A 55,728-nucleotide genomic window follows, 5' to 3' on the forward strand; every position below is an offset into this window, starting at 1 on the left:
GACCGTATCGCTGTTCTCGTCGCGGTGGCCGTTGCGGCGTTTCACGTGAAACACCGCAACGGCCACCGCTGCGTACAGCGCCGTCACCGTCATCACCAGAGCCGGCGAACGGCCGTCCGGAAGGAGCATCAAGGCGGCCACACCGGCGGCACCGACGAAGGCGACGTTGAAGAGCATGTCGTACAGGGAGAAGACCCTTCCCCGATAGACATCGTCCACCGATGACTGCACGACCGTGTCCGTGGTGATCTTCGCGCCCTGAGTGGCCAGCCCCACCACGAAGGCGGCGCCCAACACGGGAACGGGCCGGAAGGGCAGCGCCAGCGCGGGCACCAGTACCGCGGCCCCCGCGGCACACAACGCGATCCAGCCGAACCGGCCGACGCGCTGTACGGCCCAGGGAGTGATGACGGCCGCGGTGAAGAAACCCAGTCCGGAGACACCCACAGCCAGCCCCAGAAGCGCCATTCCGCCCAGCAGGCCTCCGCCGTCGCCGCTGCCTCCCCCGCCGCCACCGTCCCAGGCATACCGGCTCAGCATCAGCACCATCACCGTCAGTGCTCCGTAGCAGAAGCGCAGCACCGCCATCGAGGCGAGTGACTGGGCGGCTCTGCGTCGCTCCCCCAGATGGCGGAGCCCGGCGACCAGTCCGTGTGCGACATCGGCCAGCGCGATGCTCAGCCGGGCCCGGATGATCGTGTCAGGCCCGAGCGTTCCACGGCCGATCCGGAGTGATGCCAGGGCGCCCAGCAGATAGAGACCGGCACCGAGAGCCACGACCATGGCGTCCGCACCCGGGCCGTCCGGGGCGGGGATCCTCACGAGGAATGCGAGCCCGCCTCCCGCGGTGGCCGCCAGGGTGCCCGCAGTGGGGGACAGGGAGTTCGCCATCACCAGCCGTTCGCCGTCCACCACATGCGGCAGCGCGGCGGAGAGCCCGGCGAGTACGAAGCGGTTGACGGCGGTGACCGAGAGCGCGGCGAGGTAGAACAGCCACACTGGTGCCGAGGTCAGCACCAGTGCCGCGGTGGCGGTCGCCAGCACGGCGCGCAGCAGATTGCCGAACAGCAGCACCTGCCGCCGCTGCCACCGGTCGAGCAGTACTCCGGCGAAGGGGCCGAGCAGCGAGTACGGCAGCAGTAGGACGGCCATCGCGGAGGCGATGGCGGCGGGAGAAGTCTGCTGCTCGGGGGAGAAGACCACATAGGCGGCGAGCGCGACCTGGAAGACTCCGTCGGCCGACTGGGACAGCAGCCGTACCGCCAGCAGTCGGCGGAAGCCGGAGAAGCGCAGGAGCACGCGCAGATCACGCACAACAGCCATGCGGTCAGCCTCACACACCCGCCCGTCGGGGAGGCGCAGCGCCCCGGGTACGGCCGGTCCCTGCGGTGTTTCACGTGAAACACCGCAGGGACCGGCGAGCGTCGTTCCCCGCCGGTGCCGGGCTCCCGGCGTGCCGTCCGGTTCTCAGGGAGCTGAGAGTCCTGAGGGCTCTGAGAGCTCTGAGGACTCTGAGGGTTCTGAGTGCCCTGAGTGTCCTGAGGGCTCTGAGGGCCGGGGAGAGCCGGGAAGAGCCGGGTGGCGATCCCCTCGGGAGCCGAGGACGAAGACATCGGGTGCGTGGTCGAGGACACCCCCGGAGGGGTCGTCGGAGCCGTCCCGGCGGACCACATCCCGGTCCGGCAGCAGGATGTCCCGCACCACCACGGCGCACAGATACAGCGTGCCCAGCAGATGGAGCACGATCGCGAACTGGTAGCCCTCGGTGGGCAGCCCATGGTGGTCGTCACCGCTGCCCGTGTAGGCCAGGTAGAACCAGATGCCGAGGTAGTACATCACCTCGCACGCCTGCCAGATCAGGAAGTCGCGCCAGCGCGGCCGGGCCAGGGCGGCCAGCGGGATCAGCCACAGCACGTACTGCGGCGAGTAGACCTTGTTGGTCACGATGAACAGGGCGACCACGAGGAAGGCGAGCTGCGCGAAGCGCGGACGGCGCGGCGCGCGCAGGGTGAGCAGGGCGATCGCCGCACAGCCCAGCAGCACCAGCAGTGTGGCGTAGGTGTTGGCGTGCTCCAGCGGGTCGCCGGTGCGCTGCGAGATGATCAGCCAGAACGAACCGAAGTCGATGTTCCGTTCCTGGCTGAAGGCGTAGAACTTTCCCCAGCCCTCCGGGGCGAGCAGTATGACGGGCAGGTTCACCGCCAGCCAGGAGGCCACGGCTCCGCCCAGTGCCGCGCCGAACGCCCTCCAGCGTCCCGCACGCCAGCAGAGCACCAGCAGCGGCCCCAGCAGCAGGAACGGATAGAACTTGGCGGCGGTCGCCAGCCCCAGCAGCACCCCCGAGGCGAACGGGCGGCTGCGCGCCCACATCAGCATCGAGGCGGCGGTCAGGGACACCGCCAGCAGGTCCCAGTTGATCGTCGCGGTGAGCGCGAGGGCCGGGGCGAGTGCGACCAGCAGCGCGTCCCATGGGCGCCGCCGGTGGGTACGGGCGACGCACACCACCAGGACGGCGGCGCAGACCATCAGCATCCCGGCGTTGACCGTCCAGTAGATCTGCTGCCGCTGCATCATCTCGCCGCCCTGCGGTGTGAACCAGGACGCCACCTCCATGAACACCCCGGTCAGCACCGGGTACTCCAGATACTCCATCCCACCGGAGACCTCCTGGGGGATGCGGTCGAAGTACGGCGTGAGATCGGCGGCGAAGCCGCGACCGGTGTAGAGGTGCGGGATGTCGGAGTAGCAGGCGTGCACATACTGGCTGGTCGCCCCGCGGAACCAGCCGCTCTCGTAGCAGGGCACTTTCTGCACCATGCCGAGCGCGAACATCCCCAGCATCACCAGCAGCACGACCCGTACCGGCGTCCACCAGGACCCTCCGGTCAGCGCACGCCTGCCGATCGGCCCGCCGATCAGCTCGCTGCCCGCGGCGGAGACCTCGTCCTGGACGGTGGGCCGTACCGGTGCCTGCTGCTCCTGGTGCGCGCTCGTCATGGGCCACATCCTGCCGTATGGCGGATCCGGGCACGCGGTACGCGAGGCGGTGGCCCGCCGGTCCCGGCTGCCCCGGCGGGCCGGGCCAGGCTGGGACGGCCGGGACGGCCGGGACCGGAGAAGCCGGAAGCGGCGCCGTTTCCGACGCCGCTTCCCATGTCCTTCTCAGCGCTCCCAGCCGGAGTCCCGGCAGAGGGCGGTCACTGCCCGAGGCCTTTCTCAGGAGCCGTCCTGGCCCCAGATCCCGCCGCCGTTGCCGCCGTTTCCTCCATTGCCGTTCCCGCCGGTGTCGGTTCCGCCGGTGTCCGTGCCCCCGGTGTCGGTTCCGCCGGTGTCCGTGCCCCCGGTGTCGGTTCCGCCGGTGTCCGTGCCCCCGGTGTCGGTTCCGCCGGTGTCCGTGCCCCCGGTGTCGTCACAGAACCAGTCGTTGGGACGGCAGGTGCTCGACGGAGGCCCGGACGGCGTCTCCTGGGACGGCGACGGCTCCGTGCTGGGCTCGGGCTCCTCGCTCTCCGACGGCGACGGCTCGGGCTCCTCGCTCTCCGACGGCGACGGCGACGGCGACGGGGCACCGACCTGGTCGATCTTCTTGCCGACCGGACCGGGCTCGGGGAAGTCCTTCGTCGGCACTCCCTTGAGCGCGCTCTTCATGTACGCGGTCCACACCTCGGTGGGCAGCCGGCCACCGTGGATGGATTCGAAACCACCCGTGTTGTTCATCGACAGCAGGGTGCGCTTCTCCGGGTCCGTGCGGAACAGGGTGACCGCGGTGGACAGCTGCGGGGTGTACCCCACCCACCAGGCGGACTTGTTCTTGTCGGTCGTACCGGTCTTGCCCGCCACAGGGCGGCCCAGCCCCTGGGCCCTGGTGCCCGTGCCGTGCGGCTTCTCGACGACGCCGCGCAGCACATCGGTGACGGTGTCGGCGATGTCGGAGTCCATCGCCGTCTCCTTCTGGGGCTTCTCGAAGCCGGGCTCCTCCTCGCCGTTGTGCGTCACCCTCCGCACCGTGTAGGTGTCGACCTGGGTTCCCGAGGCGGCGAAGGTCGCATAGGAGTTGGCCATCTCGATGGCGCCCGGGGTGGAGGTGCCCAGCGCGAAGGACGGGTTGAGGTTCGGGTCGAAGCTGTCCTTCTCGATGCCCGCGCTCTCCGCCATGCCCTTGACCTTGTCCATGCCCACGTCCATGCCGAGCTGGACGAACGGGGTGTTGGCGGAGACCTCCATGGCCCGGCGCAGGGTGACGTACCCGTGGTCCTTGTCACCGTCGTTCACCTGGTAGAAGGGGTTGCCCTCCTTGTCCAGGTAGTCGGTGCCGTCCTGCTGCTTGACCTTCAGCTTGTTGTCGCCGTTGTACTCGCTGCTCGGTGCGATGCCCACACCGTTGCTCTTGTAGGTGCCGTGCTCCATGGCCGCGGCCAGCACGAACGGCTTCCACGTCGAGCCCACCGGGACGCCCAGGGTGTCCGCGTTGTTGGTGAAGTGACCATTTTCGAAGCCCGGGCCGCCGTAGATGGCCACGACCTTGCCCGTGCCCGGCTCCACCGAGGCGGCGCCGAACTGCACGAACTTGTCGGTCTTGGGGCTTTTCTCGGGGTCGATGTACTGCTTGGTGACCTTGTTGACCGCCTTCTCCATCGCGGCGGTCTTCTTCTTGTCGAAGGTCGTGTAGATCTGGTAACCGCCCTGGTCGAACTTCTGCTTGCTGATGCCCAGGGTCTTCTTGACCTCGGCCTCGGCGAGGGCGGCCAGATAGCCGGCCTGCCCGTTGAGCCCGGCCTGGGCCTTGCGCGGGGCGATCTTGGGGAACTTGTACTTGTCCCGCTCGCTCTGGTCCATCAGCTTCAGATCGACCTGCCGGTCCATCACCCAGTTCCAGCGCTTCACGGCGCGCTTCCGGTTCTCCTCGGGGGAGGAGTTGGGCCCCTCGCCGCCGGCCGGGTCGTACAGGTCGGCGCCCTTGAGGACGGTGGTGAGCAGTGCGCTCTCGGAGGGTGTGAGGTCCTTGGCGTCCTTCTCGAAGTACGCCTGGGAGGCAGCCTGGATACCGTGCGCGCCGCGCCCGTAGTAGCTGGTGTTCAGGTAGCCCTGGAGGATCTCCTCCTTGCTCATCTGGGCGTTGACCTTGATGGAGATGAACAGCTCCCGCGCCTTGCGGGCGATGGTCTGGTCCGGGCTCAGATAGTTGTTCTTGACGAACTGCTGGGTGATGGTCGAGCCGCCCTGGGTGTCGCCGCCCGTGGCCATGTTGAACACCGCCCGGCCGATGCCGATCGGGTCGACGCCCTTGTCCTCCCAGAAGGTTGCGTTCTCGGCGGCGACGACCGCCTTCTGCATCGACTCGGGGATGTCCTCTATCTTGATGTTCTGCCGGTTGGTCTTCCCGGCTCTGGCCATGACGGTGTCGTCGGACCAGTAGTAGACGTTGTTCTGCTGGAGCGCCGCTATGTTCTCGTCCGGCACCTCCACCATGGCCAGCGCCAGCCCGCCGAGGCCGATCAGCATCCCCATGAAGGCCATGGCCAGGCCGGTGACCAGCTTCCAGGACGGCATCCAGCGCCGCCAGCCGTACTTGCCGGACCTGGGGTAGTCGATGAAGCGCTTCTTCTCGGGCTCGTAGCGCCCCCGCCTGCGGCCGACGACCGTGACGTCCCCGGCGTTGTCGGCCGCCCGGCGTCTGCCGCCTCCGCCGCCGGCGCGCTGTGCCGCGCGCCGCGCCTCGGCCCGGCCGCCGTGGGGGCGGTCCGAGGGCATGCCGTGGGAAGCGGTGGAGCCATACGGCTGTGCGGCACGCCGACCGCCTGACGGCGGCTGTGCGGCGCGCCGGCCACGCGACTGCGGTGGCTTACGACGGTGCTCGCTCATGTGGAACAGCTACTCCTCGGGCAGGCGCTCGCGCCTGAAGGCGGCAGTGTACTTCCAGTCCCCCGAAGTGCGGCCCGCCCACGTTCCCAGAACTGGCCGCACTGCACCCGGGACGAGGACGCGTCCGACGCCTCGTTGGTTCCCGGTGGCCTTCTGCACAGCGGACAGACTACGTAGGTACGAAAACCCCATCTCCGGCATTCAGGAGAAAGAGGGGCTACCGAGCTGTAGTGAAGGAGCGATGTGAAACCGCTCACTCTCCCCCGCGCCCACCCCCCCTTGTCGCGCCTGTGGAGGCGCTCTATCGTCTTCGCTATCGCCCCGATGTATCGAGTCGATACATCGGTGAGAGACAATGGCACAGGACGACGGGGCGCGAGCCCGAGGCGGCCGCCCGCGGACGGGCCGGCCGGCGGACACCGGTGGAAGGAGTGACGGCGATGGGCAGACGCTCGGGAATCCTGGAGTTCGCCGTCCTCGGACTGCTCCGCGAGTCACCCATGCACGGTTACGAGCTGCGCAAACGGCTCAACACCTCGCTGGGCGTCTTCCGGGCCTTCAGCTACGGCTCCCTCTACCCCTGCCTGAAGACGCTGGTCCAGCGCGGATGGTTGGCCGAGGAGCCCGGCGACGAGCCCGAGGACTCCCTCGCGGCGCCGCTCACCGGACGCCGGGCCAAGATCGTCTACCGGCTCACGGCCGAGGGGAAGGAGCGCTTCGAGGAGCTCCTCTCCCAGACGGGGCCGGACACCTGGGAGGACGAGGGGTTCGGCGTCCGTTTCGCCTTCTTCGGCCAGACCTCGCGCGATGTGCGGATGCGGGTGCTGGAAGGCCGCCGCAGCCGCCTGGAGGAGCGCCTCGCCAAGATGCGCACCGCCCTGGCCCGCACGCGGGAGCGGCTGGACGACTACACCCTCGAACTGCAGCGACACGGCATGGAGTCCGTGGAGCGCGAGGTCCGCTGGCTCAACGAACTCATCGAGAGCGAGCGGGCGGGGCGTGATCAGCATCGGGGGCAGACCCCGCCCGATCCGTCCGATGACACCGCGTGAAGGTCCGCACCGAGCGGGCCGGCACCAACACCACCGTCGGAAACGACACGGAACAAACACAGGGAGCAACCGCCAATGGGTTCGGTTCGCGTAGCCATCGTCGGCGTGGGCAACTGCGCCGCCTCGCTGGTGCAGGGCGTCGAGTACTACAAGGACGCCGACCCGAAGAGCCGTGTGCCGGGTCTGATGCACGTGCAGTTCGGCGACTACCACATCTCGGACATCGAGTTCGTGGCCGCGTTCGACGTGGACGCCAAGAAGGTGGGCCTGGACCTCGCCGACGCCATCGGCGCCAGTGAGAACAACACCATCAAGATCTGCGACGTGCCCGCCACCGGCGTGACCGTCCAGCGCGGCCACACCCTCGACGGCCTGGGCAAGTACTACCGCCAGACCATCGAGGAGTCGGCCGAGGAGCCGGTCGACGTCGTGAAGGTCCTCAGGGACCGCGAGGTCGACGTCCTGGTCTGCTACCTCCCGGTGGGCTCCGAGGATGCCGCGAAGTACTACGCGCAGTGCGCCATCGACGCGCGTGTCGCCTTCGTCAACGCCCTGCCGGTCTTCATCGCCGGTACCGAGGAGTGGGCGAACAAGTTCGCCGAGGCCGGTGTCCCGATCGTCGGCGACGACATCAAGTCCCAGGTGGGCGCGACCATCACGCACCGTGTGCTGGCCAAGCTCTTCGAGGACCGCGGTGTCATCCTCGACCGCACGATGCAGCTCAACGTCGGCGGCAACATGGACTTCAAGAACATGCTCGAGCGCGAGCGCCTGGAGTCCAAGAAGATCTCCAAGACCCAGGCCGTCACCTCCCAGATCCCCGACCGGGACATGGGCGAGGACAACGTCCACATCGGCCCGTCGGACTACGTGGCCTGGCTGGACGACCGCAAGTGGGCCTACGTCCGCCTGGAGGGCCGCGCGTTCGGCGACGTCCCGCTGAACCTGGAGTACAAGCTGGAGGTCTGGGACTCCCCGAACTCCGCCGGTGTCATCATCGACGCCCTGCGCGCCGCGAAGATCGCCAAGGACCGCGGTGTCGGCGGCCCGATCCTGTCGGCCTCCTCCTACTTCATGAAGTCCCCGCCGGTCCAGTACTTCGACGACCAGGCCCGGGAGAACGTGGAGAAGTTCATCAACGGCGAGGTGGAGCGCTAGGAAGCACCCCGGGGGTCACCCGGTTGTCGCCCGGGAGAACCCGGGCGACACAGCGGAAACAGCGGAAACACCGCAAACACCGCGCCGGAAGCCGGTGGCGCATCCGGCGGCGCAGCATGGCGAGGGGCCCGGACACGGTTTCGTGTCCGGGCCCCTCGCCGTCGTACGGCGCCGTGTACGGCCGGGCGGTACGGCGCCCCGCCGCGCGCGGCCGCTCAGTTGTCGACCAGCCGGTCGTACTGCGTCGTCGTGTGCCGCAGGATCGCCGTCAGCTCGTCGCCCACCTTCGGCTCCGCGGCCTCCTCCGGCACGAACAGGATCGACACCTGCATGTGCGGCGGCTCGGCGAACCAGCGCTGTTTGCCGTCCCAGACGAAGGGCGAGAGGTTGCGGTTGACCGTCGCCAGCCCGGCCCGCGCCACGCCCTTGGCCCGCGAGGTCATCCCGTGCATGGCCTTCGGCGCCTCCAGGCCCACCCCGTGCGAGGTGCCGCCGGCCACGACCACCAGCCAGCCGTCGCCCGGCGCCTTCTGCTGGCGGTAGCCGAAGCGGTCGCCCCGCACCACCCGTGTGACGTCCAGCACCGAGCCCCGGTACCGGGTCGCCTCGTGGTCGCCCAGCCACAGCCGGGTGCCGATCCGCGCCCGGAAGCGGGTCTGCGGGAACTGCTGCTGGAGCAGTGCGAACTCCTGAGGCTTCAGATGGCTGACGAACATCGTCTCCAGCGGCAGGCGGGCCGCCCGCAGCCGGTCCATCCAGCCGATGACCTCGTCCACCGCGTCCGTGCCGTCGGTGCGGTCCAGCGGCAGATGGATCGCGAAGCCCTCCAGCCGCACGTCCTCGATGGAGGCGCGCAGCTTGCCCAGATCCTCCTCCACCACCCCGTGCCGCTTCATCGAGCTCATCACCTCGATGACGACACGGGCCCCGACCAGCGCGTTCACCCCGTCGACCGAGGAGACCGAACGGATCGCCCGGTCCGGCAGCGGCACCGGCTCCTCACCGCGGCGGAACGGGGTGAGCACCAGCAGGTCCCCGCTGAACCAGTCCTTCATCCGGGCGGCCTCGTACGTGGTGCCCACGGCGATGACGTCCGAGCCGAAGCGGGTCACCTCCTCGGCCAGCCGCTCGTGGCCGAAGCCGTATCCGTTGCCCTTGCAGACCGGGACCAGCCCCGGGAACTGCTTCAGCACCGTCTGCTGGTGCGCCCGCCAGCGTTCGGTTTCGACGTAGAGGGAGAGCGCCATGGCCGTACGGAACCTTTCTCATCGGTCCCGGCGTGCGCCGGCGGGCCGTCTTCCGTCCCGCCGGCTCTCGCCGGACGTGCGTGGAGCAGGGCGTCAGCGGCGCGACATGTAGATGTCGAGCGCCTTGTGCAGCAGCTTATTGAGCGGAAAGTCCCACTCGCCGAGATACTCGGCGGCCTGGCCGCCGGTGCCCACCTTGAACTGGATCAGGCCGAAGAGGTGGTCGGAGTCGTCCAGGGAGTCGCTGATGCCGCGCAGGTCGTACACGCTCGCCCCGAGCGCGTAGGCGTCCTGCAGCATCCGCCACTGCATGGCGTTGGAGGGGCGCACCTCGCGCTTGTGGTTGGCCGAGGCGCCGTAGGAGTACCACACGTGGCCGCCCACGATCAGCATGGTGGCCGCGGCCACCGGCTCGCCCTCGTGCTTGGCGAAGTACAGCCGCATCCGGTTGGGGTCCTCGGCGTTCAGCGCCGTCCACATCCGCTGGAAGTAGCCCAGGGGACGCGGCCGGAAGCGGTCGCGCTCGGCCGTGACCTCGTACAGCTCCTGCCACACCGGCAGATCGTCGTAGCCGCCCTGCACGACCTCGACGCCGGCCTTCTCGGCCTTCTTGATGTTGCGCCGCCACAGCTGGTTGAAGCCCTTGTGCACCTCGTCCAGCGAGCGGTTCTCCAGCGGCACCTGGAAGACGTAGCGCGGCTGGACGTCACCGAAGCCGGCGCCGCCGTCCTCGCCCTGTTGCCAGCCCATCCGCCGCAGCCGGTCGGCCACCTCGAAGGCGCGCGGTTCGATGTGGGTGGCCTCGACGTCGCGCAGCCGCTTCACGTCCGGGTTCTGGATGCCGGCCTTGATCGCGGGGGCGTCCCAGCGCCGGATCACCACGGGCGGGCCCATCTTCACCGAGAACGCGCCCTTGGCCTTCAGGTGCGCCAGCATCGGGCGCAGCCACTCCTCCAGGTTCGGCGCGAACCAGTTGATCACCGGCCCCTCGGGCAGATAGGCCAGATAGCGCTTGACCTTCGGCAGCTGGCGGTACAGCACCAGACCCGCCCCGACCAGCTCGCCGCCCGCGTCGAACCAGCCCAGGCTCTCCGATCCCCACTCGGCCTTCACATCCGCCCACGCGGGGACCTGCATGTGACTGGCCGATGGCAGGCTCCGGATATACGCCAGGTGCTGCTCGCGACTGATCGTCCTCAGGGTCAGGCTCATTACGGGGCGCTCCTCCGGCGTACTTCGCAGGGTCTGGCCGGAAGCCTACTGCGCAGGCACGCGCCCCGGACGTGCCAGTACGGGGCCGTGGCGAGCCGAGGCCGGGCCCGCCACCGCCCCGCCCCACCGGCCGCCCCGCTCCGCCGGCCGCCCCGCCCCACCGGGCCGGTGGCCGGGAGGTCAGCCGAACAGCCCGCCGTTCGACATCCCCAGGTAGAAGCCGACCGCCGCCGCTCCCATGCTGACGACCAGCGCGAACCGCTCGCCGGTGGTGGCGGAGATCATCTGCCCCCAGCCGCCGGACACGATCCCCAGCAGTCCGGCCCAGGACGCGATCAGGCTGAGGCCGGAGAAGAAGCCGGTGACGAACGCGACCACACCGAGCACCGCGGTCACGGCGACGAGCCGGTTCTCGACCGGGTGCCGCCGGCCGTCGGTGTTGAGGAGGAAGGAGACCGGGCTCCTCCGTACCGCCTGTGCCATGGGGAACCTCCTGCGGGGCCGTCCGGAAGGGCCGGACCCCGGACAGGGCGGATGAGCCGCATCCGCCGGACTTGCGAGGGTGCGACGGGTGACGTGTGCCACGTCCCCTATGTCAAGATTGCGGGGATCGGGCACCGGATTTCAACCCGAGTGGCGGTGCGGGTACTCTGTACCGTCTGCGCGGTGTCTGCCCCGGCGGCGACCGGATCCGGGAACGGACCGGGGGCTTTCCGGGGAACGGACCGGGACTGTCAGTGCCGGCCGATACCGTTGCTCACGCATCACGACCCTCCTGCCACGGAACGACCGTGGCCGCCGAGTCCAGAGGAGGTGGGTTCCACATGCGTCACTACGAGGTGATGGTCATCCTCGACCCCGATCTCGAGGAGCGCGCTGTCTCCCCGCTGATCGAGAGCTTCCTTTCCGTCGTCCGCGAGGGCGAGGGGAAGGTCGAGAAGGTCGACACCTGGGGCCGTCGTCGTCTCTCGTACGAGATCAAGAAGAAGCCCGAGGGCATCTACTCGGTCATCGACCTGCGGGCCGAGCCCGCGGTCGTCAAGGAGCTCGACCGTCAGATGAACCTGAACGAGTCGGTTCTGCGGACCAAGGTCCTCCGCCCCGAGACCCACTGAGCGCCCCCGCTCAGCGGATTCCCGGCAACCGGTAGCGCCTCCGGCACTCCGGAAGCACCGGCACCACAGCATCACCAGCAGCCAGCAGCACCCCGCCGAGAGGTTCACCCATGGCAGGCGAGACCGTCATCACGGTCGTCGGCAATCTGGTCGACGACCCCGAGCTGCGCTTCACCCCCTCCGGTGCGGCGGTCGCGAAGTTCCGTGTCGCGTCCACCCCCCGCACCTTCGACCGCCAGACCAACGAGTGGAAGGACGGCGAGAGCCTGTTCCTGACCTGCTCGGTGTGGCGGCAGGCGGCGGAGAACGTCGCCGAGTCCCTCACCCGGGGCACCCGCGTCATCGTGCAGGGCCGGCTCAAGCAGCGCTCGTACGAGGACCGCGAGGGCATCAAGCGCACGGTCTACGAGCTGGACGTCGACGAGGTCGGCGCCAGCCTGCGCAACGCCACGGCCAAGGTCACCAAGACCACCGGCCGCGGCGGCGGCCAGCAGGGCGGTGGCGGCGGCTGGGGCGGCGGCCCCGGCGGTGGCCAGCAGGGTGGCCAGCAGGGCGGCGGCGCACCCGCGGGCGACCCGTGGGCGACCGGCGCTCCGGCCGGCGGCCAGCAGGGCGGCGGCGGTGGCGGCTGGGGCGGTGGCTCCGGCGGTTCCGGCGGCGGCTACTCGGACGAGCCCCCCTTCTGAGGGACCCCCAGGGGTTCCGGGAGGGGCTGCGCTCACAGGCACAGACTTCTTGAACCAAACGGAGAGAGACAATGGCGAAGCCGCCTGCTCGCAAGCCGAAGAAGAAGGTTTGCGTGTTCTGCAAGGAAAAGATCAAGTACGTCGACTACAAGGACACGAACCTGCTGCGGAAGTTCATCTCCGACCGCGGCAAGATCCGTGCCCGTCGTGTGACCGGCAACTGCACCCAGCACCAGCGTGACGTCGCCACGGCCGTGAAGAACAGCCGTGAGATGGCGCTGCTGCCCTACACCTCGACCGCTCGATAAGGGAAGGATGACCGACTCATGAAGATCATCCTGACCAACGAGGTCTCGGGTCTCGGCAACGCCGGCGACATCGTCGAGGTGAAGGACGGGTACGCCCGCAACTACCTGCTCCCCCGCGGATTCGCAATCCGCTGGACCAAGGGCGGGGAGAAGGACGTCGAGCAGATCCGCCGCGCCCGCAAGATCCACGAGATCGCGACGATCGAGCAGGCCAACGAGATCAAGGGCAAGCTGGAGGGCGTCACCGTGCGCCTGAAGGTCCGCGCCGGCGACCAGGGCCGTCTGTTCGGCTCCGTCACCCCGGCCGACGTCGCCGCTGCGGTGAAGACCGCGGGCGGACCGGACGTCGACAAGCGCCGCATCGAGCTGGAAGCCCCGATCAAGACCCTGGGCTCGCACCGGGTCTCGGTGCGTCTGCACCCTGAGGTCACCGCCAGGATCGGCGTCGAGGTCGGCGCCGCCTGACGGCACCCCGGCACACAGCCGAAGGGCCGCGGTCCCCATGAGGGGCCGCGGCCCTTCGCCGTGCCCCGTGCTGTGCCGGGCGGTCCGCTCAGGCGCGCACCGCCCCGGTGACGACCCAGCGGCCCGAGCGGGCCCGCAGCCACAGGGTGACCAGCCGCATCCCCATCATCAGGCCGGCGACCGCCCACCACAGCGCGGTCAGCCCCCCGCCCAGCGCCGGGACCGCCAGCGCCGCCGGGGCGAACACCACCAGCGTCGCCAGCGCCGCCCACGCCAGATACGGCCCGTCGCCCGCGCCCATCAGCACCCCGTCCAGCACGAAGACCACCCCCGCGACCGGCGAGGTCACCGCCACCACCAGCAGCGCGGGCGTCAGCCGGTCGTGCACGGCGGTGTCCGGGGTGAACAGCGGCAGCAGCAGCGGGCGCACCGCGACCACCAGCACTCCCAGCACCACCCCGGAGGCGACGCCCCACCGCACCATCCGCCGGCACGCGGCCCGCGCTCCCGCCGCGTCCCCCGCGCCCAGGTAGCGGCCGATGATCGCCTGCCCGGCGATGGCGATGGCGTCCAGCGCGAAGGCCAGCAGGGACCAGACGGTCAGCGTGATCTGGTGTGCGGCCACCTCGACGTCCCCCAGCCTTGCCGCGACGGCGGTCGCCAGTACCAGCACGGCGCGCAGCGACAGGGTGCGGACCAGCAGCGGCGTCCCGGCCCGGCCGCTGGCCCGGATCCCGGCGGCGTCCGGCCGCAGCGAGGCGCCGTGCCGGCGGGCCCCCCTGACCACCACCACCAGATAGACGGCCGCCATCGCGCACTGCGCGATCACCGTGCCCCAGGCCGAGCCGGCGATGCCCAGCCCGGCGCCGTGGACCAGGGCGAAGTTGAGCACGACGTTGACGGAGAAGCCGCCGACTGCCACGTACAGCGGGGTCCGGGTGTCCTGCAGCCCGCGCAGCACACCGGTGGCGGCCAGGACCACGAGCATGGCGGGGATGCCCAGTGCGCTGATCCGCAGATACGTCACCGCGTGCGGCGCCGCGGTCGCGGACGTTCCGAACAGGTCGACGAGTGCGGGTGCGGTGGGCAGCACGGTGGCCACCACCGCCGCGCCGAGCAGCAGCGCCAGCCAGATTCCGTCCATGCCCTGCCGGATGGCGGAGGGCAGGTCACCGGCCCCGACGCGGCGCGCGACGGCGGCGGTGGTGGCGTAGGCGAGGAAGACGAAGACGTTCACCCCGGTGGTCAGCAGGGTGGCCGCGACACCGAGACCGGCGAGCTGAGGGGTGCCCAGGTGGCCCACGATCGCGCTGTCGGCCATGACGAACAGGGGCTCCGCGACGAGTGCGCCGAAGGCGGGGAGCGCCAGCGCGATGATCTCGCGGTCGTGGCCGCGCGCCGCGGTGCGTCCGGCCGGCGGGGGAGCGTGTGTCATGATCCGATCCAAACATCCACAAGTAATAGTTGCAATAGATGTGTGACCATTACCATTCCTCACCTGGGGTGAGATCCTCTGCGCCGTTTGTCGCGATCTTGACGCGAGTCGCGAAGTTTTTCTCCTGCACAGCCGGTGGATGGGAAAACAGCAGCTCAAGCCCTGTGGAGAAGTCGGCCTACCGACTTCTCCACAGGTCCGTCCCCCGCCCCGTGCACAGGAATCGCCGAGTTCTCCACAGGATGCGGTCGTTCATCCACACACCCTGTGGATAACTGGATTGGCTGGAGGCCCCCGTAGCCCTACCGTTGTCCGGCGCCCGCCTGCTGTTCCCCTCCTCTTCGCCCGGTCCGCGACCGGAACCGCGACCGGAGGCGGGACCGGAACCGCGACCGGGAAGCGGGCGCGCCCAGTGTCAGAGCCGTGCCGTAGGAAAGACAGGCGCGGGTCGCAAGGAACGGGAGGAGGTGGCGGGGTGACGCAGTCCGAGCACGTCGACAGCCCGGCACCCGGATACGCCACCGGGGCCCCCGGCCCGGGAGGGGCCGGTCCGGGAGACCACCTCCCCGTCTCCCGCCGCAGCCGCGACTCGGCCTTTGACGGCGAGCGCCACGACCGCGGCGCCGACACCTGGCCCTCGGGCCCGGCGGGCGGCTTCGACCGCCTCCCACCACAGGACCTCGACGCCGAGAAGTCCGTCCTCGGCGGCATGCTGCTGTCCAAGGACGCCATCGCGGACGCGGTGGAGACCCTCCAGGGCCAGGACTTCTACCGCCCGGCCCACGAGACGATCTACCAGGCCGTCCTCGACCTCTACGCCAAGGGCGAGCCGGCCGACCCCATCACCGTCGCCGCCGAGCTGACCAGACGCGGCGAGATCGCCAAGGTCGGCGGCCCCGGCTATCTGCACTCCCTGGTCCAGGCCGTCCCCACCGCGGCCAACGCCCAGTACTACGCGGAGATCGTCCACGAACGCGCCGTCCTGCGACGCCTGGTGGAGGCGGGCACCCGCATCACACAGATGGGGTACGCGGCCGACGGCGACGTGGACGAGATCGTCAACTCGGCCCAGGCCGAGATCTACGCCGTCACCGAGCAGCGCACCTCGGAGGACTACCTCCCGCTCGCCGACATCATGGAGGGCGCGCTCGACGAGATCGAGGCGATCGGCTCGCGCAGCGGCCAGATGTCGGGCGTGCCGACGGGCTTCACCGACCTGGACTCCCTGACCAACGGTCTCCACCCGGGCCAGATGATCGTCATCGCGGCCAGGCCCGCGATGGGCAAGTCGACCCTTGCCCTGGACTTCGCCCGGGCCTGCTCGATCAGGAACAACCTGCCCAGCGTGATCTTCTCGCTGGAGATGGGCCGCAACGAGATCGCGATGCGGCTGCTGTCCGCCGAGGCGCGGGTGGCGCTGCACCACATGCGGTCGGGCAGCATGACGGACGAGGACTGGAACCGGCTGGCGCGCCAGATGCCCGATGTCACGGGCGCGCCGCTGTACATCGACGACTCGCCGAACCTGACGATGATGGAGATCCGCGCCAAGTGCCGCCGCCTCAAACAGCGCAACGATCTGCGGCTGGTCGTCATCGACTACCTTCAGTTGATGCAGTCGGGCGGTTCGCGCCGTCCCGAGAGCCGTCAGCAGGAGGTCTCCGAGATGTCCCGGAACCTCAAGCTGCTGGCCAAGGAGCTGGAGGTGCCGGTGATCGCGCTCTCCCAGCTCAACCGCGGCCCCGAGCAGCGCACCGACAAGAAGCCGATGGTCTCGGACCTGCGTGAATCGGGCTCCATCGAACAGGACGCGGACATGGTCATCCTGCTGCACCGCGAGGACGCCTACGAGAAGGAGTCGCCGCGGGCGGGCGAGGCGGACCTGATCGTGGCCAAGCACCGCAACGGCCCTACGGCGACGATCACGGTGGCCTTCCAGGGGCACTACTCGCGCTTCGTGGACATGGCACAGACCTGACCCTGAGCCGACCCGACCGGGCGCGGTGCCCGCTCCGGGGCCCGGTGTCGGTGGGGCCTGCCATGCTGGCCGGCATGACCCCGACACCGCGGACGACATGGACGCTGCTGGACATCGACCGCGCCCTGCGCGCGAGCTGGGCCGCCGACACCTGCTGCCCGTCCGACGGCACCCGCATCGCGTGGAGCCCGGACAACCCGGCCTGGGGACACTGCGACGTCACCTCCCTGGTCGTCAACGATCTGCTGGGCGGCGAGCTGGTGGTCGGCGAGGTGTTCCACGGTGGTGAGCAGGAGGGCTACCACTGGTGGAACCGGCTGCCGAGCGGGATCGAACTAGACCTGACGCGCGAGCAGTTCGTCAGGGGTGAGACGGTCACCGAGGGGCGGGCGGTGGAGCGGCCCGCCGGACGGACGCGCCGCCGCTGGGAGGAGTACCTGGTGCTGCGCGGCCGTGTCGAGGAGCGGCTCGGCCCGCTGCCGCCGGTGCCGGGCCTGTGAGGCGTCCGTCCGCCGGGCGGCGCACGGGCACGGGCACGGTGGGAGGCCGGTGAGTGTACGAGGAGCGGGGGTCGCGGCGGGTGGCCGGTGCGGTGGTGTGGCGCCGGGAGGCCCTCGCGCGACCGCAGCGGGCGCGGGTGCTGCCGGACGGGTGCATGGATCTGATCCGGACTGCCGGCGGGCTGCTGGTGGCCGGACCGGACACCAGGGCCCAGCTGACCGACGACCTGCCGGGGACCGGCTATGTGGGGCTGCGTTTCCCGCCCGGCACCGGGCCGCGCGTCCTGGGCGTACCGGCGTACGAGCTGCGGGACGCACGGGTGCCGCTGGAGGCGGTCTGGCCGGAGCGCGAGGTGCGGGAGCTGGCCGAGCGGATGGCCGAGCGGACGGCGGAGCGGATTGCGGGGCGGACGGCGGGGGCCCGGAGCGGGGCCGCGGTGCTGGAGGAGGCCGCGGCGGTACGGCTGCGGCGGGCGCCGGGCGATCCGCTGACGGCGGCGGTGGCCGCCGGGCTGCGGGCCGGCGTGAGCGTCGCCGAGGTGGCGCGCGGGGTGGGGCTGAGCGAGCGGCAGCTCCACCGCCGCTCGCTGGCGGCCTTCGGCTACGGGCCCAAGACCCTGGCCCGGGTGCTGCGGTTCCGGCGTGCTCTGCGCCTGGTCCGCGGCGGTGTGCCGCCGGCGTCGGCCGCGGCCGGTGCCGGATACGCGGACCAGGCGCATCTGTCGCGCGAGGTCAGGGCGCTGGCCGGGGTTCAGCTCTCGGTGCTGCTGTCGGAAGGCCGATCGCTGGAGGGCCGGCCGCCGGAGGGCTGATCGGCGGAGGCCTGATCGCCGGGTGCGCCGTCCGGCAGCGGGGCGAAGAGGGCGACCGCGTTGCCGTCGGGGTCGAGGACGATGGCGTACCGCTGGCCCCAGAAGGCGTCCCAGGGTGCCTTGTGGCCGGTGTACCCGGCCCGGGTCAGTTCGGCGTACTGCCGGTCGACGTCGGCGGGGTCGTCGCAGGCGAAGGCGAGTTCGACGCGGCCGTCGCCGCTGGGCGGAGTCCAGGAGGGATCGAAGGAGCGGATGGTCTCGACGGTGTCCCAGGCGATGCGCAGGCCACCGGGCAGCGGGGCCTCCACATGGGGCTGCCCTTCGGAGCCTGCGGGGATGTCGAGGCCGAGGCGGCGGTAGAACGCCAGCGAGGCGGCCATGTCGGAGGTGACCAGGCCGACGAGATCGATACGGGGTGCCATACGGCCATGCTGGGGCGTCGCCGGGCCGGAGGTCTTGAAGGAATCGGACGTGTCCGGCGGGCGGACCGGGCGGGCGGCCCGGGCGGTCCGGTGCGGACGGAAACGGGTCGGTGCCGCCGCGTGGGGCGGCATAGGGTGCCGGTCATGAGCGACTTCGGCATACGCCCCGCGACGGAGAGCGACCTGCGGGCCATCGTGGACATGCTCGCCGACGACCCGCTGGGCGCCCGCCGCGAGTCGCCCGGCGACCTCGCCCCCTACCGGGAGGCCTTCGCGGAGATCGCCGCCGACCCCCACCAGCATCTGGTCGTCGCGGTCCGCGACGGCCGGGTCGTCGGCACGCTCCAGCTCACCGTCGTCCCCGGGCTGTCGCGGCGCGGCGCCAGCCGTGCGCTCATCGAGGCCGTGCGCGTCCACTCCGGCGAGCGCGGCGGGGGTCTGGGCACCCGGCTGATCGAGTGGGCGATCGAGGAGGCGCGGCGCCTGGGCTGCGCCCTGGTCCAGCTCACCTCCGACGCCACCCGCGCGGAGGCCCACCGCTTCTACGAGCGGCTGGGCTTCACGGCCTCGCACGTGGGGTTCAAGCTGGCGCTCTGAGCCCCGCCGGCTCCTTCCGCCGCTAGACTGCGCAAGGCCCGAAGCCGCAACTTCCGCTTGCGACTTCGGGCCTTTGTGCGCGGTCGTGCCGCACACACCGGTCGTTGCCGGACGTGCCGGTCGTCAGCGCAGCACCTGGAGCGCCGTCCCCGTGCTCCACGCCTCCAGCAGCGCGCGGTGCACGGCGGTGATGCCGTGGCGGGCCGCGAGGCCGAGTGCGGCGGGGGTGAACGCGGAGGTGGTGACGAACAGGGCCACCTCCGCCTCGAGTTCGAGCTTCGCCATCCCGGCGAACTCCCACATCGCTCCGCTCTCCACGGCCCGGTGCGGCGTGGCGTGCTCGCACCGCACCACCAGCCGCCGCCCATCGGCGGTGTGCCCGACGAGCTCGGTGCTCGGGCCGCTGTCGGAGCCGGTGCTCGTCACGGTGCACCCGTCGCGGCGGCAGAGCCCGGCGACATGGTCCTCGAACTCGCGCCGGCCCATCGTGTCCACGGCCGTCGCCGCTCCTGTGAGTTCCCGATCCTGGAGAGTCCGCTTGACGCGTTCGAGGTCCTCGCGGATCGCGGTCAGCTCCCGGCGCTGCTCGCCGGAGGCGTGGATGAGGTGGTTCAGCATGGGGACGATGGTCTGGCCGATGAGCCGGCCCGCGGTCTGGGTGCTGATGCGCGTGATGCGCTCGTCCAGGGCGTCGAGGTCGATGTGGAAAAGGTTGTCCACAGGCCGGGGGCGGGCGGTCCGCTCGGCGTCCAGCAGGTAGGCACGCACCTGACGTGCGACGACGCTGTCGCGCAGCAGCATCGCGACGTTGAGGACGGTGCGCCGGGAGAAGACCGCGACGGAGCGGGTGCGCGGGGGCAGTCCACAGAGTTGCTTGAAGCAACTCAGTTCCGGGCCTGTCAGGACGCGGTAGCCATTGGCTTCCAGCTCGTCGCGGTGGTCGTGGACGACGGCACGGATGACGGTCTCCCCCACTTCGAAGTAGGCGGCCACCATCCGCGTCGTGACATGTGCTCCGTCCGGCAGGACGGAGAGCGCCTTCACCTTGTCCAGCGCGCCCGTGTGCTCGGCCACGCTCTCGCGCAGTGTCCTCGACTCCAGCAGGACTTCCTCGTTCACCATCACCGTCTCCTCCGTCCGGGCGTCACCCCGATGGCGCAGCCCCTCACCGGGAGAACGAGGCGAAACGTGTGAAGACACGATCGAATGCCATGAAGGTGTGCGAAGTTCCACACCAGCGCGGACGGCTTGGGACAGGCCTCCTTCAAGGAGTTCTGCCCCAAGCCGTCGGCGGGAGTTGTCCACACCCCGTGGCGCACCCACCACCAAGGGGTCGGCGCGGTGGAAAACGCTGGCCCCGGCCGACGCGGCCGGGGAGAGTGGGCGCATGATCGATTCCAGTGCGGACATGGACGGCGAGCTGCTGCCGGAGACCCGTCGAGCGCTTCTCCACAGGCTGGCCGTCGCCCAGGCCGAGGGCCGGGTGCCGTCGGCGGTCGGGGCCGTGGTGCGGGACGGGCGGACGGTGTGGACGGGGGTGCGCGGCGGAGCGGTCGGCCCGCCCGGCGCGGTGGGGGAGACGGAGGGCGTGCCGACCGCGGACACCCGGTACCGGATCGGTTCGATCACCAAGACGTTCGTCGCCGTGCTGGTGATGCGGCTGTGCGACGAGGGACTGCTGGACCTGTCCGACCCGCTCGGTGAGCATCTGGAGGTGCCCGCCGGGGCCGGGGAGGAGGTGGCCCGGGCGACGGTCGCCCAGTTGCTGTCCCACTCCGCCGGGCTGGCCGCCGAGCCGCGCGGCCCCTGGTGGGAGCGGACGCCCGGCGAGCTGCGCCCCGGAGTGGCCGACCTGTTCGGCGAGCGGCCCGTGCGGCATCCGGCCGGGCGGCGGCACCACTACTCCAACCTCGGCTACGCGCTGCTGGGCTCCCTGGTGGAGCGGCTGCGCGGCGCTCCCTGGTACGACGTGCTGCGCGAGGAGGTGCTCGACCCGCTGGGCATGGGCCGTACGACGCCGCTGCCGCGGGAGCCGTATGCCCGGGGGTGGGCCGTGCACCCGTGGGCGGACGCGGTGCTGCCCGAGCCGCTCGCGGACACCGGGCTGATGGCGCCGGCCGGGCAGCTGTGGTCCACGGCCGGGGACCTGTGCCGCTTCGCGGCGTTCCTGGCGGCGGGCGACGAGAGGGTGCTGGGCGTGGAGAGCCTGGCGCGGATGCGGGTGCCGGCGGTGGCGCCGGAGGCGGAGTCCTGGGACCAGGCGTACGGGCTGGGAATGCAACTGGTGCGCTCCGGCGGGCGGTTGCTGGCCGGGCACACCGGTTCCATGCCGGGTTTCCTCGCGGCGGTGTGGACCGCGCCCGGGGAGCGGCTGGCGAGTGTGGCGCTGGTCAACGCGACCTCGGGGCTGCCGGTGGGCGGTCTGGCGGCCGATCTGCTGGGGATCGTCGCCGAGCGCGAGCCGTCCTTCCCCGAGGCGTGGCGTCCGCGCTCGCAGGACGATCCGGAACTGCTGGCGCTGACCGGGCCGTGGTACTGGGGACCGTCGGCGTTCGCGCTGCGGGTGTGCGAGGGGCGGGCGCTGGAACTGGTTCCGGTCGGCGGCGCCGGGCGGGCCTCGCGCTTCCGGCCGGAGGCGGACGGCACCTGGACGGGGCTGGACGGCTACTACGCGGGCGAGACGCTGCGGGTGGTGCGCGGGACGGACGGTGCGGACGGGGAGGTGACCCATCTGGATCTGGGCACGTTCGTCCTCACCCGGATCCCGTACGACCCGGAGGCGCCCGTTCCGGGTGGTGTGGACCCGCGGGGGTGGTGTGCGGGGTGAACTCCGCACCCCGGACCACGGGCCGGGCCGGGCAGGCGCCCGGCCCGGCCCGCCGCGTACCGGCCGCCGTTGGCGCGGTGCATATCCCGGAAGCTTCCGGGTATACGCTTTCGCCGCTTTTCCGGGCGCGTCCGGCAGGAATCCGCAAGTTGGTTGGAAAGTGAGCGGGTCGCTCTGGAAAACTGCGGACAGACCACTATCCGCTGCTTTCCGTAACCATGGACGGAAAAGTGAAGATAACGTATGGGGAGTGTGCCGGATCCGGGGCGGCCGGCTCTGCTCGGAGAGGTCTCCGGTCGTGTCTCCCGCGTCATGGCCGATGGGTGTGGCACATCAATCACCCCTGGTAGGGGTGGTGGTGAGGTTTCTTCCGGCCGCTCCACGCAGGGGGCCCGCGCCGGGAGCGGGAGCAGCGCAATTCAGCGGGATGGCGGCGCCCGCTGAATTCGGTGGAAGTCCTGCCGGGGCTTGTGTATCGATCGTGCACCGGTATGGTCGAGACCGCGTATCGCCGCTCACGCATATCCGCGGCCGATGAAACGGGGGCTCTGCCCAGGTGGTTTCCGCTCTGTAAGTGACCGGACCGATCGGAAGATGTACGAGGCGAGACAGACCATGGCCACTACGCCGGCGGGCAACGGAACTCCCCAGCGTGCGGCCGGTGGACCGCCCACCGTCGGTGGAGGCGGTGGAGGCGGTGACCGGGGCTGGTTCGCGCCGAGGCGGGGGGAGGAGCGCACGGCACCGCCGTCCCGCCCCGGACCCGGACCCGCGCCCGGCCCGGTCCCGGAGTTCACCGCCAACCCCGGCTACGGGCGGTTCGAACCCTCCCGCGACGCGGAGCTGATACGCCGCGTCCTGGAAGAGGTCGAGCCGGTCTCCCAGGCGCTCACCTCGTACTTCTACGCCCTGCTGTTCACCCGGAACCCGGGTGTGCGCACGCTGTTCCCCGCCGCCATGGACGCCCAGCGCGACCGGCTGTTCAAGGCGCTGCTCACCGCCGCCGGGCTGATCGACGAGCGCCGCGCGCTGATGGGGTACCTCTCCCACCTCGGCCGCGGCCACCGCAAGTACGGCACCGAACCCGGGCACTACCCCGCCGTCGGCGAGTGCCTGATCGACGCGCTGGCCCGCTACGCCCCGCGCACCTGGGGCCAGGAGGCGGAGGCCGCCTGGGTGCGCGCCTACACGGCCATCTCGCAGATCATGATCGACGCCGCGGCCGAGGACGCGCGCAAGGCGCCGGCACTGTGGCAGGCCGAGGTGGTCTCGCACGAGATGCGCACCTCCGACATCGCCGTCATCACCGTCCGGCCCGACCAGCCCTATCCGTTCCTGGCCGGCCAGTACGCCAGTGTCGAGACGCCCTGGTGGCCGAAGGTGTGGCGGCAGTACTCCCTGGCCTGCGCCCCGCGCTCGGACGGGCTGCTGGTCTTCCACGTCAAGGCGGTGCCCGCGGGCTGGGTCTCGCGCGCGCTCGTCCACCGGGCCCGCCCCGGCGACGTGCTGCGGCTGGGCGGGCCCGCCGGTTCGATGACGGTGGACCACTCCTGTGGCAACGGCCTGCTCTGCCTGGGCGGCAGCACGGGCATAGCGCCCATCAAGGCGCTGGTCGAGGACGTCGCCGGGCACGGCCGCGCCCGCCCGGTGGAGGTGTTCTACGGCGCCCGCAGCGACCTGGACCTGTACGACCTGGACACCCTGCGCGAGATGGAGCGGAGGCTTTCGTGGCTGTCGGTCCGCCCGGTGGTCGAGGGGCCGTCGGGCGGGATCACCGGCCGGCTTCCGGACGTGGTACGGCAGGGCGGGCCGTGGCACGCCTTCGACGGCTATCTGTCCGGTCCGCCGGGGATGATCCGCAGCGGGCTGGACGCGCTGGTGGGGGTGGGGATCCCCTCCGACCGGATACGGCACGACTCCCTCGGCGGGCCGGCCGCCCTGCGGAGTTGAGGCCTGCGGGGTCCGCGGCTTCCCGCGAGGGCCGGGAGCGGCGGACGGACGAAGCGGACGCGACAGCGAGACAGGACGGAACCACCACGTGAACCACGACGTGGACGCGACGGAAGCGGTCGACGCCACCATGACGCTCAGGACGGTGCGCCCGGCCCGCACGGTGCCCGTGCCGGACCGTACGGGGCCGGCACGCCCGGCACGGGCGGCACGGGCGGCATGGGCGGTGGACGAGCCGGAGGACACGGCGCCGGCCGGGCGGCACCGGCAGGCGGCCGGCTTCGCCCCGGCACCCGCACCCGCCCCGGCACCCGCACCCGCACCCGCCCCGGAGCCGGCTCCCGGCCTCGACCCCGACCCCGGTCCCGGTCCCGTACGCCCCGGCAGCGACGGCGAGCACGCGATGCAGCAGCGCCTGGGCACGACCGAGCGCGCCGACCGCTTCTACGGCGAGCAGATGCTCGACCACCTCAACGAGCGGATGCGGGAGTTCATCGGCCGGCAGGAGATGTTCTTCCTGGCCACCGCCGACCGGCACGGCGAGTGCGACAACTCCTTCCGCGCCGGCCCGCCCGGCTTCCTGCACGTGATCGACGAGCGGACCCTGGTCTATCCCGAGTACCGGGGCAACGGCGTGCACGCCAGCCTCGGCAACATCCAGGAGAACCCGCATCTGGGCATCCTGCTGGTCGACTTCTTCCAGGCCCGGATCGGTCTGCACGTCAACGGCCGCGCCGAGATCGTCGAGGACGCCGAGCTGCGCCCGGCCCATCCGGACCTGCCGTCCGACTCCGTGCCCGGCCGGCGGGCGCTGGTGTGGGTGCGGGTGACGGTGGAGGAGGCGTACATCCACTGCGCCAAGCACATCCCGCATCTGCAGCGGGCGCCCAAGGGGACCCCGCGTGACTGGGGCACGGACGACCAGCGGCGCAAGGGCGGGGACTTCTTCGGGACGGCACAGGCGGCGCGGCGGCGCGGCGGTCCCTCCGTACGGCCGTCGCGCGAGCGTGCCCACCCGGGTGTGCCCGGCGGACCCGCCGGGCACGTGCCGCCCTCCGACGATCCGGCGGCCTGGCGCGCCCACGCCGAGCAGTTGCTCGACAAGGCCCGGCGGCGCCGGGCGGAGAGCGAACGGACGCCGTTCCGGGACTGGTTCGGCTGAGCGACCCCCGGGTCTCCCGGGTCTCCCGGCTCCGCCGGCTTCCCCCGGCCTTCCCGGACCGGAGACCGGACCGGAGACCGGGACGGCTCCTGGACGTCAGCCGGATGCCGGCCGGACGGTGTCAGCCCAGATCCGGGCCCAGCAGGGCGCGTACGCCCTCGATGTTGGCGTCGAGGTAGGCGCGCAGCGAGGGCGGCACCATCTCCACCGAGGCGATGCCCGCGCGGGTGAAGGGGACGCGGACGACCTCGTACTCGCCGCGCGGCTCCTCGACCTCCGGACCGTGCCGGCGCGACAGGTCCATCGAGGCCAGCCGGCAGACGAAGAAGAACTGCACCTTCACCGTGCCCCCCGCGGCGTCCACCGCCTCCGCGGCCCGCGGTGCGACGACCGCCGCGCCGCTGCCCGCGTCCTCGGCCGGATCGTAGGGGACGGTGTCGACGAAGGCGGGGACCACATCGGTCACCTTCGCCCCCAGCTCCTCGTCCAGCTCGCGGTGGAGGGCGTCGACGACGGTGGCGTCCCCGGTCTCGACGCCGCCGCCCGGAGTGATCCAGTACGGCTCGCGGCCGGGCTTGGTCCGCTTGATCAGGATCATCTCGTCGTCATCGAGCAGAATGGCCCGGGCGGTGCGTTTGACCACGGGGCGCGCGTCGGCGGTCATGGGGGAGATCTGGCCCGCTCGGGGGTCGGTGAAACCTTCCGGGCCCGGAGGACGGGGCGGCTCCCGGCCCGGCGGGCGGGCACCGGTATGACGACTGGACAATAACGCTCAGTCAACTACCCTTGACCATGCGCTGTTTACGCGCGTCGCACGGGGCGGCTTGAGGCATGAGGGGGGAGCTTCAAGCCGCCCCGCGCCCCACCGAATCCCGCGGAGCCCAACCGAATCCCACGCAGCCCATCCGCGCGCCTTCACACCCCTTCGCGCCGCCCCGTACGTCAGCCGCGCCCGGCTTCGTCCAGCGCCGCCCGGATGTCGGCGACCAGATCGGCCGCGTCCTCCACACCCACCGACATCCGCACGAAGCCCTCCGGCACCGCGTCCCCGCCCCACCGGCCGCGCCGCTCGGCGGTGGAGCGCACCCCGCCGAAGCTCGTCGCGTCGTCCACCAGCCGCAGCGCGGCCAGGAACCGCTCGGCGAACCCCTTGTCCGGCAGCGTGAAGGAGACCACGCAGCCGAAGCGCCGCATCTGCCGCGCCGCCACCGGGTACGCCGGGTCGTCCGCCAGCCCCGGGTGCCGTACGCCGCTCACCTCCGGCCGCTCGCGCAGCGCCTCGGCGACGGCGAGCGCGTTCGCGGCCTGCCGCCCGGCGCGCAGCTCCAGGGTGGCCAGGGAGCGGTGCGCCAGCCACGCCTCCACCGGCCCGGGGATCGCCCCGACCGTCTTGCGCCACAGCCGAACCGACGCCGTCAGCTCCGGATCGCGGCACGTCACATAGCCCAGCAGCACGTCACCGTGGCCGGTCAGCGCCTTGGTGCCGCTGGCCACCGCGTAGTCGGCGCCCAGCTCCAGCGGGCGCTGGCCCAGCGGGGTGGCCAGGGTGTTGTCCACGGCGACCAGCGCGCCGCGCTCGTGGGCGGCGTCGGCCAGGCGGCGGATGTCGCACACGTCCAGGCCGGGGTTGGAGGGGGACTCGATCCACAGCAGCGCCGCCCCGTCCAGGGCGTCGAGCTGCGCGTCGCCGCCGGTGGGCGCGGTGCGCACCTCCACTCCCCAGCCCTCCAGCCGCTCGCGCATCGGAACGAGCAGGTTGTAGCCGTCCGAGGGCAGCACCACCACGTCGCCGGGCCGCGTCCGCGACAGCAGCACCGCGGAGATCGCGGCCATGCCGGAGGCGAAGACGGTCGTGCGCGCCGTCTCGTCGCCGGGGGCCTCCAGTTCGCTGATGGCGGTCTCCAGGCCCGTCCAGGTGGGGTTGCCGTCGCGGCCGTAGGAGTAGGGGGCTTGCGCCGGATCGCCGGGCAGGTGGAAGTGCGCGGCCAGCACCGGGCCCGGCAGCGGCGGCGCGTACGGCTCCTCCTGCGGCAGCCCGGCCCGCACCACCCGCGTTCCGTCGCCGCGCGGCGCCGGCCCGTCCTGCCCGTCCTGCCCGCCCTGCTCGTTCCGCCCGTCCCGCTCGCGCGTCATGTTCCGCTCCTCGTCGCTCTCCCCCACCAGCCCGTCCGGCGCCTTTGAGCGTACGTGCGCCGATCGGCCGAGCATCGCCCGGGCCGCCGCGCCGCAGCGGGCGCCGTAGCCGGAGCCGAAGAGGACGGCGTGCACCAGCAGATGCTGGAGCTGGTGCAGCGGCACACGCCCGCTCCGGCCGGGCAGCGGACGGACCTCCTCGTACGCCGCCAGCAGCCGATCCAGGTGCGGGCAGCCGAACAGCTCCAGCACCGCCAGGTCCGTCTCGGGGTGACCGCCCTGTGCGGCCGGGTCGATCAGACGGGCGCGGCCGTCGGCGGACCACAGGACGTTGCCCGACCACAGATCGCCGTGGACGACGGCGGGCGGCTGCGCGGGGCCGGCCAACCCGCCGCCCGCCGGCCCGCCCGAGGCCAGCGCCTCGCACAGCCGCTCCACGTCCCGGGCGTCCCCCGGCCCGATCCCGCCGCCGTCCACCGCCCGACGCAGCAAGGGCAGCAGCCGCCACTCGGCGTGGAAGGCCGGCCAGTCCTCCGCCCCGGAGGGCGGCTCGGGCGGCGAGGGCAGGGGTACCGAGCCCAGATGGACGGGAAGGGCCGGGGCCGTGCCGCCCCAGACCGGGGCCGGCGCCGAGTGCAGGGCGGCCAGCTCGCGGCCCAGCCGCTCGGCCTGCCCGGCGCTCGCCGCGCCCGGCTCGACCCACTCCAGCACCAGTACGTCCGGCTCGGCCCCGATCACCTCCGGCACGGCCACCGCGCCGGTGGAACGCAGTAGCTCCAGACCGGCGGCCTCGGCGGCGAAGAAGCCACGGGGAGCGGCGGCGAGGGTCTTGGCGAAGACGGTACGGCCCCCCGCGAGCGTGATCCGGTACGCGTCGCAGATGTCGCCGCCGCCCACGGGCCGCGCCCGCCCGGCGGCCGAGCCGGTCAGGGCGGCCACCCGCCCGGCGACACCCTCCCCGGACCTTCCGGGACCGCCCGTCGCACCCGTCACAGCAGCGCCGCCCCGCCGCCGGTCCTGCCGTCACCGGCCGGCCGGCCGAGGGCGGCCCGTACCTCCTCCAGCAGGCCCGGCACGGCCTCCTCGACCAGGGCCAGGCACTCCTCGAAGCCCTCGGGGCCGCCGTAGTACGGGTCGGGCACGTCCAGGTCGCACGAGTCGTCCCCGGCGCCGGGGGCGTACGACCGCAGCAGCCGGACCTTGCGCGCGTGCCCGGGGCCGGGCGCGAGCCTCCGCAGATCCCGCAGATGCCCCTCGTCCAGGGCGATCACCAGATCCAGCCGCTCGAACCAGTCGCGCCGGAACTGCCGCGCCACGTGCTCGTGCACGTATCCGGCGGCCGTCAGCACCGCGACGGTGCGCGAGTCGGCGCCGTCGCCCTCGTGCCAGCCGCCCGTCCCCGCGCTGCTCGTCTCCACCAGCTCCGCCAGGCCGGCCCGCGCCGCATGGTCGCGGAAGACGGCCTCGGCCATGGGGGAGCGGCAGATGTTGCCGGTGCAGACGAAGCAGACGCGGTACGGCGTACGGACGCCGCCGGGGGTGCCGGGGGTGCCGGGGGTGCCGGGCTCAGAGGTGCGCATGCCCTCCATCATCGGCGACGCCCCGGCCCCCGGCCCCCGGCCCCGTCATCCGTTCCTCGTGCTTCTCCGCACGGCGGTCAGTCGCCGTCGGGCAGCACCATGCTCACCGCCCACGACACGATGGAGATCACCAGGGCGCCGAGCACCGCCGTCCAGAAGCCCTCCACACGGAAGGCCAGGTCGAACTGCTCGGCCAGCCAGGAGGTGAGCAGCAGCATCAGTGCGTTGATCACCAGGGTGAACAGGCCGAGCGTGAGGACCAGCAGCGGCAGGGACAGCAGTTTCGTGATCGGCTTGACCACGGCGTTGACGACGCCGAAGATCAGCGCGACGAGGACCAGTGTGAAGGTCTTGCCCGCGGTGTCGTCACCCGTGAGCGTGATGTCGTCCAGCAGCCAGACGGCGACGGCCAGGGCCACCGCGTTGGCGATCGTTCTGACAAGGAAATTCACCATGTCCGAGATCGTTCCAGAAACGGGGACGGTCGCCTACCGGTGAGGGGTCGAGGAGTCATGAAGGCGTTCCGGCTGGAGGAACTGGAGGCGGAGCGGGCCGCCAACGACGGCGCGTACCTGCAGTTCCTGCGCGAGAGGAACATGTCCGTCGGCCTGTACGCCCTGGACCGGGGCGCGCTCGACCCTCAGCAGCCGCACCGGCAGGACGAGGTGTACTTCGTCGCCAGCGGCCGGGCACTGATCACCGTGGGGGACGAGACCACCCCGGTCGCGCGAGGCAGCGTGGTCTACGTGCCGGCCGGTGTGCCGCACAGGTTCCACCACATCACCGAGGATCTGCGGGTCCTGGTGGTCTTCTCTCCCCCCGAGGGCTGACCGGACCCTCCGAACTGTCCAAACGGTCCGGGCCGTCCGGGCCGTCCGGGACGCCGCCCCGCCCTTCCTTAGGGGTCCGGTCAGGGAAGGACCCGGGCCCGCGGCGTCCCGGCGCGTGGCCCGCCCGCCTAGCATCGGAGGCGGAAGCACCGGACGCGCCCGGCCGCCGGGCCCCCGCCCGGTGACCGGAGACTTCAGGAAGCGGGTAACGGCCATGGATCTCAAGGGGACGTTCGCGGCGCTGCCGTGGTGGGTGAAGTGGGTCGCGATCCCGCTCATCGCGCTCTTCGTCTTCGGCGGCCTGATCTTCGCCGTCGTCGGCTTCGTCGTGAAGCTGCTGTTCAAGGTCCTGCTGTTCGTGGCACTGGTCGGCGCGCTGGTCTACCTGGTGCGTAAGTTCACCTCCTCCGGCTCCTCGGGAGACTGACACCTCCCGCCTGCCTCCACGGCCACGGCCCGGCCACGGCCACGGCCCGGCCACGGCCCCGGCCCCGGGCGCGGCTCAGCGCCGCGCCCGCCGCCTGCCTCCCCGGCCCCGGGCGCGCCCCGGCCCGGCGGCGGTCCCACCGCCGCCGGACGCCCCCTCGCGGTCGGCGACCGCCACCAGGGCCGCCAGCGCCGTGGTCACCGGCACCGAGGCGACCAGGCCGATCGAGCCGATCAGCGTCCGCACGATCTCCTGTGCCACCAGCTCGCTGGTGGCCACCTGGCCCATCCCGCTCTCCGCTATCGAGAACAGCAGCAGCAGCGGCAGCGCGGCCCCCGCGTACGCCAGCACCAGCGTGTTCACCACCGACGCGATGTGGTCGCGTCCGATGCGCATCGCCGCGCCGTAGAGCCTGCGCCACCCGGCCGACGGGTCGGCCTGCCGCAGTTCCCACACCGCCGAGGTCTGGGTCACCGTCACATCGTCCAGCACGCCCAGCGAACCGATCAGCACACCGGCCAGCAGCAGTCCGCGGATCTCGATGTCCGGGTAGAGGCCGTGCACCAGCCCGGTCTGGTCGTCGGTGTTGCCCGTCAGCGCGGCCCACCCGATGAATGCCGAGCCCAGCAGACCGATCAGCAGCAGCGACACCAGGGTGCCCAGGACGGCGACGGAGGTACGGGCGTTGACGCCGTGGCACAGGTACAGCGTGGTCAGCATGATCGCGCTGCCGCCCACCACCGCCACCAGCAGCGGATTGGAGCCCTGGAGGATCGCGGGCAGGATGAACAGCGTCAGCACCCCGAAGCTGACCACCAGCCCGGCCAGCGCCAGTACCCCGCGCAGCCGTCCGACGACCACCACCGCCAGCGCGAAGACGCCCGCCAGCACCACCATGGGCACCCCGCGCTCCACGTCCACCACGCTGTACTGGAACTCGCGCGGTGCGTCGGGCGCGTACGCCACCACCACGTCCTGACCGGTGCTCAGCCGGCGCGTTGCGTCCGGGGTGACGATCTCCGGGAAGGTGTGGCCCGCGTCCTTCCCTTCGGCGACCTCGACGGTCGCCCGCAGGCAGGCGCCCTCTCCGGAGCCCTCCGGGAGGGCGTCCGGACCGCCCTCGCCCGGACCGCCGCTTCCCCCCTCCCGCGCGCCTCCGGCGCCCCCGCCGCCTCCGTCGGCGCCCCCCGGGCCGCCGGGCGACCGGGCGGCGCCCACCTCCGCGCAGTCGACCTCCTCGACCGCGGTGACCCGCGCGCCGAGCGTCTGCCGGTCGAAGCCGACACCGCTGGGCGAGCCCTCCCCCTCGGGCGCACCGCCCGGCCACAGCGCGACCAGCCCGGCGAACACCGCGACGGCGAACGGGATCAGTACCGCCGCGACCACCCTGCGCAGCCGCGCCGAGGCGGGGGCGGGCGGCCCGTGGTGGTGACCGTGCGAGTGTTCGTGCGACGCATGCCCGTGGCCGGGTGACGGACGCCGGGGCGGCGGGGTGGAAGGCGGCACCGGCGGGGGCACCGGCGGGGGGACCGGCGGACGGGACGGCGGGGGAAGCGGGGAGGAGGAGTCCACGGCCCGATCATCGCAGGCGCGGCAGGGGGCACCCTGGCGCGTGCCCGGTGTCAGCCGTTAGCGTGGAGGCGCTTTTGCACATCGCGGGAGCTCCGAGCACGGGGCTGAGAGGACGCTGACCTCCGTGGACACCGCCACGGAAACGGCTGCGTCGACCGCCGAACCTGTTACCGGGTAATGCCGGCGTAGGGAGTTGGGTCTCATGACCACGCAGGACGCACGCACGCCCGAAAACGCCTCCGGGAGCGCCGAGGAGCGCGCGATCGGCTGGCACAAGGGCTATCTGAGCGGTTCGCGCCCCGACATCCGGGTGCCCGTCCGCCGTGTGCACCTCACAAACGGCCGCGACGTGACGCTGTACGACACGTCCGGCCCGTACACCGATCCGAACATCGACACCGACGTCCGCCGCGGCCTGGCGCCGCTGCGGGAGAACTGGATCATCACCAGAGGAGACACCGAGGAGTATCCGGGCCGCGAGGTGCGGCCCGAGGACGACGGCCTCAAGCACACCTCGCCGCGCGGCGGGCTGCGCAACCTGGACGCAGTCTTCCCCGGCCGTCCCCGCCTGCCGCGCCGGGGCCGCGGCGGCGCCACCGCCGTCACGCAACTCGCGTACGCCAAGCGGGGCGAGATCACCCCGGAGATGGAGTTCGTGGCCGTCCGCGAGGGCTGCTCGCCGGAGCACGTGCGCGACGAGATCGCCGCGGGCCGCGCCGTCCTCCCGGCGAACGTCAACCACCCGGAGACCGAGCCGATGATCATCGGCAAGAACTTCCTGGTGAAGGTCAACGCCAACATCGGCAACTCGGCCGTCACCTCCTCCATCGAGGAGGAGGTGGAGAAGATGACGTGGGCCACCCGCTGGGGCGCCGACACCGTCATGGACCTCTCCACCGGCCGCAACATCCACACCACCCGCGAGTGGGTGCTGCGCAACTCCCCCGTCCCCATCGGCACCGTCCCCCTCTACCAGGCGCTGGAGAAGGTCGACGGCAGGGCCGAGGAGCTGACCTGGGAGATCTACAAGGACACCGTCATCGAGCAGTGCGAGCAGGGCGTGGACTACATGACCGTCCACGCCGGCGTCCTGCTGCGCTACGTCCCGCTGACCGCCCGCCGCAAGACGGGCATCGTCTCGCGCGGCGGCTCGATCATGGCGGCCTGGTGCCTGGCCCACCACAAGGAGAGCTTCCTCTACACCCACTTCGAGGAGCTCTGCGAGATCCTGCGCGCCTACGACGTCACCTTCTCCCTCGGCGACGGACTGCGGCCCGGCTCGATCGCGGACGCCAACGACGAGGCGCAGTTCGCCGAACTGCGCACGCTGGGCGAGCTGAACCGGATCGCCAAGTCCCACGACGTGCAGACGATGATCGAGGGCCCCGGGCACGTCCCGATGCACAGGATCAAGGAGAACGTCGACCTCCAGCAGGAGATCTGCGACGAGGCGCCCTTCTACACCCTCGGCCCGCTCACCACCGACATCGCCCCGGCCTACGACCACATCACCTCCGGCATCGGCGCGGCGATGATCGCCTGGTGGGGCACGGCGATGCTCTGCTACGTCACGCCCAAGGAGCACCTGGGCCTGCCGGACCGCGACGACGTGAAGACGGGTGTCATCACGTACAAGATCGCCGCCCATGCCGCCGACCTGGCCAAGGGCCATCCCGGCGCCCAGGAGTGGGACGACGCCCTGTCCGACGCCCGCTTCGAGTTCCGCTGGGAGGACCAGTTCAACCTGGCCCTCGACCCGGACACGGCCCGCGCCTTCCACGACGAGACGCTCCCGGCCGAACCGGCGAAGACGGCGCACTTCTGCTCCATGTGCGGTCCGAAATTCTGTTCGATGAAGATCTCCCAGGACATCCGCCGCGAACACGGCGGCGACCTCGCCCTGGACCCGGAGGAGGGCATGAGGCGGAAGTCCGAGGAGTTCGCGGCGAGCGGCAACCGCGTCTATCTGCCGCTGGCGGACTGACCCCGGCTGACCCCGGCTGATCCGGGCTGATCCCGGCTGATCCCGGCTGATCCCGGCCGGTCCCGGCCGACATGGCGGTCCGCAGTGGACCGTCCGCCGCCCCCGGCCCGTGGGATCAGGGCCGGGGGCGGCCCGGGTGTGTGCGCTCAGCGGCCCCGGTGCGGCAGCCGTGCCGGAGCCGGGTCAGGCGCCGTCCCCGGTGGTGAGGGCGCGGGCGTAGTGCGTCAGTGAGCGGCGGTACTCCGGCAGGTGGGGGACGAGGGCGGTGAGGGCGAGGGCCGCCGCCTCCCGCTCCCGCCCGGCGTCGGCGAGTGCCAGCGACAGGAACGCGGCGACCGCGTCATCCAACTCGTCGGAGCACGCCTTCCGTTCGTTCACCAGCAGTGCGATGCTCTCCTCCGCCCGGCCCAGGTTGCGCAGGGTGCTGGCCAGTTGGATCACCGCCCGCCGGCGCCGCCCGCCGGGCAGGCCGGCCGCGAGGGCCCGGCGGTAGAGGGCGGCGGCCTCCTCCTCGTGGTCGAGTGCGTCGTGGGCGGAGGCCAGTTCGTACAGGGCGACGGCGTCGCCGGGCGGGAGGTCGGCGGCCAGCGCCTCGATCCGGCGCAGGAAGTCCTCGGGCCCGTGGTCGTCGAAGGAGGCCCACAGCTCCTTGAGCCGTCGCTCCCACCGTGCTTCCGGGGTCGTCATCGCCCCAGCCTCCCAGAGTTCCGCCGCCGTTCCGGCCGTCGGCGGAACTCGTCGGCGGCCGGGTGTTTCACCCGTTGGAGGAGCGGTCGGTCTGCCGGGCGAGCTTGCCGGTGACGTCCTCGGTCTTCTCGGCCGGGGGCGGGGAGACCTCGACCTCGGTGCCGAAGTCGCTGAACTCGACGGTGGTGCGGATCTTCGCCTCCTGCGCCTCCCGCGACGGCGGCTGGGACCGGGACCGGTCCTGGGAGCCGGAATTCGACCGTGCCGCCCCGCTGTCGAGGGAGATCTCGAACTGCTGGCGGCGGATGCGGTCCTGGTCGTCGAGCCACAGGTGCATCGGCAGGGAGTCGCCGAGCCGCTGCCGCAGGCGCTCGGCCTCGGCCGTGTCCTCGCCCGCGAGTTCGTCCACGTCGACGTTCACGCGGTAGTGGGTGGTCTCCACACCGCCGACCTCCTCGGTGCCGACGCGGGTGGCGTCGTCGTCCAGGGCCCGGGTGTAGTCGAGGCCCCGGACGGGGTCGTTGACCCGGATGCCGCCCACGGTGCCGCTGCTTCCGGCGAGTTCCCGCAGGTCGACGCTGATCCACGGCTTGTCCACCCCGAGCTGTTCCCGCGCCCGGTCCGGCAGCCGCTGGTAGAGGGTCTCGTCCACCACCCGCTGTTCGATCCGTTCGCCGCCGCCCGCCTCGACGGTCAGGTCGCTCGTGCCGTCGGCCAGGTCGACGGCGCCGTCGCCGGTGAGGGTCTGCTGCTGTCCGCCCATGGCGGCGCGCACCTTCAGCGTCATCTTCGCGGTCTCGGCCGCGACCGTCTTCTCGTGCGCGGTCCGAACGACCTCGGCGGCGGCCTCGTCGCCTTCCCCGCCGTCCTCGCCTCCGGTCCCCGCCTCCCGCTCGGCCTCGGCGCCGGTCCCGGTCTCCGGCCCGGGGTCCTGTTCGCCGCAGCCGGCGATCAGCGCCGTACCGGCCAGCAGTCCGGCCGCCGCCACCGCACCCGTCCTGCTCCTGCGTGACACGCGCGCCATCGCGTCTCCTCCGCTTCCGTGAAGGGGTCGTCGTCCGATGCGGTACGCGTTTCCCGGGACAGTCGCGGCAATCGTTGCGAACAGATCGATCCAGGCCAACTGTCCCGGGAGCGGGCCGGGTTGACGCGGTCACGCGGCCGGACGAGGGTTACGGCGCGCCGGTCTCCCGGTCGCCCGCCGTTCCGGCGGCCTCCGCGACCAGCGCCTCCAGCCGGTCCCCGTGGGCCCCGCGCCAGTAGACGTGGCCGCAGTCGCGGCAGCGGGCGAAGGTGTCGTAGGTGCGGCGGGTGCCGGGGCGGAGCAGATGCTCGACCTCGGCCTTCGGCACCTCGGCGAGGAGCCCGTTGCACGCCGTGCACCGCGTCCACGGCGCCAGCGGCAGGTCGAAACGGTCCAGGACGTCGGCGAGCTGGTCGTCCGGGCGCGAGCCGTGCACGTAGGCGCCCATCCACAGCTGCCGCCGCATCAGCAGCCCGCGGTCCTGGGTCAGCAGGACGCGCCGCTCGGCGTTGGCCTGCTCGACCAGGGCGGGGTCGTCCATGTCGTTGTGGTAGGCGGTGTCGGCGCCCGCCACCAGCCGCAGCCGCCGGGCCAGCGTGCCCAGGTGGACGTCCAGCAGGAAGCGCGGCGGCCCGTGAGGGACCCGCTGCGGGCGTACGACGGGCTCGACGCGGACCGTCCGGCCCGCCTCCGGGCGGTACGAGGGCTCCACCCGCCGCCCGTCCCCGCCGCTTCCGGCGGCGTCCTCCAGGACGAGCGCGCCCACCTCCGTCAGCGGGACGCCCGCGGACTGCACGACGTGGACGAGCGAGGAGGCGCCGTCGTGGGGCACGGGGAGGAGTTCGGCGCCGCGGTGGCGCGAGGGCAGGAAGATCCGCAGTCCGGGGGAGACGCGGAGGAGCAGTTCACGGGGCGGCGGTGTGCCGCCGGGGGGCTGTGGTCGGTCCGTCACCCTCCCCAGGATGCCAGCGCGGGCCCGCCGGGCCCACCGCTTTACGGATCGCTCCGGCCCCCGGTCCCGCCCCCGGACCGAGTCCCCGGACCGAGCCCCCGGCCGGGGCTCAGTCCGGGTACCGGTCGAGGGGGTGATCGGGGCCCCCGAAATCGGGGCTGGTGAAGTCCGGGCTGGTGAAGCGGGCCCCGGCACCCGTGTCGCGGGGGGTCTTCGTGGCCGGGCTGGAGAAGCCCGGGTGGGTGTAGCCCAGCCTGGGATGGCGGCTCTCCGGCCGGGGCCTCCCCGCCCCCTGGATCCCGGAGGTCTCCAGGGGACCTGCGGCTTCGGAGGCGTGCGCGGCCTCCGCGGCCGGCGCGGCCAGCGCCTCGTGGAGGAAGGGCAGCACCCCGCGCTCCAGCAGCGCCGTGCGCCAGGCCGTGCGCGCCCGCGCCACCTCGTCGGCGAGTGCGCTCTGCCCGCTGGAACCGCCCGCCCGGATCGCGCCGGAGCCGTGGCGCACCGCGGTGACCAGTAGTGCGACACACGCGGCCAGCAGCGAGACGGCGGTCAGGGCGGCGAAGGCCCAGCCCGCGTCGCGCAGCTGCGCGGCGATGGACGGCTCGGGATCCAGCACCCGCAGCAGATGACCGACCAGGAGGAAGATCAGCGCCGCGGTCCCGGCCAGTACGGGCGCCAGGACGGAGAGTGTGGCGAACAGCCCGGCGCCGCCCGGACCGGAACCGGAACCCCCGGGCGCGCCCGCGGCCGCCCGCGCCGGCCCCTGCGAGGAGGGGGCGTGTCCGGGGAGGCGCAGCTCGTCGCGGAGCGCCGCGAAGTGCTCGTACTCCGCCGCCGCGCAGGCCGCGATCGCCGCGGCCGCGCCGATCGCGGCGGTGCGCAGCTGTTCGGTGTTCAGCCGTCTTCCGGCGGCCGGTTCGGGGCGGTCGCGTACGGCGCGCAGGGCCTCGTCGAGGACGCGTTCGAACTCGGGGCGGTCCTCAGGACGCAGGTGCGGAGCGGTGTTCATGTGCATCCCCCGGTGCTCCGTAGGGCCGTGGGGCCGGAAACGGAGGAGAGCTCGCTTGAGACAGGGACCCGATGGTAGAGCGGTTCCTTCCGGCGGTGACAGGGTGTTTCCGGAAAACACGCGCCACTACCGGGTGGTGTTCACCCTCGGGGCGGTGTGTACGGGCGCGTACGGGGAGGATCAAGCGGACACCGGGGGAGACAACGTTCAGGCCGGGAGGGGGAGCCGGGACACCAGTAGCTTTCCGGCCATGGTCACCCCGCCGTCCATGGCGACCGCGAGCGAGTCGGCGTAGACGTGCGGCCCGTGCACCCGGGGCGCGTCGTCCTCGCCGTCCTCGGAGCCGACCTCGCCCAGCAGGTAGGGGATCGGGCTGTGGCCGTGGACGACGCGCCGCCCGCCGTAGGTGTCCAGCAGTTCGCGGGCCGCCATGGCGCCGGCGTCGTCGCGGAAGGCGAAGCGCTTGGTGAACTTGCGGAACAGATCCCAGGTCTCCTCGGCGTCGTGGTGGGTGAGGGCCTCGGTGATCGCGTCGTTGACGTCGGCGATGGTGTCGCCGTACTCCAGGTAGGCGGTGGTGTCGGAGTGCACCAGCAGGTGGTCGTCGGCCAGGGCCATGGCGTCCAGCCGGGACATCCACTGGACGTGGTGTTCCTGGAGCCGCTCCATGTCGGAGCGCTGCCCGCCGTTGAGCAGCCAGGCCGCTTGGAAGGAGGCGGTGCCCGCGCCGGAGCCGACGGGGGTGTCGCCGAAGCGCTTGGCGCCGATCAGCAGCAGTTCGTGGTTGCCCATCAGCGCCTTGCAGTAGCCGCCGGCGGCGGCGGCCTCGGCGGAGAGCTGCATCACCAGGTCGATGACGCCGATGCCGTCCGGGCCCCGGTCGGTGAAGTCGCCCAGGAACCACAGCCGGGCGTTGCCCGCGATCCAGTGGTCCTCGGTGTCGATGAGCCCCTGGTTCAGCAGGGCCGCGCGCAGCTCGTCCAGATAGCCGTGGACGTCGCCGACGACGTACAGCGGGCCCTGTTCGCCGTCGGCGGCGGGGGAGGGGGTGTCGACCAGTGTGGGGGTGGGGGCGGCGGGGGCCGCGCCGATGACGGGCAGGTCGCGCTGGGTGGGGGTGTACCCCTCCGGGCGCGGTTCGGCGTCGCCCGCCGCACCCGGGCCCATCGCACCCGGGCCCGCCGCACCCGAACTCACCAGGCCCGAACCCGTCACGCCCGCGCCGTGCCACACGTCGGATCCCCGACCGGCCCCCTGAGTCATCGGCCCCTCCACCATCGCGCGCGCCTGCACCTGCCGGACCTCTCTCCGCCTTCCGCGGGTCGTCCCGTGTCGAGAGCCGGTCCCGGTGTCGTGGGCCCATCATAGGAACGCAGGTCGCGCCTTGTGACGCACCCGGGGGACGGCAATTCGGACCGGGCCCGGCCGGGAGCCGGTCAGCGGCCGGTTCGCCCCGGAATGAGCGGGCCCTACGCCTGCCCGCGCTGTTCGGGGGAGCGGGGGGCGCTCACCGTCGTCCGCCGCCGGCGGCGCTGCGAGGACGTGCGGACGATCAGGTCGGTGGGCATGATCCGCTGGACGGGGCGGCCGCCGCCGGTGCCCTCGATGGCGTCGATCAGAAGCTGGACGACGGTGGTGCCGATGCGCCCGGGTTTCAGGGACAGGGTGGTGATGGGCGGCTCGGTGCCGGCGTAGACGGCGGACTCGCTGCAGCACACCAGCAGCAGGTCGTCGGGGACTCGCAGTCCGTAGCGGCGGGCGGCGGCGAGCAGGTCGGTGCCGTTGGGGTCGAAGAGTCCGTACACGGCGTCGGGGCGGTCGGGCCGGGCCAGCAGTCTGTCGGCGGCGACGGCGCCGGCGCAGGGGTCGTGGGCGGGGTAGGCCTCGTACACCGGATCCTGCCCGGCTCGTTCGCACCAGCCCAGGTAGGCCTCGGTGGACAGCCGGGTGTAGGTGTCGGTGCTGGTGCCGGTGAGCAGGCCGATACGGCGGGCGCCGGCGGCGGCGAGGTGGTCGAGCAGGCCGGTGACGGCCGCCTCGTGGTCGTTGTCGACCCAGGCGGTGACGGGCAGGTCGCCGCAGGGGCGGCCGTCGGAGACCACGGGGACGCCCTGGCGGACCAGCTCGGTGACGACGGGGTCGCGGTCGGAGGGGTCGATGACGACGGTGCCGTCGAGGGCGACGTTGGACCAGACGTCGTAGGGGCTCTGCCGGGTGCTGCCGGGGAGGATCACCAGGGCGTAGCCGCGGGCCAGGGCGGCGGAGGAGGCGGCGCGTGCCATCTCGGCGAAGTAGGCGAACTCGGTGAAGGTGAAGGGCTCCTCGCCGTAGGTCGTGACCGTCAGTCCGATGAGCCCCGACTTGCCGGTGCGGAGTGTGCGGGCCGCCGCGGAGGGGCGGTAGCCGAGCCGGTCGGCGACTTCGCGGACATGGCGTCGGGTGGCGTCGGGCAGGCGGCCCTTGCCGTTGAGCGCGTCGGAGACGGTCGTGATCGAGACGCCGGCCGCCGCGGCCACGTCCCGGATGCCCGCCCGCCCCAGCCGACGGCCGTGAGCCCGGCTCACCTGGTGCTTCCCTGCTGCTGTCATGGCGTGCTGATACTAGGGCCGCGCCGCGCCGTTTGCTGGGGTGTACAGAACAACGTCAGAAGAGACGATTCTGCAAGCCGCTCTGTGGTAACGACCATGGAAAGAGCGGGAGTTGAGCTTCCGCCTCATCGTTTCTGCTGATACTTCACCGCTTGCCGCAGCAGAAGTGGTGATGTCTCAAAGCTGTCTCAACTCACCTTCACGGGCGATGCGCGCCACGGAGCGCGCCACCAGCGCATACTTCTGCGAATGCGCCCCCTTCTTCCGGCCCCTACGCCGTTCCGGCGAATCCTTCTAAGGTGTGCAGCATTGGTGGTACGAGCGGCGGCACGCCCGCCCCACGACTGGCCCCGAAGGGTCGAGGAGGACCTGGCATGACGGAGATGGCCCCGAAACTGCGCGCGGTGCTGGAGGGGATCCCCACCTACAAGCCCGGCCGCCCGGCCGCCGACGGCCCCACGGCGTACAAGCTGTCCTCCAACGAGAACCCCTACCCGCCGCTGCCCGGGGTCCTGGAGGCCGCCACCGCCGCCGCCGGCTCCTTCCACCGCTACCCGGACATGGCCTGCGGCCTCCTGACCTCGGAGCTGGCGCACCGCTTCGAGGTGCCGATGAGCCACATCGCGACCGGGACCGGATCCGTCGGGGTCGCACAGCAGCTCCTCCAGGCCACCGCCGGCCCCGGCGACGAGGTGATCTACGCCTGGCGCTCCTTCGAGGCCTACCCGATCATCACCCAGATCTCCGGCGCGGCCTCCGTCCGGGTCCCGCTGGACGGCGACGAGAGGCACGACCTGGAGGCGATGGCCGACGCCGTCACCGAGCGCACGCGCCTGGTCTTCGTCTGCAACCCCAACAACCCCACCGGCACCGCCGTCCGCCGCGCGGAGCTGGAGCGCTTCCTGGACCGCGTCCCCGGCGACGTGCTGGTGGTGCTGGACGAGGCCTACCGTGAGTTCGTCCGCGACGAGGAGATCCCGGACGGCATCGAGCTGTACCGCGACCGCCCGAACGTCTGCGTGCTGCGCACCTTCTCCAAGGCGTACGGCCTGGCCGGGCTGCGGGTCGGCTTCGCCGTCGCCCACGAGCCGGTGGCGGCGGCGCTGCGCAAGACCGCGGTGCCGTTCGGTGTGAGCCAGATCGCGCAGGACGCGGCGGTCGCCTCGCTGCGCGGCGAGGCCGCGCTGCTGGAGCGCGTGGACGCCCTGGTCGCCGAGCGGACGCGGGTGGTGCGCGAGCTGACCGCGCAGGGCTGGACGGTCCCCGAGACCCAGGCGAACTTCGTCTGGCTGCGGCTGGGGGAGCGCACGGGCGACTTCGCCGGGACTTGCGAGGCGGCGGGCGTGATGGTGCGGCCGTTCGCGGGCGAGGGGGTCCGCGTCACGATCGGCGAGACGGAGGCCAACGACCTCTTCCTCAAGGCCGCACAGGACTTCCGCAGGGGCCTCTGACCCTCCGCCGACCCCCCGCCGACTCTCCGTCCCTGGCCAACCGGGGACCAACGGCCCCCCGGACAGGACTTTCGTTCCCTCCCACCCCCCCGGTGGGAGGGAACGAACATAGGTGAGTCATACTTCTTGTGAATGTGAACGCATTCACGAGCGCGTGTGCTACGTCACACCATGTCCACTTTGGGAGAGTGCTGTGGACCTAGCTCTGGCCCCGGAGACCCTGGCCCGGTGGCAGTTCGGCATCACCACCGTCTACCACTTCCTCTTCGTCCCCCTGACCATCTCGCTCGCCGCCCTCACCGCCGGCCTCCAGACCGCCTGGGTGCGCACCGGCCGCGAGGTCTACCTGCGGGCGACGAAGTTCTGGGGCAAACTCTTCCTGATCAACATCGCGATGGGCGTCGTCACCGGCATCGTGCAGGAGTTCCAGTTCGGCATGAACTGGTCCGACTACTCCCGCTTCGTCGGCGACGTCTTCGGCGCCCCCCTCGCCTTCGAGGCGCTGATCGCGTTCTTCTTCGAGTCCACCTTCATCGGCCTGTGGATCTTCGGCTGGGACAAGCTGCCGAAGAGGATCCACCTGGCCACCATCTGGATGGTCTCCATCGGCACGGTCCTGTCCGCGTACTTCATCCTGGCCGCCAACTCCTGGATGCAGCACCCGGTCGGCTACCGCATCGACCCAGACTCCGGCCGCGCCGAACTCACCGACTTCCTCGCGGTGCTCACCCAGAACACCGCCGTGGCGCAGTTCTTCCACACCATGACCGCCGCCTTCCTCACCGGCGGCGCCTTCATGGTCGGCATCGCCGCCTACCACCTGATGCGCCGCCGCCACATCCCCGTGATGCGCACCTCGCTGCGCCTCGGCCTGGTCACCCTCGTCACCGCCGGCGCGCTCACCGCCGTCAGCGGCGACCACCTCGGCAAGATCATGTACGAGCAGCAGCCGATGAAGATGGCCGCGGCCGAGGCCCTGTGGGAGACCGAGGGCCCCGCCCCGTTCTCCGTCTTCGCCTACGGCGACGTCGACGAGGGCCACAACAAGGTCGCCATCGAGATCCCCGGCCTGCTCTCCTTCCTCGCCCACAGCGACTTCGACACCCCCGTCCCCGGCATCAACGACACCAACGCCGCCCTCCAGGAGCAGTACGGCCCCGGCGACTACAAGCCCAACATCCCCGTCGCCTACTGGGGCTTCCGCTGGATGATCGGCTTCGGCATGGCCTCCACCGCGCTGGGCGCCCTCGGTCTGTGGCTCACCCGCCGCCGCTTCCTCCTGGCCGAAAGCCACCGCACCACCGAGAACGAGGTCCCCAACCTCGCCCTCACCCCCACCCGCCTGCTGGGCCCCGCCCTCAGCCGCCGCTACTGGCAGCTCGCCTTCCTCACCCTCGGCTTCCCGCTCATCGCCAACGCCTGGGGCTGGATCTTCACCGAGATGGGCCGCCAGCCCTGGGTCGTCTACGGCCTGCTGCGCACCTCCGCCGCCGTCTCCCCCGGCGTCTCCCAGCTGGAGGTGCTGATCTCGATGACCGTCTTCACCCTCCTGTACGCAGTCCTCGCCGTGATCGAGGTGAAGCTCCTGGCCAAGTACATAAAGGCCGGACCGCCCGAGCTCACCGAGGCCGACCTCGACCCGCCCACCCGGATCGGCGGCCACGACGAGGACGACGCCGACCGCCCCATGGCCTTCTCCTACTAGGTCCGACCGAGGTTTCCCGATGGAACTCCACGACGTCTGGTTCGTCCTGATCGCCGTCCTGTGGACCGGCTACTTCTTCCTGGAGGGCTTCGACTTCGGAGTCGGCGTCCTCACCCGGACGCTGGCCCGCGACCGCCGCGAGCGCCGCGTGCTGATCAACACCATCGGCCCGGTCTGGGACGGCAACGAGGTCTGGCTGCTGACGGCCGGCGGCGCCACCTTCGCCGCCTTCCCCGACTGGTACGCCACCCTCTTCTCCGGCTTCTACCTGCCCCTCCTGATCATCCTCGTCTGCCTGATCGTCCGCGGCGTCGCCTTCGAGTACCGCGCCAAGCGTCCCGAGGAGAAGTGGCAGACCAACTGGGAGCGCGCCATCTTCTGGACCTCCCTGATCCCCGCCTTCCTGTGGGGGGTGGCCTTCGCCAACATCGTCCGCGGCGTCGCCATCGACGCGAACAAGGAGTACACCGGCGGCCTGCTGGACCTGCTGAACCCCTACGCCCTGCTCGGCGGCGCGACGACCCTCGCCCTGTTCACCTTCCACGGCGCCGTCTTCACCGCCCTGAAGACCGTCGGCGACATCCGCGTCCGGGCCCGCGCCCTCGCCGTACGCCTGGGACTGCTCACCGCCGCCCTCGCGGTCGCCTTCCTCGGCTGGACCCAGCTCGACCGCGGCGACACCACCACCCTGATCGCCCTGGCCGTCGCCGCCCTCGCCCTGCTCGCGGCCGTCCGCGCGATCGCCGCCGGACGCGAGGGCTGGTCCTTCACCCTCTCCGGCGTCACCGTCGTCGCGGCCGTCGCCATGCTCTTCCTCGCGCTCTACCCGAACGTCATGCCCTCCACGCTCGACCCCTCCTGGAGCCTGACGGTCGCCAACTCCGCGTCCTCCCCCTACACCCTGACGATCATGACCTGGCTGGCCGCCCTGGCCACTCCGCTCGTACTCCTCTACCAGGGCTGGACGTACTGGGTGTTCCGCAAGCGCATCGGCACCCAACACATCGCCGAAACCGCCGACACCCCCGACACCCCGCACCCGGAAACCACCCGCACATGAAGCCCGTCGACCCCCGCCTGCTCCGGTACGCCCGCACCACCCGCGTCTTCCTCGCGGCCGCGGTGGTGCTCGGCCTGGCCGGAGCGGGCCTGGTCATCGCCCAGGCCATGCTCATCGCCGAGATCGTCGTACGGGCCTTCCAGCACCACACACCCCCCACCGGGCTCACCACCCCCCTCGCCCTCCTCGCCGCCGTCTCCCTCGGCCGCGCCCTGGTCTCCTGGCTCACCGAGCTGGCCGCCCACCGCTCCTCCGCGGCCGTCAAGTCCGAACTGCGCCTGCGCCTGCTCACCCACGCCACCGCCCTCGGCCCCGCCCGCCCGGACAAGCCCACCGGCGAACTTGCCAACCTCGCCACCCGCGGCATCGACGCCCTCGACGACTACTTCGCCCGCTACCTCCCCCAGCTCGCCCTGGCCGTCGTCGTCCCCGCCGCCCTGATCGCGCGCATCCTCACCGACGACTGGATCTCGGCGGCGACCATCGCCGCCACCCTCCCCCTGATCCCGGTCTTCATGATCCTGATCGGCTGGGCGACCCAGGCCCACACGGACCGCCAGTGGCGCCTGCTGTCCCGTCTGTCCGGCCACTTCCTCGACGTCGTCGCGGGCCTGCCCACCCTCAAGGTCTTCGGCCGGGCCAAGGCCCAGGCCGAGAACATCCGCGCCATCACCACCGACTACCGCCGCGCCACCCTGCGCACCCTGCGGATCGCGTTCCTCTCCTCCTTCGCCCTCGAACTGCTCTCGACGATCTCCGTCGCCCTCGTCGCCGTCGGCATCGGCATGCGGCTGGTCCACGGCGAACTCGACCTCTACACCGGCCTGGTCGTCCTGATCCTCGCCCCGGAGGCGTACCTCCCCCTGCGCCAGGTCGGCGTCCACTACCACGCCGCCGCCGAAGGCCTCGCCGCGGCGGAGGACGTCTTCTCCACCCTCGAGAAGACCCCCGCCCCCGCCGGCACCACCCCCGCCCCCGACGCGCGCACCGCCACCATCGCCCTCGACGGCCTCACCGTCCGCCACGAGGGCCGCACCACCGACTCACTGCCCCCCACCACCCTCACCGTGGCCCCCGGCGAGACCGTCGCCGTCACCGGCCCCTCCGGCGCCGGCAAGACGACCCTGCTCAGCGCCCTCCTCGGCCTCACCACCCCCACCGCCGGCCACATCCGGATCGCCGGCCGGGACCTGTCCACCCTCGACCCGGCCACCTGGCACTCCCAGATCGCCTGGGTCCCCCAGCACCCCCACCTCTTCGCCGGGACGATCGCCGACAACGTCCGCCTGGCCCGCCCCGACGCCACCGACGCCGAAGTCCTGCGCGCCCTCCGGGACGCCGGAGCCCCCGACCTCTCCCCGCACGCCCTCCTCGGAGAGGCCGGCACCGGCCTCTCCGCCGGCCAGCGCCGACGTGTCGCCATCGCCCGCGCCTTCCTCGCCGACCGCCCGGTCGTCCTCCTCGACGAACCCACCGCCGCCCTCGACGTCGCCACCGAAGCCCGGGTCGTCGACGCGATCACCCGCCTCACCCACGACCGCACGGTCATCCTCATCGCCCACCGCCCCGCGCTCCTCCCCCTCGCCGACCGCGTCATCCGCCTCACCCCCACCGGCGCGGCCGAGACCGCGCCGCCCACCCCCGGGGCGGACCATCCCGCACCCGGCAGCGTGCCGGCAGCGACGGAACCCACCACCCTCTGCGCGAACGGCGCGGCCGAGCCCGCACCGCCCACCCCCGGGGCGGACCACCCCGCACCCGGCAGCGTGCCGGCAGCGACCCCCGAAGCGAACGGCGCGTTCGAGCCCGCGCCCCCCACCCCCGGGGCGGACCACCCCGCACCCGCGCCTGGCAGCGTGCCGGAGGGGACGGGTAGGGACGGCCGTTCCGGACACTCAAGCGTGATTTGCGGCCAATCGGAGCCCGCAACACGGTGCACGGCAACGGCCGTAAATCATGCCGTCCGGAATGGTCGTCCCGGACCGGCCCCGACCCCCGCACGCACCGCCCCGACCCCCACCGGCGCACCCCCCACCGGCGAACCCGCGCCCACCGGCGCACCCCCCACCGGCGCACCCCCCACCGGCGAACCCGCGCCCACCGGCGCACCCCCCACCGGCGAACCCGCGCCCACCGGCGCACCCGCCCCCACCGGCGCCCCCGAGCACGCCCCCCACCCCCTCACCCGCGTACGCCGCATCGCGCACCCCCTGCGCGCCCGCTTCACCCTCGCCCTGCTCCTCGGCTCCCTCGCCCTCCTCAGCGCCGTCGGCCTCATGGCCTCCTCCGGCTGGCTGATCTCCCGCGCCTCCCAGCAGCCCCCCGTGCTGTACCTGATGGTCGCCGTCACCGCGACCCGCGCCTTCGGCATCGGCCGCGCCGTCTTCCGCTACGCCGAGCGCCTGGTCTCCCACGACGCCGTCCTCCGCGTCCTGGCCGATCTGCGCGTCACCGTCTACCGCCGCCTGGAGCGCCTCGCCCCCGCCGGGCTGCGCCACACCCGGCGCGGTGATCTGCTCGCCCGGCTCGTCGCCGACGTCGACACCCTCCAGGACTACTTCCTGCGCTGGCTGCTCCCGGCCGGCGTCGCCGCCACCGTCTCCCTGGCGGCCACCGCCTTCACCGGGTGGATCCTGCCCGAAGCCGGAGCGGCCCTCGCCGTCGGTCTCCTGACCGCCGGCGTCGCCGTCCCGGCGCTCGCCGCCGCGGTCTCCCGCCGCACCGAGCGCCGCCTCGCGCCCGCCCGCGGGGAGCTGACCACACGTACCGTCGACCTGCTCACCGGCACCGCCGAGCTGACCGTCGCCGGGGCGCTGCCCCGCCGCACCGAGGCCGTGCGCGACGCCGACGCCGCACTGACCCGCCTGGCCGCCCGCAGCTCCGCCGTCACGGCGCTCGGCGGCGGGCTGTCCGCGCTCGCCGCCGGGCTCACCGTCACCGCCGCCGCCTGGTTCGGCGCCGCGGCCGTCCACGGCGGACGGCTGGACGGCCTCCTCATGGCGGTGGCCGTGCTCACCCCGCTCGCCGCCTTCGAGGCGGTGTCCGGGATGCCGCTCGCCGTCCAGCACCGGCAGCGCACCCGCCGTTCGGCCGAACGTGTCCACGAGGTGATCGACGCCCCCGCCCCCGTACGTGAGCCGGAGGACCCCGCCCCGGCGCCCGAGGACCCGTTCCCCCTCGCCCTCACCGGCCTCACCGCCCGCCACCCGGGCCAGGAGCGCCCGGCCCTGCGGGAGGTGGACCTCACCCTGACCCCCGGTCGGCGCGTCGCGGTCGTCGGCCCGTCGGGCTCGGGCAAGACCACCCTGGCCCACGTCCTGCTCCGCTTCCTCGACCCCGTCTCCGGCAGCTACACCCTCGGCGCGAGCGCCACCACCTCCACCACCGGACCCGCCACCCCCACCCCCACCCCCACCACCGCGAGCGCCACCGCCCCCGCCACCGACACCACCCCCGCCACCGACACCGCCCCCGCCGACGCCCTCACCCTCGACCCCGACGCGGTACGCCGCCTCGTCGGCCTGTGCGCCCAGGACGCGCACATCTTCGACAGTTCCCTGCGCGAGAACCTCCGCCTGGCCAGGCCGCCGGCCACCGACGAGGACCTCCACGCCGCCCTGGCGGCCGCCCGACTCGACGACTGGGTGGGCGAGCTGCCGGACGGCCTGGACACCCTCGTCGGCGAGTTCGGCGCCCGGCTCTCGGGCGGCCAGCGCCAGCGCCTGGCCCTGGCCCGCGCGCTGCTCGCCGACTTCCCCGTCCTCGTCCTGGACGAGCCCGCCGAGCATCTGGACCTGGCCACCGCCGACGCCCTGACCGCCGATCTGCTGGCCGCCACCGAGGGCCGCACCACCGTGCTGATCACTCACCGGCTGGCCGGCCTGGAGGCGGTGGACGAGGTGGTCGTCCTCGACGGCGGGCGCGTCGTCCAGCGCGGCCCGTACACGGAGCTGGCCCGGGCGGACGGTCCCTTCCGGCGGATGCTGGAGCGGGAGCGGGCCACCGGGGAACCGGCCGCGGCCCGGGCCTGACGGGGGCACCGCTCACGGCCGGACCGCTCACGGCCGAAACGTTCCCGCACCCGCATCGGCATCCGCCTCCGTCAGTCGGCCGGCGGCAGCTCCAGCAACCGCTCGATGACGGCGGCCACGCCGTCCTCCTCGTTGGCGAGGGTGCGGTGCGTGGTCGCGGCCAGCACCGCCGGATGGGCGTTGGCCATGGCGTAGGAGGTGCCGGCCCAGGAGAGCATCTCCAGGTCGTTGGGCATGTCGCCGAAGGCGACGACCTCCCCGGCCGCCACGCCGCGCTGCGCGCAGCACCGGGCCAGGGTGCTGGCCTTGCTGACGCCGGGGCCGCTGACCTCCAGCAGCGCGGTCGGGCTGGAGCGGGTGAACTCCGCGTGGTGGCCCGCGACGGTGCGGGCCATGCCCAGGAAATCGTCCGGAACCAGTGAGGTGTGGTGGGCGAGCAGCTTGAGCACCGGCTCGTCGGCGTACTCGGCCTCGTCCGTCAGCAGCTTCTCCGCCGGTGCGATCAGCGCGCCGGGGTCGAGGTGGAACTGCGGGTACTGCGGCTCGTAGTGGATGCCGCCGGTCCGCTCCACGGCGAAGCTCACGTCGGGGGCGGCCGTCCGCAACTCCTCGACCACGGTCAGAGCGGTGTCGCGCGGCAGCTCTCTGACCTGCACGATCTGACGCCCCCGGTGCAGGTCGACGACGGCCGCGCCGTTGGCGCAGATCGCCAGGCCGTGCCCGTGCACATGGTCGCTGACCACGCCCATCCAGCGGGCCGGCCGCCCGGTGACGAAGAAGACCTCGATTCCGGCCTCCTCGGCGGCGGCCAGTGCCGCGACCGTGCGGTCGGAGACGGACTTGTCGTCGCGCAGCAGTGTGCCGTCCAGATCGGTGGCGATGAGGCGCGGACGTGTCATCGGGGGCGCGGGAGCATGGGTCACGCTCCCCATGGTCCCGCATATGCCCGCACAGGCGTGCGCCAAGGTGCCCGAATGAGCCACGGGGCGAACGCATTCGAAACCGGATGGACACGGACAGTCGGCCTCGGGGACGCACGGCCGTCCACGTAGGGAAAACGCTACGGCTCCCCGGAAGCCGTACCGGGCATGGCGCGAAACGCACGCACCTTCCACGCCGCTAGGTCCGCCGACGGTACGGAGGATCCCACCGGACGGGTCCCACCGGACGGGGCACGCCGGGAACCCGGCTCCGCTCAGCCGAGCTGTGCGATCGCCTCCGTGGCGATGCGCTCGAAGACGGCCCGGTCGGCGGCGAAGCCCGTGCCGGGGATGGGCCAGTGGACCGCGATCTCGGTGAAGCCCAGGTCGCGGTGGCGGCCCGCGAAGTCCACGAAGGCCTCCACCGACTCCAGCGGGGCGTTCCTCTCCGGGGTGAAGCCGTGCAGCAGGACCCTGCCGAGTTCCGCCGCGTCCCGGCCGGCCTCGGCGCACGCCTCGCCGAGCCGCTCGATCTGCCCGCGCAGCGCGGCCTCCGACTGCTTCGGCGTCCCGGTCTCGTACAGCTTCGGGTCACCGGTGGTCACCCACGCCTGCCCGTGCCGGGCGGCCAGCCTCATCCCGCGCGGCCCGGTGGCCGCCACCGCGAACGGCAGCCGGGGCCGCTGCACGCAGCCGGGGATGTTCCGGGCCCCGTCGGCGGAGTAGAACGCGCCCCGGTGGGAGACCGCGTCCTCGGTGAGCAGCCGGTCCAGCAGCGGCACGAACTCGGCGAACCGGTCGGCCCGCTCGCGCGGCGTCCACGGCTCCTGCCCGAGCGCGGTCGCGTCGAAGCCGCTGCCGCCCGCGCCGATGCCCAGGGTGATCCGGCCGCCCGAGACGTCGTCCAGGGAGATCAGCTCCTTGGCGAGCGTCACCGGATGCCGGAAGTTGGGCGAGGTCACCAGGGTGCCCAGGCGCATCCGCTCCGTGGCGCCCGCGGCGGCCGTCAGCGTCGGCAGCGCGCCGAACCAGTGTCCGTCGCGGAACGGGACGCGCCAGGACAGGTGGTCGTAGGTGTACGCGGTGTGGAAGCCGAGTTCCTCGGCGCGCCGCCACTTCGCGCGGCCTCCCTCGTGCCAGCGGTCGACGGGAAGGATCACGGTGCTCAGACGCATGCCCGCAACCCTAAGCCCCGGTGGTCGCGGGCAGCGCCGACGGATGACCGCAGGCGCGCATACCGCAGTATGCTCGGAGTATGGCGGACACGACACGCATCACGGTGACACTGCCGACCGACCAGGTCGCCGAGCTCAGGAAGCTCACCGACAACGTCTCGGGATATGTCGCCGAGGCGGTGGCACGTCAGCTGCGGCATCAGTTGCTCGGCGCCGACCTGCGGCGTCACCAGGAAGAACACGGGGAGTTCACCGGCGAGGAGCTGGCCGAGGCCCGCTCCAGGATCTTCGGCACGGCCGACGCCGGCGGGTCGGCGGACACGGCGTGATCGAGCACGTCGAGACCGTCGTCCTGGACTCCCAGGGGCTCTCCGCCTGGATCGCCGAGGATCGCAAGATCCTCGGCATGTTCCAGGTGTTCCACACCATGGGGGCCGATCTCGTCATCGGCGCCAACACCATCGTGGAGGTCAGCCACGCGCGGGTGAACATGCCTCGACTGCGGTGGGCGCTCTCCCGCGTCAAGGTCGAGCCGGTGACCGAGGCGGCGGCGAAGGCGTCCGCGCAACTGCTCAAGACCGCGGGCCTGCACGGCCACAAGTACGCGATCGACGCGACCGTCGCCGAGGTGGCACTGCGTCAGCCGGGCCCGGTGGCCGTACTGACGTCCGATGTCGATGACATGGCCCGGCTGTGCGGCGACCGCGTCCGGCTCATCGGCGTCTGAACGGACGGCCGCGCTCGCCGGTCGAAGGGATCTGCGCAGGCCGGGCCGCGATGGGTGAACGGGGCCTGGCCGAGGTGACGGGGGTGCCCGGGCGCATCCGCTCCGTGGCGGTGGCGGCGGCCGCCGGCGTCGGCAGCGCGCCGAACCAGTGTCCGTCGCGGAGCGGGGCGCGCCAGGACAGGTGGTCGTAGGTGTGCGCGGTGTGGAAGCCGAGTTCCTCGGCGCGCCGCCACTTGGCGCGGCCTCCCTCGTGCCGGCGGTCGACGGGAAGGATCGCGGTGCTCAGACGCATGCCACGCCCCTGCGCGGGCTTCCCGCCGCGGCAGTCGACCGGAGGTCCGGGGCCCTGTACACGGTCGGCATCGAGCAGAGCGGACACAGCGGGACCCACGGCAGGCCGTCGCAGGCCGTCGCAGGCCGCCCGGTGGCCGCTGCGGAGCGCCAGCGAGTTAACAGGTCATGTAATACACTGCTCCCATGGACACGTCCCGCCCCGGCAAGACCCGAGTCACCAGCGTCTCCCTGCGAGCCGAGACCCTGGAGGCGATCCGCGCGCGCGCCGGCAGGCAGGGCGTCTCCTCCTATATCGAGGAGGCCGTGCAGCGGCAGCTCCAGCGCGAGGCCATCGACGAGTACATCGCCACCGCCGAAGCGGAGCACGGCCCCGTCGACCCCGCCGAGGTGTCGGACAAGGCCGAGCGCATCCGCGCCCACCACGCCGCCCACCGCGGTGCGTCCGCTCCGGCGGACGCCGCATGAGCGGGACTCTCGTTCTCGACAGCGAGGCCCTCTCCAAGCTCTCCCGCCGGCACCGCGACATGACCGTATGGCTGGACGTCGCCCGCAGACTGGACCTGCTCGTCGTGACGAGCGCCGCCACGCTGGTCGAGGCACGCGACCCGAAGGTGCCGCAGGCGGCGTTCGACCACGCGGTCTCCCTGGCCAAGGTGCGTCCCATCACGGAGGAGATCGCCCGTACGGCGAGCAGACTGCTCGCCGCGGAAAACCTGCACGGTCACAAGTACGCCATCGACGCGATGCTCGCGGCCACGGCTCACGCGGAGCATGGCGACGTCACTGTCATCACCAGCGACACGGACGACCTCCGCCGGCTGTGCCTCCCCCGCATCGCCGTCGAACCGGTCTGAGCGCCCATACCGGTTCTCTCCGAGGGCTTGCCGCATTCCCACAGGCCGGGCCGCGATGGGTGAACGGGGCCTGGCCGAGGTGACGGGGGTGCCCGGGCGCATCCGCTCCGTGGTGCCCGCGGCGGCAGCGGCGGCCGTCAGCCGGACAGGCGCAGGTACCGCGGCGGTACGCGCGGCACCAGCCACACCCCGTTGTCGCTGACCCGGAACACGTGCCCGTCCCGGTGCATCGCCCCGGCGTCCACCACCAGCACCACCGGCCGCCCGCGCCGCGCCCCCACGGCTGCGGCCGTCTCGCGGTCGGGCGAGAGGTGGACGTCGTGACGCGCCATCGCCCGCAGGCCGTCCCGCCGGATGCCGGCCACGTACCGCCCGACCGTCCCGTGGAAGAGGTACGGGGGCGGCTCGGCGGGGGGCAGGCCCAGATCCACGCCGACGGTGTGTCCCTGGGCGGCCCGGACGCGGTCCCGCCCGGGATCGAGGGTGAAGCGCCGCTTGTCGTTGGTGGCGACGACCTCCTCCAACTCCTCGCGGGTGAGCCGGAAGCCGTGGCGCGCCGCGGCTTCCAGCAGTTCCCCGACACCCACCCAGCCGTGGGCGTCCAGGGTGAGCCCGATCCGCTCGGGGGTGTGGCGCAGATGCCGTGCGATGTACTTCGAGATCCGCTTGCGGCGCCTGTCGTCCATATCCGGCCAGGGTGCCCCGGGAACCGTCGCGGCGCACCTCGTTTTCACGTCCGCGGTCCTCACGTCCGCGGTCCTCACGTCCGCCGGGGCCGCGGGCTTCGTCCTCACCTTCGCGCCCGCACGTTGATCCGGGCGAACGCCCGCAGCGCGCTCGGCGCCAGCCGGGCCAGCACCACACCGCCCCAGGCCTCCAGCCCCACCGGGACCACCGCCTTGTTCCGGATCACCGAGCGCAGCACCGTGTCGGCGACCCTCTCGGGGGCGAACCTGCGGATCCGGTAGACCTGGAGGGCCCTCTTGCGGCGGAGACCGGCGTCCCGCTCGCCGGTGCCGCGGAAGCGGGTGTCCTCGATGATGGAGGTGCTGACGATGCCGGGGCAGATCGCCGAGACCCCGATGCCCTCGCCGGCCAGGTCCGCGCGCAGCACATGGCTGAGCATCAGCGCCGCCGCCTTGGAGGTGCAGTACGCGGGCAGGGCCCGGGTGGGCTCGTAGGCGGCGCAGGAGACGACGTTGACGATGTGGCCGCCCTGCCCCCGCTCGGACATCTGCCGTCCGAAGAGGCGGCAGCCGTGGATGGTGCCCCACAGGTTGGAGCCCAGCACCGCCTCCCAGTCGTCCGCGGTGTGCTCCAGGAACGGCCCGGCCGCCGCGATCCCGGCGTTGTTGACCAGCACGTCCACCACGCCGTGCTCGGCGGCCGTCCTGCGCGCCAGCTCCTCCATCGCCGCCCCGTCGGAGACGTCCACGGTCTCGGCCCACGCCTCCTGCGCGCCGGCCCGCCGGGCCAGCTCGGCCGTACGCGCCACCTCCTCGCCCCGGATGTCCACGGCGACGACCCGGGCGCCGGCCCGGGCGAAGGCCAGCGCCGTCTCGTGGCCGATGCCCCGGGCCGCGCCGGTGACCAGTACCAGCAGGCCGCCGAAGTGCTCCGCGTACTCCTCCTGCCGCGCACGCCCCCGGCGCCCGCGCCGTCCGCCGCGCCGCACCGTCGCCGGTGCGCCCACCTCCCCGCCGCCGTGCGCCCCGTGCGCCCCGTGTTCTCCGTCCGTCGCCTGTTCTCCGTCCGCCCCGTGCGCCTCGCACTCCTCGACGAACGAGCCGATCCAGTCGGCCAGCCGGTCGGGCCGGGTGCGCGGCGCCCAGTGGCCGGCGGGCAGGGAGCGGCAGGTCAGGCGGGGTGTCCAGCGCTCGGCCTCGTCCCGCAGCGCGGGGGAGAGGAACGGATCCCCGGTCGGGGTGACGAGCTGCACGGGCACATGGGCGTAGGGGTCCTCGCGCGGCCGGAGCATCCGGGCCCGTACGTTGTCGCGGTACAGCCACAGGCCGTGCGCGGCGTCGCGGGGCAGTGAGGGCGCGGGGTGGCCCCCGCCCGAGATGCCCTCGGAGCGCCGCAGCATGCCCGGCCAGGCCCTGCCCAGCGGCCCCCGCCAGGCCAGCTCCGGCAGGACGGGCACATGCATCGCGTACACGTACCAGGAGCGGGCGCCCTGCCCCAGTGCCTGAGCCAGACGCCGCGGGGTGGGGCGGGTCAGCCGCCTGCGGAACCAGTGCCCGAAGTGGTCCAGGGACGGCCCGGACATCGAGGTGAAGGACGCGATCCGGCCCCGGGTGCGCTCGGCCGTGGCGAACTCCCAGCCCTGCACCGAGCCCCAGTCGTGCCCGACCAGGTGCACCGGGGCGTGCGGGCTGACCGCGTCCGCGACCGCCAGGAAGTCGCCGGTCAGCCGCTCCAGCGTGAAGCCGCCGCGCAGCGGCCGCGGGGCGGCGGACCGGCCGCAGCCGCGCACGTCGTACAGCACCACGTGGAAGCGGTCCGCCAGCCGTTCGGCCACCGGCGCCCAGACCTCCTTGGAGTCCGGGTAGCCGTGCAGCAGGACCACCGTGGGGCGGCGGCCGCCGTCCGCCGCCACCGCCTCGCCCAGTTCGGCGACGCACAGCTCCACGCCGTCCGCCCCGGCCACGCGCCGTTCCCGCGCGCCCCCCGGGCCACTCGCCTCCGCATCCATGCGTGCCTCTCCTCCCACCACGCCCGGCACTCCCGCACCCCGGGTAGCCGGTCTCCCCGGCATGACACCGGATCCGGTCAGGACCCACCCCGCCGGAGGAGACCCTAGGGGCATCTACGCCTCCAGTACGAGGAACAATCACGCCCCCGGGGTGAGGTGACCGGTGGCAGGCGGCATTACGGTCGTGGGGTGACTGTGATCGCGACCGAAAGCCTCAGCAAGCGGTACCCACGGGTGACCGCGCTCGACCGGCTCACCATGCAGATCGAACCCGGGGTGACCGGACTGGTGGGCGCCAACGGTGCGGGCAAGTCCACCCTGATCAAGATCCTTCTGGGACTGGCCCCGGCCAGCGAGGGCACCGCCTCCGTGCTCGGCCTGGACGTGGCCACCGAGGGCGGCGCCATCCGCGAGCGCGTCGGGTACATGCCCGAGCACGACTGTCTGCCGCCCGACGTGTCGGCGACCGAGTTCGTCGTCCACATGGCGCGGATGTCCGGCCTGCCGGCCTCCGCCGCCCGCGAGCGCACCGCCGACACCCTGCGCCATGTCGGCCTGTACGAGGAGCGCTACCGCCCCATGGGCGGCTACTCGACGGGCATGAAGCAGCGGGTCAAACTGGCCCAGGCGCTCGTCCACGATCCGCGGCTGGTGCTGCTGGACGAGCCCACCAACGGCCTCGACCCGGTCGGCCGCGACGACATGCTCGGCCTGATCCGCCGCGTCCACACCGACTTCGGCATCTCGGTGCTGGTCACCTCGCACCTGCTGGGCGAGCTGGAGCGCACCTGCGACCACGTGGTCGTCGTCGACGGCGGGAAACTGCTGCGCTCCTCCTCCACCGCCAGCTTCACCCAGGAGACGACCACCCTGGCCGTCGAGGTCACCGACACCGACGCCCATCCCGACGGCACCGAGGCCCTGCGTACCGCCCTGACCGGGGCCGGGCTCACCGTGGCGCCCCCCGGGGCGGGCGGCGAGGGCCTGCCGGGCGCCGGGCACGTGCTGCTGGTCGAGGCGGGCTCCGAGACCGTCCACGACACCGTCCGCGACACGGTCGCGGAGCTGGGTCTGGGCCTGGTCCGTATGGAGCAGCGCAGGCACCGCATCGCCGAGGTCTTCCAGACGCCCGGCGCCGCGGGCGCCACGGCGGGCACCACGGCGGGCACCACGGCGGACACCACCGAGCAGGCCGCGGAGCAGGCCGCCGAGAAGAGCACGCAGAAGGGAGGCAGCACCGAT

Annotated in this window: 50 protein-coding genes and 3 pseudogenes (4 of these 53 only partly in view); 27 read left to right on the plus strand and 26 right to left on the minus strand. The window is 72.5% G+C overall.

The window, feature by feature from the left end; translation table 11 throughout:
* Positions 1–2, plus strand: partial view of a CCA tRNA nucleotidyltransferase gene (locus tag CUT83_RS01175; protein ID WP_420882445.1) — a 2-nt sliver only. Its footprint begins 1,483 nt before the window's first position; only 2 of the gene's 1,485 nt are visible here; its start codon lies beyond the left edge, outside the window; its stop codon straddles the left edge of the window (only 2 of its three bases are visible, at positions 1–2).
* Here CUT83_RS01175 and CUT83_RS01180 read toward each other — a convergent pair.
* From CUT83_RS01180 to CUT83_RS01190, 3 genes are all read right to left on the minus strand, one after another.
* Positions 1–1,323, minus strand: the 5' portion of a protein-coding gene (locus CUT83_RS01180; protein ID WP_101253995.1) for an MFS transporter. It extends 27 nt beyond the left edge of the window; the window shows 1,323 of its 1,350 coding nt (coding positions 1–1,323); it begins with the start codon at positions 1,321–1,323; its stop codon lies off the left edge, out of view. The genes CUT83_RS01175 and CUT83_RS01180 overlap by 29 nt on opposite strands.
* Positions 1,324–1,467: 144 nt before the next feature.
* Positions 1,468–2,997, minus strand: coding sequence for a glycosyltransferase family 87 protein (locus CUT83_RS01185; RefSeq protein WP_173914999.1), 1,530 nt, complete (start codon positions 2,995–2,997; stop codon positions 1,468–1,470).
* Between the two features lie 219 nt (positions 2,998–3,216).
* A complete protein-coding gene (locus CUT83_RS01190; RefSeq protein WP_101253997.1) occupies positions 3,217–5,862 on the minus strand; it encodes a transglycosylase domain-containing protein in 2,646 nt (881 codons plus the stop codon).
* A 440-nt stretch (positions 5,863–6,302) separates the two neighbouring features.
* Here CUT83_RS01190 and CUT83_RS01195 point away from each other — a divergent pair, with 440 nt between their 5' ends.
* Both CUT83_RS01195 and CUT83_RS01200 read left to right on the plus strand, forming a co-directional pair.
* Positions 6,303–6,914: a PadR family transcriptional regulator gene (locus tag CUT83_RS01195; RefSeq protein WP_101253998.1), complete on the plus strand. Its 612-nt coding sequence runs from the start codon at positions 6,303–6,305 to the stop codon at positions 6,912–6,914.
* Positions 6,915–6,989: 75 nt separating this feature from the next.
* Positions 6,990–8,072 carry an inositol-3-phosphate synthase gene (locus CUT83_RS01200; RefSeq protein WP_101253999.1) on the plus strand — a complete coding sequence of 361 codons (1,083 nt, stop codon included), beginning with the start codon at positions 6,990–6,992 and terminating at the stop codon, positions 8,070–8,072.
* A gap of 215 nt (positions 8,073–8,287) precedes the next feature.
* On the opposite strand, the gene CUT83_RS01205 is transcribed toward CUT83_RS01200, so the two are convergent.
* The 3 genes from CUT83_RS01205 to CUT83_RS01215 all read right to left on the minus strand — a co-directional run bounded on the left by CUT83_RS01205 (position 8,288) and on the right by CUT83_RS01215 (position 11,014).
* Complete coding sequence (locus tag CUT83_RS01205; protein ID WP_101254000.1) at positions 8,288–9,319, minus strand: alanine racemase; 1,032 nt, start codon at positions 9,317–9,319, stop codon at positions 8,288–8,290.
* Positions 9,320–9,412: 93 nt separating this feature from the next.
* Entirely contained in the window at positions 9,413–10,531 is a 1,119-nt protein-coding gene (locus CUT83_RS01210) for a lipid II:glycine glycyltransferase FemX (protein WP_101254001.1), read from the minus strand.
* Positions 10,532–10,711: 180 nt separating this feature from the next.
* Positions 10,712–11,014 carry a hypothetical protein gene (locus tag CUT83_RS01215; protein ID WP_101254002.1) on the minus strand — a complete coding sequence of 101 codons (303 nt, stop codon included), beginning with the start codon at positions 11,012–11,014 and terminating at the stop codon, positions 10,712–10,714.
* Between the two features lie 341 nt (positions 11,015–11,355).
* Here CUT83_RS01215 and rpsF point away from each other — a divergent pair, with 341 nt between their 5' ends.
* The 4 genes from rpsF to rplI all read left to right on the plus strand — a co-directional run bounded on the left by rpsF (position 11,356) and on the right by rplI (position 13,105).
* Positions 11,356–11,646 carry a 30S ribosomal protein S6 gene (gene rpsF, locus CUT83_RS01220; RefSeq protein WP_093657167.1) on the plus strand — a complete coding sequence of 97 codons (291 nt, stop codon included), beginning with the start codon at positions 11,356–11,358 and terminating at the stop codon, positions 11,644–11,646.
* Between the two features lie 110 nt (positions 11,647–11,756).
* Positions 11,757–12,332, plus strand: coding sequence for a single-stranded DNA-binding protein (locus CUT83_RS01225; RefSeq protein ID WP_101254003.1), 576 nt, complete (start codon positions 11,757–11,759; stop codon positions 12,330–12,332).
* A gap of 71 nt (positions 12,333–12,403) precedes the next feature.
* A complete protein-coding gene (gene rpsR, locus CUT83_RS01230; RefSeq protein ID WP_027765513.1) occupies positions 12,404–12,640 on the plus strand; it encodes a 30S ribosomal protein S18 in 237 nt (78 codons plus the stop codon).
* A gap of 18 nt (positions 12,641–12,658) precedes the next feature.
* Complete coding sequence (gene rplI / locus CUT83_RS01235) at positions 12,659–13,105, plus strand: 50S ribosomal protein L9 (RefSeq protein ID WP_093851894.1); 447 nt, start codon at positions 12,659–12,661, stop codon at positions 13,103–13,105.
* Positions 13,106–13,193: 88 nt separating this feature from the next.
* Here rplI and CUT83_RS01240 read toward each other — a convergent pair whose 3' ends face one another.
* Positions 13,194–14,540, minus strand: coding sequence for an MATE family efflux transporter (locus CUT83_RS01240; RefSeq protein ID WP_101254004.1), 1,347 nt, complete (start codon positions 14,538–14,540; stop codon positions 13,194–13,196).
* A 475-nt stretch (positions 14,541–15,015) separates the two neighbouring features.
* Between CUT83_RS01240 and dnaB the strand changes: the two genes are divergently transcribed.
* From dnaB to CUT83_RS01255, 3 genes are all read left to right on the plus strand, one after another.
* Positions 15,016–16,518 (plus strand): replicative DNA helicase, encoded by a 1,503-nt coding sequence (gene dnaB, locus CUT83_RS01245; protein WP_240958093.1) that lies wholly within the window; start codon positions 15,016–15,018, stop codon positions 16,516–16,518.
* Between the two features lie 74 nt (positions 16,519–16,592).
* Positions 16,593–17,018: a YunG family protein gene (locus CUT83_RS01250; RefSeq protein ID WP_101254069.1), complete on the plus strand. Its 426-nt coding sequence runs from the start codon at positions 16,593–16,595 to the stop codon at positions 17,016–17,018.
* A gap of 53 nt (positions 17,019–17,071) precedes the next feature.
* Entirely contained in the window at positions 17,072–17,830 is a 759-nt protein-coding gene (locus CUT83_RS01255; protein WP_101254005.1) for a helix-turn-helix domain-containing protein, read from the plus strand.
* A gap of 38 nt (positions 17,831–17,868) precedes the next feature.
* Here CUT83_RS01255 and CUT83_RS01260 read toward each other — a convergent pair.
* A pseudogene (locus CUT83_RS01260) lies at positions 17,869–18,252 on the minus strand (VOC family protein); the annotation flags it as partial.
* Between the two features lie 144 nt (positions 18,253–18,396).
* On the opposite strand from CUT83_RS01260, the gene CUT83_RS01265 reads away from it, so the two are divergent.
* Positions 18,397–18,849: a GNAT family N-acetyltransferase gene (locus CUT83_RS01265; RefSeq protein ID WP_101254071.1), complete on the plus strand. Its 453-nt coding sequence runs from the start codon at positions 18,397–18,399 to the stop codon at positions 18,847–18,849.
* Between the two features lie 123 nt (positions 18,850–18,972).
* On the opposite strand, the gene CUT83_RS01270 is transcribed toward CUT83_RS01265, so the two are convergent.
* The gene (locus CUT83_RS01270) at positions 18,973–19,971 is read right to left on the minus strand and encodes a restriction endonuclease (protein WP_101254006.1); all 999 of its coding nucleotides are present in this window, start codon (positions 19,969–19,971) and stop codon (positions 18,973–18,975) included.
* 265 nt (positions 19,972–20,236) lie between these two features.
* Here CUT83_RS01270 and CUT83_RS01275 point away from each other — a divergent pair, with 265 nt between their 5' ends.
* From CUT83_RS01275 to CUT83_RS01285, 3 genes are all read left to right on the plus strand, one after another.
* Complete coding sequence (locus CUT83_RS01275) at positions 20,237–21,676, plus strand: serine hydrolase domain-containing protein (RefSeq protein WP_240958092.1); 1,440 nt, start codon at positions 20,237–20,239, stop codon at positions 21,674–21,676.
* A 534-nt stretch (positions 21,677–22,210) separates the two neighbouring features.
* A complete protein-coding gene (locus tag CUT83_RS01280) occupies positions 22,211–23,626 on the plus strand; it encodes a globin domain-containing protein (RefSeq protein ID WP_101254007.1) in 1,416 nt (471 codons plus the stop codon).
* Between the two features lie 403 nt (positions 23,627–24,029).
* Positions 24,030–24,788, plus strand: coding sequence for a pyridoxamine 5'-phosphate oxidase family protein (locus CUT83_RS01285; RefSeq protein ID WP_101254073.1), 759 nt, complete (start codon positions 24,030–24,032; stop codon positions 24,786–24,788).
* A gap of 121 nt (positions 24,789–24,909) precedes the next feature.
* Here CUT83_RS01285 and CUT83_RS01290 read toward each other — a convergent pair whose 3' ends face one another.
* The 5 genes and pseudogenes from CUT83_RS01290 to CUT83_RS01305 all read right to left on the minus strand — a co-directional run bounded on the left by CUT83_RS01290 (position 24,910) and on the right by CUT83_RS01305 (position 28,956).
* Entirely contained in the window at positions 24,910–25,452 is a 543-nt protein-coding gene (locus tag CUT83_RS01290; RefSeq protein WP_101254008.1) for an NUDIX domain-containing protein, read from the minus strand.
* Between the two features lie 278 nt (positions 25,453–25,730).
* A complete protein-coding gene (locus CUT83_RS30635; RefSeq protein ID WP_165869543.1) occupies positions 25,731–26,921 on the minus strand; it encodes a cystathionine gamma-lyase in 1,191 nt (396 codons plus the stop codon).
* A gap of 108 nt (positions 26,922–27,029) precedes the next feature.
* Positions 27,030–27,914, minus strand: a pseudogene (locus tag CUT83_RS30640) (fructosamine kinase family protein); the annotation flags it as partial.
* On the minus strand, positions 27,911–28,501 hold the full coding sequence (locus tag CUT83_RS01300) for a low molecular weight protein-tyrosine-phosphatase (RefSeq protein WP_101254074.1): 591 nt from the start codon (positions 28,499–28,501) through the stop codon (positions 27,911–27,913). The gene CUT83_RS01300 and the pseudogene CUT83_RS30640, both read right to left, overlap by 4 nt.
* 77 nt (positions 28,502–28,578) lie before the next feature.
* Entirely contained in the window at positions 28,579–28,956 is a 378-nt protein-coding gene (locus CUT83_RS01305; RefSeq protein WP_093851903.1) for a phage holin family protein, read from the minus strand.
* Between the two features lie 57 nt (positions 28,957–29,013).
* Between CUT83_RS01305 and CUT83_RS01310 the strand changes: the two genes are divergently transcribed.
* Together CUT83_RS01310 and CUT83_RS01315 are read left to right on the plus strand one after the other, a co-directional pair.
* Positions 29,014–29,331 (plus strand): cupin domain-containing protein, encoded by a 318-nt coding sequence (locus CUT83_RS01310; RefSeq protein ID WP_093851904.1) that lies wholly within the window; start codon positions 29,014–29,016, stop codon positions 29,329–29,331.
* Positions 29,332–29,545: 214 nt separating this feature from the next.
* Positions 29,546–29,758 (plus strand): DUF5326 family protein, encoded by a 213-nt coding sequence (locus CUT83_RS01315; protein WP_101254010.1) that lies wholly within the window; start codon positions 29,546–29,548, stop codon positions 29,756–29,758.
* A 75-nt stretch (positions 29,759–29,833) separates the two neighbouring features.
* Here CUT83_RS01315 and CUT83_RS01320 read toward each other — a convergent pair whose 3' ends face one another.
* Positions 29,834–31,276, minus strand: coding sequence for a YibE/F family protein (locus tag CUT83_RS01320; protein WP_173915004.1), 1,443 nt, complete (start codon positions 31,274–31,276; stop codon positions 29,834–29,836).
* Positions 31,277–31,532: 256 nt separating this feature from the next.
* Here CUT83_RS01320 and thiC point away from each other — a divergent pair, with 256 nt between their 5' ends.
* On the plus strand, positions 31,533–33,314 hold the full coding sequence (gene thiC / locus CUT83_RS01325; protein ID WP_101254012.1) for a phosphomethylpyrimidine synthase ThiC: 1,782 nt from the start codon (positions 31,533–31,535) through the stop codon (positions 33,312–33,314).
* Between the two features lie 183 nt (positions 33,315–33,497).
* Here the strand turns inward: thiC and CUT83_RS01330 are convergent, their stop codons facing one another.
* The 6 genes from CUT83_RS01330 to CUT83_RS01355 all read right to left on the minus strand — a co-directional run bounded on the left by CUT83_RS01330 (position 33,498) and on the right by CUT83_RS01355 (position 39,574).
* A complete protein-coding gene (locus CUT83_RS01330; protein WP_101254013.1) occupies positions 33,498–34,001 on the minus strand; it encodes a tetratricopeptide repeat protein in 504 nt (167 codons plus the stop codon).
* Between the two features lie 67 nt (positions 34,002–34,068).
* On the minus strand, positions 34,069–35,025 hold the full coding sequence (locus tag CUT83_RS01335; protein ID WP_143688455.1) for an SCO4651 family lipoprotein: 957 nt from the start codon (positions 35,023–35,025) through the stop codon (positions 34,069–34,071).
* 148 nt (positions 35,026–35,173) lie between these two features.
* On the minus strand, positions 35,174–35,977 hold the full coding sequence (locus tag CUT83_RS01340) for a Mut7-C RNAse domain-containing protein (RefSeq protein WP_240958089.1): 804 nt from the start codon (positions 35,975–35,977) through the stop codon (positions 35,174–35,176).
* 109 nt (positions 35,978–36,086) lie between these two features.
* A complete protein-coding gene (locus CUT83_RS01345; RefSeq protein WP_338104192.1) occupies positions 36,087–36,986 on the minus strand; it encodes a hypothetical protein in 900 nt (299 codons plus the stop codon).
* Positions 36,987–37,193: 207 nt separating this feature from the next.
* Positions 37,194–38,264 (minus strand): metallophosphoesterase, encoded by a 1,071-nt coding sequence (locus CUT83_RS01350; protein WP_101254076.1) that lies wholly within the window; start codon positions 38,262–38,264, stop codon positions 37,194–37,196.
* 191 nt (positions 38,265–38,455) lie between these two features.
* Positions 38,456–39,574 carry a LacI family DNA-binding transcriptional regulator gene (locus tag CUT83_RS01355; protein ID WP_093851913.1) on the minus strand — a complete coding sequence of 373 codons (1,119 nt, stop codon included), beginning with the start codon at positions 39,572–39,574 and terminating at the stop codon, positions 38,456–38,458.
* A gap of 374 nt (positions 39,575–39,948) precedes the next feature.
* Between CUT83_RS01355 and hisC the strand changes: the two genes are divergently transcribed.
* The 4 genes from hisC to cydD all read left to right on the plus strand — a co-directional run bounded on the left by hisC (position 39,949) and on the right by cydD (position 47,821).
* Positions 39,949–41,025, plus strand: a complete 1,077-nt coding sequence (gene hisC / locus CUT83_RS01360) for a histidinol-phosphate transaminase (RefSeq protein ID WP_101254016.1) — start codon at positions 39,949–39,951, stop codon at positions 41,023–41,025.
* A 193-nt stretch (positions 41,026–41,218) separates the two neighbouring features.
* The gene (locus CUT83_RS01365; protein ID WP_101254017.1) at positions 41,219–42,730 is read left to right on the plus strand and encodes a cytochrome ubiquinol oxidase subunit I; all 1,512 of its coding nucleotides are present in this window, start codon (positions 41,219–41,221) and stop codon (positions 42,728–42,730) included.
* 19 nt (positions 42,731–42,749) lie between these two features.
* Positions 42,750–43,790, plus strand: coding sequence for a cytochrome d ubiquinol oxidase subunit II (cydB, locus tag CUT83_RS01370; RefSeq protein WP_101254018.1), 1,041 nt, complete (start codon positions 42,750–42,752; stop codon positions 43,788–43,790).
* The gene (cydD, locus tag CUT83_RS01375; protein ID WP_101254019.1) at positions 43,787–47,821 is read left to right on the plus strand and encodes a thiol reductant ABC exporter subunit CydD; all 4,035 of its coding nucleotides are present in this window, start codon (positions 43,787–43,789) and stop codon (positions 47,819–47,821) included. The genes cydB and cydD overlap by 4 nt, the downstream gene beginning before the upstream one ends.
* Positions 47,822–47,892: 71 nt before the next feature.
* Here the strand turns inward: cydD and CUT83_RS01380 are convergent, their stop codons facing one another.
* Both CUT83_RS01380 and CUT83_RS01385 read right to left on the minus strand, forming a co-directional pair.
* On the minus strand, positions 47,893–48,753 hold the full coding sequence (locus CUT83_RS01380; RefSeq protein ID WP_101254020.1) for a Cof-type HAD-IIB family hydrolase: 861 nt from the start codon (positions 48,751–48,753) through the stop codon (positions 47,893–47,895).
* Between the two features lie 263 nt (positions 48,754–49,016).
* Complete coding sequence (locus tag CUT83_RS01385) at positions 49,017–49,916, minus strand: LLM class flavin-dependent oxidoreductase (RefSeq protein ID WP_101254021.1); 900 nt, start codon at positions 49,914–49,916, stop codon at positions 49,017–49,019.
* A gap of 80 nt (positions 49,917–49,996) precedes the next feature.
* Between CUT83_RS01385 and CUT83_RS01390 the strand changes: the two genes are divergently transcribed.
* Together CUT83_RS01390 and CUT83_RS01395 are read left to right on the plus strand one after the other, a co-directional pair.
* Positions 49,997–50,245: a type II toxin-antitoxin system CcdA family antitoxin gene (locus tag CUT83_RS01390; RefSeq protein WP_101254022.1), complete on the plus strand. Its 249-nt coding sequence runs from the start codon at positions 49,997–49,999 to the stop codon at positions 50,243–50,245.
* Entirely contained in the window at positions 50,242–50,643 is a 402-nt protein-coding gene (locus tag CUT83_RS01395; protein WP_101254023.1) for a DNA-binding protein, read from the plus strand. Before CUT83_RS01390 ends, CUT83_RS01395 begins: the two co-directional genes overlap by 4 nt.
* 49 nt (positions 50,644–50,692) lie before the next feature.
* On the opposite strand, the pseudogene CUT83_RS01400 reads toward CUT83_RS01395, so the two are convergent.
* Positions 50,693–50,935 (minus strand): annotated as a pseudogene (locus tag CUT83_RS01400) (LLM class flavin-dependent oxidoreductase); the annotation flags it as partial.
* Between the two features lie 185 nt (positions 50,936–51,120).
* Between CUT83_RS01400 and CUT83_RS01405 the strand changes: the two are divergent.
* Both CUT83_RS01405 and CUT83_RS01410 read left to right on the plus strand, forming a co-directional pair.
* Complete coding sequence (locus tag CUT83_RS01405) at positions 51,121–51,402, plus strand: hypothetical protein (RefSeq protein ID WP_093851922.1); 282 nt, start codon at positions 51,121–51,123, stop codon at positions 51,400–51,402.
* Entirely contained in the window at positions 51,399–51,791 is a 393-nt protein-coding gene (locus tag CUT83_RS01410) for a type II toxin-antitoxin system VapC family toxin (RefSeq protein WP_093851923.1), read from the plus strand. The genes CUT83_RS01405 and CUT83_RS01410 overlap by 4 nt, the downstream gene beginning before the upstream one ends.
* A gap of 137 nt (positions 51,792–51,928) precedes the next feature.
* On the opposite strand, the gene CUT83_RS01415 is transcribed toward CUT83_RS01410, so the two are convergent.
* Together CUT83_RS01415 and CUT83_RS01420 are read right to left on the minus strand one after the other, a co-directional pair.
* Positions 51,929–52,477: an RNA 2'-phosphotransferase gene (locus tag CUT83_RS01415; protein ID WP_101254025.1), complete on the minus strand. Its 549-nt coding sequence runs from the start codon at positions 52,475–52,477 to the stop codon at positions 51,929–51,931.
* A gap of 104 nt (positions 52,478–52,581) precedes the next feature.
* A complete protein-coding gene (locus CUT83_RS01420) occupies positions 52,582–54,486 on the minus strand; it encodes an SDR family oxidoreductase (protein WP_101254026.1) in 1,905 nt (634 codons plus the stop codon).
* A gap of 195 nt (positions 54,487–54,681) precedes the next feature.
* Here CUT83_RS01420 and CUT83_RS01425 point away from each other — a divergent pair, with 195 nt between their 5' ends.
* On the plus strand, positions 54,682–55,728 hold the 5' portion of the coding sequence (locus CUT83_RS01425; protein WP_101254077.1) for an ABC transporter ATP-binding protein. Its footprint extends 9 nt past the window's final position; the window shows 1,047 of its 1,056 coding nt (coding positions 1–1,047); its start codon is at positions 54,682–54,684; its stop codon lies beyond the right edge, outside the window.
* Positions 55,727–55,728 carry a 2-nt sliver of an ABC transporter permease gene (locus tag CUT83_RS01430; protein ID WP_107490844.1) on the plus strand. Its footprint extends 940 nt past the window's final position, so a 2-nt sliver of its 942-nt coding sequence is all that appears in the window; its start codon straddles the right edge of the window (only 2 of its three bases are visible, at positions 55,727–55,728); the stop codon falls past the right edge of the window. The genes CUT83_RS01425 and CUT83_RS01430 overlap by 11 nt, the downstream gene beginning before the upstream one ends.

Origin of the sequence: Streptomyces barkulensis (genome assembly GCF_002843305.1) — a bacterium.
GTDB lineage: Bacteria > Actinomycetota > Actinomycetes > Streptomycetales > Streptomycetaceae > Streptomyces > Streptomyces barkulensis.

Coding starts and splice junctions, on each gene's coding strand:
- CUT83_RS01185 (WP_173914999.1), bottom strand. CDS start 2,997: ATGACGAGCGCGCACCAGGAGCAGCAGGCACCGGTACGGCCCACCGTC.
- CUT83_RS01190 (WP_101253997.1), bottom strand. CDS start 5,862: ATGAGCGAGCACCGTCGTAAGCCACCGCAGTCGCGTGGCCGGCGCGCC.
- CUT83_RS01195 (WP_101253998.1), top strand. CDS start 6,303: ATGGGCAGACGCTCGGGAATCCTGGAGTTCGCCGTCCTCGGACTGCTC.
- CUT83_RS01200 (WP_101253999.1), top strand. CDS start 6,990: ATGGGTTCGGTTCGCGTAGCCATCGTCGGCGTGGGCAACTGCGCCGCC.
- CUT83_RS01205 (WP_101254000.1), bottom strand. CDS start 9,319: ATGGCGCTCTCCCTCTACGTCGAAACCGAACGCTGGCGGGCGCACCAG.
- CUT83_RS01210 (WP_101254001.1), bottom strand. CDS start 10,531: ATGAGCCTGACCCTGAGGACGATCAGTCGCGAGCAGCACCTGGCGTAT.
- CUT83_RS01215 (WP_101254002.1), bottom strand. CDS start 11,014: ATGGCACAGGCGGTACGGAGGAGCCCGGTCTCCTTCCTCCTCAACACC.
- rpsF (WP_093657167.1), top strand. CDS start 11,356: ATGCGTCACTACGAGGTGATGGTCATCCTCGACCCCGATCTCGAGGAG.
- CUT83_RS01225 (WP_101254003.1), top strand. CDS start 11,757: ATGGCAGGCGAGACCGTCATCACGGTCGTCGGCAATCTGGTCGACGAC.
- rpsR (WP_027765513.1), top strand. CDS start 12,404: ATGGCGAAGCCGCCTGCTCGCAAGCCGAAGAAGAAGGTTTGCGTGTTC.
- rplI (WP_093851894.1), top strand. CDS start 12,659: ATGAAGATCATCCTGACCAACGAGGTCTCGGGTCTCGGCAACGCCGGC.
- CUT83_RS01240 (WP_101254004.1), bottom strand. CDS start 14,540: ATGACACACGCTCCCCCGCCGGCCGGACGCACCGCGGCGCGCGGCCAC.
- CUT83_RS01250 (WP_101254069.1), top strand. CDS start 16,593: ATGACCCCGACACCGCGGACGACATGGACGCTGCTGGACATCGACCGC.
- CUT83_RS01265 (WP_101254071.1), top strand. CDS start 18,397: ATGAGCGACTTCGGCATACGCCCCGCGACGGAGAGCGACCTGCGGGCC.
- CUT83_RS01270 (WP_101254006.1), bottom strand. CDS start 19,971: ATGGTGAACGAGGAAGTCCTGCTGGAGTCGAGGACACTGCGCGAGAGC.
- CUT83_RS01275 (WP_240958092.1), top strand. CDS start 20,237: ATGATCGATTCCAGTGCGGACATGGACGGCGAGCTGCTGCCGGAGACC.
- CUT83_RS01280 (WP_101254007.1), top strand. CDS start 22,211: ATGAAACGGGGGCTCTGCCCAGGTGGTTTCCGCTCTGTAAGTGACCGG.
- CUT83_RS01285 (WP_101254073.1), top strand. CDS start 24,030: ATGCAGCAGCGCCTGGGCACGACCGAGCGCGCCGACCGCTTCTACGGC.
- CUT83_RS01290 (WP_101254008.1), bottom strand. CDS start 25,452: ATGACCGCCGACGCGCGCCCCGTGGTCAAACGCACCGCCCGGGCCATT.
- CUT83_RS30635 (WP_165869543.1), bottom strand. CDS start 26,921: ATGACGCGCGAGCGGGACGGGCGGAACGAGCAGGGCGGGCAGGACGGG.
- CUT83_RS01300 (WP_101254074.1), bottom strand. CDS start 28,501: ATGCGCACCTCTGAGCCCGGCACCCCCGGCACCCCCGGCACCCCCGGC.
- CUT83_RS01305 (WP_093851903.1), bottom strand. CDS start 28,956: ATGGTGAATTTCCTTGTCAGAACGATCGCCAACGCGGTGGCCCTGGCC.
- CUT83_RS01310 (WP_093851904.1), top strand. CDS start 29,014: ATGAAGGCGTTCCGGCTGGAGGAACTGGAGGCGGAGCGGGCCGCCAAC.
- CUT83_RS01315 (WP_101254010.1), top strand. CDS start 29,546: ATGGATCTCAAGGGGACGTTCGCGGCGCTGCCGTGGTGGGTGAAGTGG.
- thiC (WP_101254012.1), top strand. CDS start 31,533: ATGACCACGCAGGACGCACGCACGCCCGAAAACGCCTCCGGGAGCGCC.
- CUT83_RS01330 (WP_101254013.1), bottom strand. CDS start 34,001: ATGACGACCCCGGAAGCACGGTGGGAGCGACGGCTCAAGGAGCTGTGG.
- CUT83_RS01335 (WP_143688455.1), bottom strand. CDS start 35,025: ATGGCGCGCGTGTCACGCAGGAGCAGGACGGGTGCGGTGGCGGCGGCC.
- CUT83_RS01345 (WP_338104192.1), bottom strand. CDS start 36,986: ATGAACACCGCTCCGCACCTGCGTCCTGAGGACCGCCCCGAGTTCGAA.
- CUT83_RS01350 (WP_101254076.1), bottom strand. CDS start 38,264: ATGGTGGAGGGGCCGATGACTCAGGGGGCCGGTCGGGGATCCGACGTG.
- CUT83_RS01355 (WP_093851913.1), bottom strand. CDS start 39,574: ATGACAGCAGCAGGGAAGCACCAGGTGAGCCGGGCTCACGGCCGTCGG.
- hisC (WP_101254016.1), top strand. CDS start 39,949: ATGACGGAGATGGCCCCGAAACTGCGCGCGGTGCTGGAGGGGATCCCC.
- cydB (WP_101254018.1), top strand. CDS start 42,750: ATGGAACTCCACGACGTCTGGTTCGTCCTGATCGCCGTCCTGTGGACC.
- cydD (WP_101254019.1), top strand. CDS start 43,787: ATGAAGCCCGTCGACCCCCGCCTGCTCCGGTACGCCCGCACCACCCGC.
- CUT83_RS01380 (WP_101254020.1), bottom strand. CDS start 48,753: ATGGGGAGCGTGACCCATGCTCCCGCGCCCCCGATGACACGTCCGCGC.
- CUT83_RS01385 (WP_101254021.1), bottom strand. CDS start 49,916: ATGCGTCTGAGCACCGTGATCCTTCCCGTCGACCGCTGGCACGAGGGA.
- CUT83_RS01390 (WP_101254022.1), top strand. CDS start 49,997: ATGGCGGACACGACACGCATCACGGTGACACTGCCGACCGACCAGGTC.
- CUT83_RS01405 (WP_093851922.1), top strand. CDS start 51,121: ATGGACACGTCCCGCCCCGGCAAGACCCGAGTCACCAGCGTCTCCCTG.
- CUT83_RS01410 (WP_093851923.1), top strand. CDS start 51,399: ATGAGCGGGACTCTCGTTCTCGACAGCGAGGCCCTCTCCAAGCTCTCC.
- CUT83_RS01415 (WP_101254025.1), bottom strand. CDS start 52,477: ATGGACGACAGGCGCCGCAAGCGGATCTCGAAGTACATCGCACGGCAT.
- CUT83_RS01420 (WP_101254026.1), bottom strand. CDS start 54,486: ATGGATGCGGAGGCGAGTGGCCCGGGGGGCGCGCGGGAACGGCGCGTG.